General features: G+C 62.4%; 40 protein-coding genes, 2 tRNA genes and 2 rRNA genes (1 of these 44 only partly in view). 29 read left to right on the top strand and 15 right to left on the bottom strand.

Annotated elements, in window-relative coordinates:
* The 4 genes from V3H18_RS07055 to V3H18_RS07040 all read left to right on the top strand — a co-directional run.
* Positions 1–1749: ribosomal RNA gene (locus V3H18_RS07055) — 23S ribosomal RNA — on the top strand; it begins 1069 nt to the left of the window's first position.
* 71 nt (positions 1750–1820) lie between these two features.
* Positions 1821–1936: ribosomal RNA gene (gene rrf, locus V3H18_RS07050) — 5S ribosomal RNA — on the top strand.
* A 76-nt stretch (positions 1937–2012) separates the two neighbouring features.
* Positions 2013–2089 (top strand) — tRNA-Met (locus V3H18_RS07045).
* Between the two features lie 672 nt (positions 2090–2761).
* On the top strand, positions 2762–2974 hold the full coding sequence (locus V3H18_RS07040) for a hypothetical protein (RefSeq protein ID WP_332081277.1): 213 nt from the start codon (positions 2762–2764) through the stop codon (positions 2972–2974).
* A 126-nt stretch (positions 2975–3100) separates the two neighbouring features.
* Here V3H18_RS07040 and V3H18_RS07035 read toward each other — a convergent pair whose 3' ends face one another.
* Entirely contained in the window at positions 3101–4516 is a 1416-nt protein-coding gene (locus V3H18_RS07035; RefSeq protein WP_408631768.1) for a TolC family outer membrane protein, read from the bottom strand.
* Positions 4517–4735: 219 nt separating this feature from the next.
* Between V3H18_RS07035 and V3H18_RS07030 the strand changes: the two genes are divergently transcribed.
* From V3H18_RS07030 to V3H18_RS06990, 9 genes are all read left to right on the top strand, one after another.
* A complete protein-coding gene (locus tag V3H18_RS07030; RefSeq protein WP_332081276.1) occupies positions 4736–4990 on the top strand; it encodes a P-loop NTPase family protein in 255 nt (84 codons plus the stop codon).
* 906 nt (positions 4991–5896) lie between these two features.
* Positions 5897–12259, top strand: coding sequence for a type I polyketide synthase (locus V3H18_RS07025; protein ID WP_332081275.1), 6363 nt, complete (start codon positions 5897–5899; stop codon positions 12257–12259).
* A gap of 63 nt (positions 12260–12322) precedes the next feature.
* On the top strand, positions 12323–13354 hold the full coding sequence (locus tag V3H18_RS07020; protein ID WP_332081273.1) for a 3-oxoacyl-[acyl-carrier-protein] synthase III C-terminal domain-containing protein: 1032 nt from the start codon (positions 12323–12325) through the stop codon (positions 13352–13354).
* A gap of 50 nt (positions 13355–13404) precedes the next feature.
* Complete coding sequence (locus tag V3H18_RS07015; protein ID WP_332081272.1) at positions 13405–14316, top strand: ChbG/HpnK family deacetylase; 912 nt, start codon at positions 13405–13407, stop codon at positions 14314–14316.
* Positions 14313–15233, top strand: a complete 921-nt coding sequence (locus tag V3H18_RS07010) for an SDR family oxidoreductase (protein WP_332081271.1) — start codon at positions 14313–14315, stop codon at positions 15231–15233. Before V3H18_RS07015 ends, V3H18_RS07010 begins: the two co-directional genes overlap by 4 nt.
* Before the next feature lie 121 nt (positions 15234–15354).
* Positions 15355–16689 (top strand): glycosyltransferase, encoded by a 1335-nt coding sequence (locus V3H18_RS07005; protein ID WP_332081270.1) that lies wholly within the window; start codon positions 15355–15357, stop codon positions 16687–16689.
* Positions 16690–16781: 92 nt separating this feature from the next.
* Complete coding sequence (locus tag V3H18_RS07000) at positions 16782–17885, top strand: HlyD family efflux transporter periplasmic adaptor subunit (RefSeq protein ID WP_332081269.1); 1104 nt, start codon at positions 16782–16784, stop codon at positions 17883–17885.
* Positions 17882–19054: an ABC transporter permease DevC gene (devC, locus tag V3H18_RS06995; RefSeq protein WP_332081268.1), complete on the top strand. Its 1173-nt coding sequence runs from the start codon at positions 17882–17884 to the stop codon at positions 19052–19054. Before V3H18_RS07000 ends, devC begins: the two co-directional genes overlap by 4 nt.
* Positions 19051–19719: an ATP-binding cassette domain-containing protein gene (locus tag V3H18_RS06990; protein ID WP_332081267.1), complete on the top strand. Its 669-nt coding sequence runs from the start codon at positions 19051–19053 to the stop codon at positions 19717–19719. The genes devC and V3H18_RS06990 overlap by 4 nt, the downstream gene beginning before the upstream one ends.
* Before the next feature lie 240 nt (positions 19720–19959).
* On the opposite strand, the gene V3H18_RS06985 is transcribed toward V3H18_RS06990, so the two are convergent.
* Both V3H18_RS06985 and V3H18_RS06980 read right to left on the bottom strand, forming a co-directional pair.
* Positions 19960–20565 carry a hypothetical protein gene (locus tag V3H18_RS06985; RefSeq protein ID WP_332081266.1) on the bottom strand — a complete coding sequence of 202 codons (606 nt, stop codon included), beginning with the start codon at positions 20563–20565 and terminating at the stop codon, positions 19960–19962.
* A gap of 253 nt (positions 20566–20818) precedes the next feature.
* Positions 20819–21235 carry a DUF983 domain-containing protein gene (locus V3H18_RS06980; RefSeq protein ID WP_332081265.1) on the bottom strand — a complete coding sequence of 139 codons (417 nt, stop codon included), beginning with the start codon at positions 21233–21235 and terminating at the stop codon, positions 20819–20821.
* Between the two features lie 142 nt (positions 21236–21377).
* On the opposite strand from V3H18_RS06980, the gene V3H18_RS06975 reads away from it, so the two are divergent.
* Positions 21378–23636 (top strand): ComEC/Rec2 family competence protein, encoded by a 2259-nt coding sequence (locus V3H18_RS06975; RefSeq protein WP_332081264.1) that lies wholly within the window; start codon positions 21378–21380, stop codon positions 23634–23636.
* Positions 23637–23642: 6 nt separating this feature from the next.
* Here V3H18_RS06975 and lexA read toward each other — a convergent pair whose 3' ends face one another.
* Positions 23643–24353, bottom strand: a complete 711-nt coding sequence (lexA, locus tag V3H18_RS06970) for a transcriptional repressor LexA (RefSeq protein WP_332081263.1) — start codon at positions 24351–24353, stop codon at positions 23643–23645.
* A 226-nt stretch (positions 24354–24579) separates the two neighbouring features.
* Between lexA and gltX the strand changes: the two genes are divergently transcribed.
* Both gltX and gltA read left to right on the top strand, forming a co-directional pair.
* Positions 24580–26004: a glutamate--tRNA ligase gene (gltX, locus tag V3H18_RS06965; protein ID WP_332081261.1), complete on the top strand. Its 1425-nt coding sequence runs from the start codon at positions 24580–24582 to the stop codon at positions 26002–26004.
* 269 nt (positions 26005–26273) lie between these two features.
* Positions 26274–27560 (top strand): citrate synthase, encoded by a 1287-nt coding sequence (gene gltA / locus V3H18_RS06960; RefSeq protein ID WP_332081260.1) that lies wholly within the window; start codon positions 26274–26276, stop codon positions 27558–27560.
* 4 nt (positions 27561–27564) lie between these two features.
* Here gltA and V3H18_RS06955 read toward each other — a convergent pair whose 3' ends face one another.
* The gene (locus V3H18_RS06955; protein WP_332081259.1) at positions 27565–28047 is read right to left on the bottom strand and encodes an SRPBCC family protein; all 483 of its coding nucleotides are present in this window, start codon (positions 28045–28047) and stop codon (positions 27565–27567) included.
* Positions 28048–28181: 134 nt separating this feature from the next.
* Here V3H18_RS06955 and V3H18_RS06950 point away from each other — a divergent pair, with 134 nt between their 5' ends.
* Together V3H18_RS06950 and V3H18_RS06945 are read left to right on the top strand one after the other, a co-directional pair.
* Complete coding sequence (locus tag V3H18_RS06950; protein ID WP_332081258.1) at positions 28182–29678, top strand: YcjX family GTP-binding protein; 1497 nt, start codon at positions 28182–28184, stop codon at positions 29676–29678.
* Between the two features lie 63 nt (positions 29679–29741).
* Entirely contained in the window at positions 29742–29960 is a 219-nt protein-coding gene (locus V3H18_RS06945; RefSeq protein ID WP_332081257.1) for a dodecin, read from the top strand.
* A gap of 48 nt (positions 29961–30008) precedes the next feature.
* On the opposite strand, the gene V3H18_RS06940 is transcribed toward V3H18_RS06945, so the two are convergent.
* Positions 30009–30404 (bottom strand): hypothetical protein, encoded by a 396-nt coding sequence (locus V3H18_RS06940; RefSeq protein ID WP_332081255.1) that lies wholly within the window; start codon positions 30402–30404, stop codon positions 30009–30011.
* 265 nt (positions 30405–30669) lie between these two features.
* Here V3H18_RS06940 and rplS point away from each other — a divergent pair, with 265 nt between their 5' ends.
* Entirely contained in the window at positions 30670–31053 is a 384-nt protein-coding gene (gene rplS / locus V3H18_RS06935) for a 50S ribosomal protein L19 (protein ID WP_332081254.1), read from the top strand.
* 63 nt (positions 31054–31116) lie between these two features.
* Here the strand turns inward: rplS and V3H18_RS06930 are convergent, their stop codons facing one another.
* A complete protein-coding gene (locus V3H18_RS06930) occupies positions 31117–31530 on the bottom strand; it encodes a VOC family protein (RefSeq protein WP_332081253.1) in 414 nt (137 codons plus the stop codon).
* Positions 31527–32534 (bottom strand): small ribosomal subunit Rsm22 family protein, encoded by a 1008-nt coding sequence (locus tag V3H18_RS06925; protein ID WP_332081252.1) that lies wholly within the window; start codon positions 32532–32534, stop codon positions 31527–31529. Before V3H18_RS06925 ends, V3H18_RS06930 begins: the two co-directional genes overlap by 4 nt.
* 113 nt (positions 32535–32647) lie before the next feature.
* Here V3H18_RS06925 and leuC point away from each other — a divergent pair, with 113 nt between their 5' ends.
* Positions 32648–34075, top strand: a complete 1428-nt coding sequence (gene leuC, locus V3H18_RS06920) for a 3-isopropylmalate dehydratase large subunit (RefSeq protein ID WP_332081251.1) — start codon at positions 32648–32650, stop codon at positions 34073–34075.
* On the top strand, positions 34072–34497 hold the full coding sequence (locus V3H18_RS06915; RefSeq protein ID WP_332081250.1) for a metallopeptidase family protein: 426 nt from the start codon (positions 34072–34074) through the stop codon (positions 34495–34497). Before leuC ends, V3H18_RS06915 begins: the two co-directional genes overlap by 4 nt.
* Positions 34498–34506: 9 nt before the next feature.
* Here the strand turns inward: V3H18_RS06915 and V3H18_RS06910 are convergent, their stop codons facing one another.
* Genes V3H18_RS06910 through V3H18_RS06900 form a run of 3 tightly spaced genes read right to left on the bottom strand, consistent with a single transcriptional unit; the run spans position 34507 to position 35919 of the window.
* Positions 34507–34974 carry a peroxiredoxin family protein gene (locus V3H18_RS06910; protein ID WP_332081249.1) on the bottom strand — a complete coding sequence of 156 codons (468 nt, stop codon included), beginning with the start codon at positions 34972–34974 and terminating at the stop codon, positions 34507–34509.
* 22 nt (positions 34975–34996) lie between these two features.
* Positions 34997–35452, bottom strand: coding sequence for a DUF6691 family protein (locus V3H18_RS06905; RefSeq protein ID WP_332081248.1), 456 nt, complete (start codon positions 35450–35452; stop codon positions 34997–34999).
* 2 nt (positions 35453–35454) lie between these two features.
* Positions 35455–35919: a YeeE/YedE family protein gene (locus V3H18_RS06900; RefSeq protein WP_332081247.1), complete on the bottom strand. Its 465-nt coding sequence runs from the start codon at positions 35917–35919 to the stop codon at positions 35455–35457.
* A 144-nt stretch (positions 35920–36063) separates the two neighbouring features.
* On the opposite strand from V3H18_RS06900, the gene V3H18_RS06895 reads away from it, so the two are divergent.
* Both V3H18_RS06895 and V3H18_RS06890 read left to right on the top strand, forming a co-directional pair.
* Positions 36064–36321, top strand: a complete 258-nt coding sequence (locus tag V3H18_RS06895) for a type II toxin-antitoxin system Phd/YefM family antitoxin (RefSeq protein WP_332081246.1) — start codon at positions 36064–36066, stop codon at positions 36319–36321.
* A complete protein-coding gene (locus tag V3H18_RS06890; RefSeq protein ID WP_332081245.1) occupies positions 36318–36701 on the top strand; it encodes a type II toxin-antitoxin system VapC family toxin in 384 nt (127 codons plus the stop codon). The genes V3H18_RS06895 and V3H18_RS06890 overlap by 4 nt, the downstream gene beginning before the upstream one ends.
* Positions 36702–36972: 271 nt before the next feature.
* On the opposite strand, the gene V3H18_RS06885 is transcribed toward V3H18_RS06890, so the two are convergent.
* On the bottom strand, positions 36973–37134 hold the full coding sequence (locus tag V3H18_RS06885; protein WP_332081244.1) for a hypothetical protein: 162 nt from the start codon (positions 37132–37134) through the stop codon (positions 36973–36975).
* Positions 37135–37307: 173 nt separating this feature from the next.
* On the opposite strand from V3H18_RS06885, the gene V3H18_RS06880 reads away from it, so the two are divergent.
* On the top strand, positions 37308–38285 hold the full coding sequence (locus V3H18_RS06880; protein WP_332081243.1) for a sialate O-acetylesterase: 978 nt from the start codon (positions 37308–37310) through the stop codon (positions 38283–38285).
* 154 nt (positions 38286–38439) lie between these two features.
* On the opposite strand, the gene V3H18_RS06875 is transcribed toward V3H18_RS06880, so the two are convergent.
* The 3 genes from V3H18_RS06875 to V3H18_RS06865 all read right to left on the bottom strand — a co-directional run bounded on the left by V3H18_RS06875 (position 38440) and on the right by V3H18_RS06865 (position 39912).
* Positions 38440–38515: transfer RNA gene (locus V3H18_RS06875), tRNA-Asn, on the bottom strand.
* A gap of 130 nt (positions 38516–38645) precedes the next feature.
* The gene (locus tag V3H18_RS06870) at positions 38646–39554 is read right to left on the bottom strand and encodes a sugar kinase (protein ID WP_332081242.1); all 909 of its coding nucleotides are present in this window, start codon (positions 39552–39554) and stop codon (positions 38646–38648) included.
* A gap of 25 nt (positions 39555–39579) precedes the next feature.
* Positions 39580–39912, bottom strand: a complete 333-nt coding sequence (locus V3H18_RS06865) for a HesB/IscA family protein (RefSeq protein WP_332081240.1) — start codon at positions 39910–39912, stop codon at positions 39580–39582.
* 146 nt (positions 39913–40058) lie between these two features.
* Between V3H18_RS06865 and dgt the strand changes: the two genes are divergently transcribed.
* The 5 genes from dgt to V3H18_RS06840 form a co-directional block, all read left to right on the top strand.
* Complete coding sequence (gene dgt / locus V3H18_RS06860; RefSeq protein WP_332081297.1) at positions 40059–41420, top strand: dGTP triphosphohydrolase; 1362 nt, start codon at positions 40059–40061, stop codon at positions 41418–41420.
* Between the two features lie 43 nt (positions 41421–41463).
* The gene (locus tag V3H18_RS06855) at positions 41464–41730 is read left to right on the top strand and encodes a type II toxin-antitoxin system HicA family toxin (RefSeq protein ID WP_332081239.1); all 267 of its coding nucleotides are present in this window, start codon (positions 41464–41466) and stop codon (positions 41728–41730) included.
* A gap of 4 nt (positions 41731–41734) precedes the next feature.
* Positions 41735–42061, top strand: a complete 327-nt coding sequence (locus V3H18_RS06850; protein WP_332081238.1) for a type II toxin-antitoxin system HicB family antitoxin — start codon at positions 41735–41737, stop codon at positions 42059–42061.
* A gap of 87 nt (positions 42062–42148) precedes the next feature.
* The gene (gene argS, locus V3H18_RS06845; protein ID WP_332081237.1) at positions 42149–43930 is read left to right on the top strand and encodes an arginine--tRNA ligase; all 1782 of its coding nucleotides are present in this window, start codon (positions 42149–42151) and stop codon (positions 43928–43930) included.
* Between the two features lie 84 nt (positions 43931–44014).
* On the top strand, positions 44015–45000 hold a 986-nt coding region (locus V3H18_RS06840), incomplete at its 3' end, for an SPOR domain-containing protein (protein ID WP_332081236.1).

Here is a 45000-nt window from a genome sequence, read left to right as displayed (position 1 = left end):
TCGTGGCTAAGTGGGAAAGGATGTAAGAATCCCAAAACAACCAGGAGGTTGGCTTAGAAGCAGCCATCCTTTAAAGAAAGCGTAACAGCTCACTGGTCTAAATAAGGGTTCTCGCGCCGAAGATGTACCGGGGCTCAAGCCACGAGCCGAAGCTTTGGGTTTGCCGTAAGGCAAGCGGTAGCGGAGCGTTCCGTAATCCGTCGAAGGGATAGCCGTGAGGCGTCCTGGAGGTATCGGAAGTGCGAATGCTGACATGAGTAACGAGAAACACTGTGAAAGACAGTGTCGCCGAAAGTCCAAGGGTTCCTGCGTAAAGTTAATCTTCGCAGGGTTAGCCGGCCCCTAAGGCGAGGCCGAAAGGCGTAGTCGATGGGAACCACGTTAATATTCGTGGGCCAGCAGGTGGTGACGCGTTGCGAAAGTCGTTCGGACTTACTGGATTGTCCGGGCGGCCTGGCGGCGCCAGGAAATAGCCCCTGCATTAGACCGTACCCGAAACCGACACAGGTGGACAGGTAGAGTATACCAAGGCGCTTGAGAGAATGACGTTGAAGGAACTCGGCAATTTACCTCCGTAACTTCGGGATAAGGAGGCCTTCGGTTCGGGCAACCGGATCGGAGGGGCACAGACCAGGGGGTGGCAACTGTTTACCAAAAACACAGGGCTCTGCGAAATCGCAAGATGACGTATAGGGTCTGACGCCTGCCCGGTGCCGGAAGGTTAAGAGGAGGAGTGCAAGCTCTGAATTGAAGCCCCGGTAAACGGCGGCCGTAAATATAACGGTCCTAAGGTAGCGAAATTCCTTGTCGGGTAAGTTCCGACCTGCACGAATGGCGTAATGACTTCCCCGCTGTCTCCAACGTCAGCTCAGTGAAATTGAATTCCCCGTGAAGATGCGGGGTTCCTGCGGTCAGACGGAAAGACCCCGTGCACCTTTACTGTAACTTTGCGCTGGCATTCGTGTCGGCATGTGTAGGATAGGTGGTAGGCTTTGAAGCGTGGGCGCCAGCTCGCGTGGAGCCATCCTTGAAATACCACCCTTATCGTCATGGATGTCTAACCGCGCTCCGTCATCCGGGGCCGGGACAGCGCATGGTAGGCAGTTTGACTGGGGCGGTCGCCTCCCAAAGAGTAACGGAGGCGCGCGATGGTGGGCTCAGACCGGTCGGAAATCGGTCGTCGAGTGCAATGGCATAAGCCTGCCTGACTGCGAGACAGACAAGTCGAGCAGAGACGAAAGTCGGTCATAGTGATCCGGTGGTCCCTCGTGGAAGGGCCATCGCTCAACGGATAAAAGGTACGCCGGGGATAACAGGCTGATAACCCCCAAGAGTCCATATCGACGGGGTTGTTTGGCACCTCGATGTCGGCTCATCACATCCTGGGGCTGGAGAAGGTCCCAAGGGTTCGGCTGTTCGCCGATTAAAGTGGTACGTGAGCTGGGTTCAGAACGTCGTGAGACAGTTCGGTCCCTATCTGCCGTGGGTGTAGGAGAATTGAGAGGATTTGTCCCTAGTACGAGAGGACCGGGATGAACATACCTCTGGTGGACCTGTTGTGGCGCCAGCCGCAGTGCAGGGTAGCTATGTATGGACGGGATAACCGCTGAATGCATCTAAGCGGGAAACCCACCTCAAAACGAGTTCTCCCTTGAGAGCCGTGGAAGACGACCACGTTGATAGGCCGGGTGTGTAAGCGCGGCGACGCGTTCAGCTTACCGGTACTAATAGCTCGATCGGCTTGATCGCTCTCATTTATCGACGCCCATGCTTGGGCCAGACGAGAAAGTTCCATTTGCTTCGACGATGCGTTTCGCCGGCCTGGTGGCCTTCGGCGGAGCGATCAGACCCGATCCCATCCCGAACTCGGCCGTCAAACGCTTCTGCGCCAATGGTACTATGTCTCAAGACCTGGGAGAGTAGGTCGTCGCCAGGCCTGCGAAGCGCATCGTTTCCTCTCATTCGACAGTTCCGAGCAGCGCCGCTCACGCCGCGCTGCTCTTTTGTTTTGGCGCGGGGTGGAGCAGCCCGGTAGCTCGTCAGGCTCATAACCTGAAGGTCGTAGGTTCAAATCCTGCCCCCGCAACCAACTCAATTTGCGAAACCCCGGCTTCCCCAGCCGGGGTTTTTGTTTTGAGGAACCGCAAAAACCCCGGAAAGATCGCCTCGAACATCGATGAGCAGTTCGTCGTCCCTCGGGGGACGATTGACCCGCGACTTGAAAACCTCGCCGGCCTTAAGCCGCTTGGCCTCGGTTTCGTCTCGCAAAACGTCAACACGGGGCGGCAACTTGATCGCGGTAGTAGCTGGCCATTTCTGGATGCAGGAGCGGCGGCGGTTCCTCCGCTTAGCCGGGATCCCTCCAACTTGGCTTTGCGAGCCTCAAGCTATTTCGTCTGCTTTGTTCGGCTCCGCCGCGACCGCACGGGCGCTTCTTTGGTGACGAACTGAAGCTCGCGATCGCGCTGGAAGCCGATCGGCCGGGTGTAAGCGACTCATCCATCGCAGGAAGGCACGGGAACGTCACCCGACTGCTATTCCATTGGCGCTCGCAGTTCGGCCTCGCGCCAGAAAAGCGCGCGCAGCTTGCGCCGGGGCCGCCGCCGGACGACGCGGCGGCGGCGCGTCTTCTGTAGACCCTTGGGCCGGCTCCAGACGGGATGGCGACTGTCGAATTGCGCGACGGACCGCGTGTCTTCGCTCCTATTGGCGGCGACCCCGACCCCGCTCGAACGCATGTGGGAAGCGGCAAGATTGCGCCATGATGATCGTTTCAGCGGGCGTCAAGGCGCATTTGGGGCTGGGCTACGCCGACATGCGCAAGGGCGTGGACGGTCTTGCCGTTTTCATCCAGGAAGCGCTCAAGAAGGACCCTTCTCGGGCCATTTGTCGCCTTCCGCGAAAAGAAGGCGACGCTGTTAAAGATCTTTTTTTAGGACGGGCGGTGGGCTTTGCCCGTTTACGTAAAGCATAAATCTAACCAGCGGCAATTATCGCCTCGCCATAGCGCGCGCTACGTCAGCGATAATTGCGAAACAATCGGGCATGAAACCTTGATGCAGGCTTCAGGTGACCGATTCGACAGAGTGGCGGCGAATGTTCACTGGTCGGGCGTGCTAACTCCGAACCACTTGTCCTTGACCTGCTCGAAATGCACGACGGGGTTATATCGCGCGACATTGAGATTGAGCGCTTCGGCGTTCAGCCTGCCGATCGAAGCCAATGCCGCATAAGAGGCGACAACTCGGTCCCTCTGGGAAATCACCAGATTGACGCGCGCGTTGAGCAGCGTCTGCTGCGCGTTCAACACGTCGAGCGTCGTGCGCTGACCCGCTTGCGCCTCTTCGCGAACGCCTTTCAGCGCGAGTTCGGCCGCCTTCACCGTCGCCTCATCCGACTTGATCTGAGACCTCGCCGTGTCGAGGAGACTATAGCTCGTGACGACATTCGCTCTTATGCGCGCGCGCTGCGCATCGGCGTTCAGCCGCGCCTTTTCGCGTATCTCCTTCGCCTTGCGGATCGACGAATATTCCGAGCCGCCCTGATAGAGGGGAACGTTCAATGCGGCTCCGACGCCGGCTGCGAATTGTCGCGAGCCGGGCAAACCTAGGAAGGAATCGTATTGCTGCGATACTTGCGCATTTACCGATAGAGTCGGCAAAAGCGAGCCCTCGGCGACTTTAACCGCCGATTCGGCGGCGTCCACTCGATGCAAGGACGCGACGACGGCGGGATGTTCGAGAAGCGCGATGTCAATCGCTTCCTTTACCGAATTGGGCAACATCCGTTCGATCGAGGAGGCGGGCTCGAGGCGCTTCGGCTCGACGCCTATGATCTGCCGATAAACGGCTGAACTGCTCTTTAGTTGCGCCTCGGCGGCGAAATAATCCGAGCGCGCATGAGAGACGGAGGCTTCGCTCTGCGCGATGTCGGTATTTGTCACGTCTCCGGATTCATAGCGCTTCTGGGTGTCGTGCAATTGCAGATTGAGCACGGCGATGTTGCTTTTGCGCAGCGACAGGATCGCCGCATCGCGCAACACGTCCATGAAGGCTGTCGCGCCGTTGCGCAATGTTTCCTGCTCGGAAAGCTGCATCAGCGCGCGCGATTCGAAGACGCCGGATTCAGCGCGACGCACCGAATTCTCCGTGCGTCCGCCGTCGAACACATGCTGCGACACGTTCAAAGTCGCCCCGCGTGGATATCCAGTATAGGTATCGGAGAAAGTGTAAGGGACGCGCTGATTGAGCACAGGGAGTCGTATGGGAATCTTTAGATTCGAACTCTGCGTCGAGACGTTCGCCTGGATATTGGCGTTGGGACGCAGTCCAGCCCAGGCGCCTGAGACGTCTTCGTCATGCGCGCGCACGTCGGCGCGCTGTTCGTTCAAATCAGGATTTTCCGAATAGGCCCGAGCGAGCGCCGATGAAATCGTTTCAGCGGTAGCGGTCCGCGCGCATGTCAATGCGAGCAATGCACCTGCCGCAACAATCGTATGTGTGCCGAAGAACTTCATGGACGCCCACTGTCACTTTTCAGCAGCGATCACGTCGGCTTGACGATGATCATTTCGCTTATGCTTTTAGTCCGAGGAAAATTGAATGCCAATGGGCGGCATGACAGGCTGTACCTGTTTCAGTTCTTATATTGATGACGTGGCAAAAATAGCACAGAGATTCTGACCGAGCTCCTTGTATGCGTCGCTCGATTTCGATGTGGTTTACAGAAGGTTTTGATGACGCGCAGCCTCATCGGCATGGCGATTCAGACGCTACGTCTATCAGCCAAAAAGACGTTGTGGGCTCGACTCTTATTCCAGCCGTCGCTCGACAAGAACCGCGTCATGACGCTCGCCCACTTTCACGTCATCGATCGCGCTGAAGCGGTTCGATTCATGGGCGCAGCGCGGAATGGGATATCTCATGTCAGCGTGGCGCCTAGCTTTAAGGCGCTCAAAGCTTTCAGGCCGCGCGGGCGCGATTGCCGCTGACCACTGACGCCACAGCGTGAGGACGCTGTTCGCCGCGCTCGAAATTTTCGAGGACGAGGTCGTCGTGCGCATCCGACGTGGATCGGCGTCCAGCGCGCATTCATTTTCTTCATGCGATCGAAGCGGATGTCCCGGCGGAAAAGTTTGTGCGTTTGCGCGTGGATAGCCGAACGACGCACAAACATCCCAACGCTATGCGACGGTTTGGTCGGCATCCGCGTTTCATTTTCCGCTTTACCCCGGCCTCGCGTTCGTGGATCAGAGCCGTCGAAGGAATCGTCGCCACGCTCGCCGAATGACGTCTCGACATCTCGGGGCGGGACGTGAACGCGCTCCGCCGAAGCGTCGAGCGCGCCGTCCGGCGACAGTTATTTTTTTTTATGTCGCGCGCGATTCAGATCGCACGTTTCCGCGACGTAGATTCATTCTTCGCGATCAACGCAAAAAAAAATTCGCGGAGAGGTCCCACGGGCCGGCGAATTTTCAACAGCCTGCGGTCGACGCATCAATTAACAGTGGGTCCGAGTGTTACAACTAAATGCTGATTTGCTCAGCGTTTTTTGGAGTTTACCTACTGTATTTGTCACTACTTTTGTTAACTCTGGCAATGCCGACGGTACCTATATAAATACATGTTGACTTGCGAGAGGCCATCGAATAGCCAATATGCTGCAATGCAACCTTCCCCCACGCGCCTAATATTTGTTCAACCGGAAAAACGAGGGTGCCCCGTGACGCCAATTGTTACAAGTATGTGTCCAATGCGTTCAGCACCACAAAATCTGTTGACGATTCAAGTAATTGATCCTTGCCGGCCAAATACAAATCGCTTGGTTTGAAATCGCGCCGCGTTCGCGCGTTTAAGAACGAAGGTTCCCCAACGGTCATATCTGCAAGAGTCATGCTATGGACGAACGCAATCAGAAACTTCAGGAGTCGGGATTTCGCGCTGATGACGGCGGAGAAATGGAGCCGATCGCGATCATCGGAATCGGCTGCCGCTTCCCTGGGGGGGCCAATAGCCCCGACGCATATTGGAACCTTCTCGTCTCCGGACAGCCGGCGATCCGCGAAGTGCCGAACGACCGCTGGAGCCTGGACCGCTTTTACAACGAGAATCCAGAGAAGCCGAACAAGATCTACACCCGCAAGGGCGGCTTTCTCGACGAGGCGGTTCATCGCTTCGACGCAGCGTTCTTCAATATATCGCCGCGTGAGGCGGTTCACGTAGACCCGCAGCAGCGACTGCTCATGGAGGTGGCGTGGGAGTCGATGGAGGACGCTGGCGTCGTTCCGGAAACGCTCGCCGGCTCCGAAACGGGCGTCTACATCGGCGGATTTACGCTCGACAGCATGCTTGATCAATTGAGTCCGCTCAATCGGGAAAATATCAGCATGCATTCGGGCACCGGCGCGCTGATGACGCTGCTCTCGAATCGCCTGTCCTATTTCTTCGACTTCCGCGGCCCAAGCCTTTCGGTGGATACGGCGTGTTCGTCGTCGCTCGTGGCCGTGCATCTCGCCTGCCAGGATATCTGGCGCGGTCATGCGTCGATGGCCTTGGCGGGCGGCGTGAACGTCATGTTGCGCCCCGAGTATCCGATGATCATGGGCAAGGGCCACTTCCTGGCGCCCGACGGCTATTGCAAGAGTTTCGACGAACGCGCCAATGGCTATTCGCGCGGCGAGGGCGCCGGCGTGGTCCTTCTCAAGCCCTATGCCGCGGCCGTGCGAGATGGGGATCACATCTACGCGACGATACGCGGCACGGGCGTTAACCAGGACGGGCGCACCGACGGCATCACAATGCCGAGCGCGGTGGCTCAGGAAGCGCTGATCCGCCGTGTTTACGCGCAAAGCGGCGTGCCGTTCAGCAACGTGCGCTACGTCGAGGCGCATGGCACGGGGACGCCGGTGGGCGATCCCATCGAAGCCGGCGTTCTTGGACGCACGATTGGCGCGGGACGCGACGCCGACGAGGCCTGTCTGATCGGTTCGGCGAAATCGACGATCGGCCATCTCGAAGCGGCGGCTGGCGTCGCCGGCCTTATCAAGGCGGCGCTCTGTCTTGATCGAGGGGCGGTGCCGCCTCAAGCCAACCTGCAGAATCCCAATCCAAAAATTCCCTTCCAGGAACTCGGCATTCGACTGGCGACAAGCCTCGAGCCGCTGTCGGAGGAGGATCAAGAGGTTTATTGCGGGGTTAACTCCTTCGGCTTCGGCGGCACCAATGCGCATGTGGTGCTTCAGCGCATCGAGAAGCCGCCGTTGGAGGAGAAAAAGGATGGATCGGCGGGAGAGCAGATCCTCCTGCTTTCGGGCCGCGATCCCAAAGTGCTGACCGCGCTCGCCCGCTCCTATGCGCAGGTGCTCTCGCGCGGCAAACGCGCGGCGTTTGAGGATATTTGCCATGCGGCGCGCATTCGACGCTCCGCCCATGAATGCCGACTGAGCGTCGTCGCCGCTTCGGCCGCCGAAATGGCGACGGAGCTCGAGCAATTCGCCGCGCACGGCTACAGCGATCACGTCGTTCAGGGCAAATCGGCGCGGCGCGCCGAATCGCGACCCGTTTTTGTGTTTACCGGTATGGGCCCCCAGTGGTGGGGAATGGGCCGGCAATTGCTGGAGAGCGAACCGGTTTTCCGCAAGGCGGCGGAGGAGATCGACGAGCTATTCCGTAAGCTCGCCGGCTTCTCCATTCTCGACGAAATGCGCGAGGACAAAAGCCGGTCGCGCGTCAAAGAGACACGCATCGCGCAACCCGCCAATTTCGTCGTGCAGGTCGCTCTGGCCGAACTTCTTCGTTCCTGGGGAGTCTATCCCGCGGCCGTGGTCGGCCACAGCGTCGGCGAAGTGAGCGCCGCCTATATATCGGGGGCGTTGAGCCTCGAGGACGCCGTCGCCGTCTCATATCACCGCAGCCGGCTTCAACAGCTGGCGGCCGGCAAGGGACGAATGCTGGCGACCGCTCTCAATAGAGAGCAGGCCGAACGTCTGATCGAGCCCTATCCGGATACGGTTTCAATCGCGGCGATCAACAGCGTTTCGACGGTGACGCTGGCTGGCGACGGCGAAGCGTTGGCGTCGATCGCCGAGCGTCTCGCCAAGGACGAAATATTCAATAAATTCCTGGAGGTGGAAGTCGCCTATCACAGCCCGCAGATGGAGGAGCTGAAGCCGGAGCTGCGGAAGTCTCTGGAAGGGATTCGCCCGCAAACGCCGCACACGCCGCTCTATTCCACCGTGACGGGCCAGCTCGTTCAAGGTCCCGATTGGGGCGCGGAATATTGGTGCTCCAATATGCGGGAGCCCGTGTTGTTCGCCGACGCGATGGTCGCCATGGTGAACGACGGATTGAGCGGCTTCCTCGAGGTCGGCCCGCATCCTGTGCTCTCGACTTCGATCAAGGAAGTTCTGCGCGCCAGCGAAGCAGGCGGCGTTTCGATCGCCACCTTGCGCCGCGAGCATCCTGAGCGGGCGACGGTTCTCGCCGGGCTCGGCGCGCTCTATGTGAACGGCTACGACGTCAACTGGCGGGCGCTTTCTCCCGCCGGCGCACGCTTCGTCAAGCTGCCTTTGTATCCCTGGCAGCGGGAGCTTTATTGGAACGAGACGAACGCCGCCGCGATCGACCGACTTGGTCATACGGAGCACCCGCTGCTGGGAAGCAAGGTGTCGTCGCCTATGCCGACGTGGGAGCATGATCTCGGCAGGCCGTCGATTTCATATCTGGCCGATCATGTGATCGAGGGAGCGATCGTCTTTCCGGGCGCCGGCTATATCGAGCAGGGCCTGGCGATAGCGGCGCTTCTTGACGAGGGACAGGCCAGCTACACGCTGGAAGGTCTCTCCTTCCTCCGGCCGCTCGTCTTCCCAACGCTCAAAGATCCGATCGTTCGGGCCACTTTCGATCGGAACTTGAGGGAGTTCCACATCTACAGTCAGACGGACGACGAGTCCGTCTCGTGGACGCTGAACGCGATGGGCCGGGTGCTCGCCTTGCCGCCGCCTCGGAGCGGAACCGAGTCTTTGGCCGAGGTGAAGGAGAGAATTGGGGAGTCGGTCGACGTCGCCGAGCTTTACGATCGGCTGGCGGCGCACGGGCTGGCCTATGGTCCGCACTTCCGCACGATCCGCAATCTGACGCGGAACGGCGATGAGATACTGGCGGAGCTTGAGATCATTCAAGGCCCGTCGGACGAGCTTGACGCCTATCGGCTTCACCCCGCGCTTCTTGACGGCGCCATTCAAACGCTGGTGGGCGCGATCGGCCAAGGCGAGCTCGAGGAATCGACCTATCTGCCGGTCGGCGTGGGTCGAGTGGTTTTCCACAGTGGCGCCGGCGCGCCGCTGTGGGCGCATGGACGCGTGATCGATCAATCCTCGGAAGGGTTCGAGGGCGACCTCGTTCTCTATCGCGCGGATGGCGGCGTCGCAGCGGAAATCCTTGGCATCCGATGCAAGGCGCTCCACACGACGAAGCTCACGCCGAAGCAGCGGCTCGAAAGCCGTTCCTACGGGCTCGCTTGGGAGGTCAAGCCGCTAAGCGAGGCCGATCAGCAGGCCGGCGACTGCCTGCTCATTGCCGCCAATCCCGGGTCTTGCAAAGACTTGGCGACGGCGCTCGAAGAGCTCGGAGCCAAAGTCCAGACAATAGACGCGCAGTCGCTTACGGACGTCGCGGCCGCACGCAAGCTGATTGACGAAAACGCGAACCCTCGCGCCATCGTCTTCCTGGGACGATCGGATACGAACGCTGACGATGCGGTGACCGATCTGTCGGACGCCAAGCGGCTCGTTCGCGTGGCGCAAGCGCTTGAGCTTCAGGACGCGGACGACGCTTCGCCCAGACTATTCGTCGTGACGTTGCTCGCGCAGCCCTTGCCCGGCGCGCAAACGGTGAATATCGCGCACGCGCCGCTGATCGGATTGGCGCGCACGATCGCGGGCGAATATCCACATCTGCGATGCACCGCCGTGGACGTCGATCCCCTCGATGCGGATCGTGGTCTTCTCGCTCGGCAAATCCTCAGCGAGAGTCCCGAAACCGAGGTCGCCCTGCGGGGCGATGAGCGGCGCGTGCAGCGGCTCGTCCGCGCGTCCGCGCTCGGCGAGGAGGATGGCAAGGCCGAGATAGCCACCGTCTCCGCCGCCTCCGTACCGGCGTTCCGCCTGTCGCGAGGAGCCGAAAACCGGCTGGAGAGCCTGCGCTTCGACGAAGCCGCTCGGATCGCTCCCGCTGCGGGCGAAATCGAAGTCGAAATCAAGGCCGCTGCGCTCAACTTCAAGGACGTGCTCAAAGTCCTCGGCATGTTGCCCGCCAAGGCTCTGGAGGGCTCCTACCACGGCGCGGAACTCGGCATGGAGGCGGCAGGCGTCGTCACCGCCGTCGGCGAAGGGGTGACGGCCTATAAGGTCGGCGACGAGTTGGTCGGCTCCTTCAAGGGTTCGTTCAGCTCTCATGTGCGCGTGCCCGCCGACCACGTGCTCGCCATGCCCAAGCCGTCGTCTTTGACGTTCGAAGAGGCCGCGAGCCTGCCCGTCATCTTCATGACGGCCTATTACGCCTTGCACGACATCGCGAGGCTGCGCGCGGGCGAAACCGTGCTCATTCACGCCGCCGCCGGCGGCGTGGGCCTCGCGGCGATCCAGGTCGCGAAGTGGATCGGCGCTCGCATCTTCGCTACGGCGGGAAGCCCGGCCAAACGCGAATATCTGCGCACGCTGGGCGTCGAGCAGGTCTTCGACTCGCGCAGCCTCGAATTCGCCGACGGCGTTCTGAAAGCAACCGAAGGCCGGGGCGTCGACGTCGTCCTCAACTCTATCGCGGGAGAGACCTTCATCAAGAGTTTGGAGGTGACGGCTCCCTTCGGACGGTTCGTGGAGATTGGCAAGCGCGACATCGTCGAGAACGGGCGCCTGCCGCTGCTGCCTTTCAACAAGAACCTCCTGTTCGCCGCGGTCGATCTCGATCGACTGATGGCCGAACAGCCTCAGGCGATCCGTGATCTGCTCGCCCAAATCTGGCGCCGCTTCGAGAAGGGCGAATTCCTCCCCGCGCCCGTGACTGTTTTCCCGTTGCATGAGGCGCCGGACGCCTTCCGGTTCATGGCGCAATCGAAGCAAACGGGTAAAATCGTCCTCTCCTTCGCCGATGCCGCGCGCGTCGAAGTCGTGCCGGCGGAAGTTGAGAAAAAGCTGATCCAGCCGAACGCTACCTATCTGGTGACCGGCGGCTTCAGCGGCTTCGGCTTGAATGCGGCGCGTTGGCTCGCGCAGCAAGGGGCGAAGAATCTGGTCCTCGTCAGCCGCAGCGGCGCCGCCTCCAGCGAGGCGCAACGCGCGGTGTCGGCGCTCGAAGAGCAGGGCGTCAACGTCGTGAGCATCGCCGCCGACGTCGGCGTCGAAGCCGATGTGAAAGCCATGATGGCGCGGATCAGCCGCGAGCTTCCGCCGCTGCGCGGCGTGGTGCATTCGGCGGCCGTATTGGACGATACCTTGCTTTCGGGCCTCACCGACGAGCGGTTCGACGCGGTCTATCGCCCCAAGGCGATCGGCGCCTGGCATCTGCACCGTGCGAGCCTGAATGCGCCTTTGGACTTCTTCTTGGGTTTTTCGTCCATTTCGGCGCTCATCGGCAACCCGGGGCAAGGAAACTATGTCGCCGCCAACATGTTCCTGGACATGCTGGCGTATTATCGCCAGACGCTCGGCCTTCCCGGCCAAAGCGTCAACTGGGGCGCGATCGGCGACGTCGGGATGGTCGCGCGCGACAAGGCCGTCGCGCAGCATCTTGCGCGCGCGGGCATCCAGCCGATTTCCTCCAAGGAAGCGCTTGAGGATCTGGGAGAGGCTCTGCTTAAGGGGACGGCCCAATTCGCTTACGTCGACGTCGACTGGTCGAAGTGGGCGTCCACCCATCCGGCGAGTTCGGCGCCCCGGTTCTCGCCTCTTGTCAACGAGGCCCGCGATGAGGCAGACAGCGTCATCGACCGCGTGCGCGCTGAACTGGCTCAGATCGAGCCGGAACAGCGCGGAGATCATGTTGTCGGCATTCTTCGTCGCGTCGTCGGCGAAACGCTCCGCATTCCCTGCGAACGCATCGACATCGACGCTCAATTGTCTGAGATGGGCATCGACTCGTTGATGGCGGTTGAATTGCAGGTCGCCGTCAAAGCGACGCTCGGCGTCGAAATTTCTCTCATGGAGCTCATGAAGGGACGAACGGTGGCGTCGCTTGGTCGAGACTTGGTCAAGCGTTTGAGCTGAAGGCAACCAACCGTTCACGCGGTTATCAGATCTGCACCTGCTGAGTTCGAGGAAAACAAGAATATGCGCATTGATGCCGTTAAGGCGGCTTTGCCGTCGCGGAAGTTGTCGAATGAAGACGTCCTCCAGATTGTTCGTGAAAGCAGCGAGGCCACCTACAACGGGGATCTTGACGCGGCGATCCAGAAGATCGAGAGCTGGCTTGCCTACAGCGGCGCGCAGACGCGTTACCTGCTTGAGGAAAGCGAAACGCCGTTGAGCGTGTTGACCCGCGCGATCAACGCGGCGCTGGAAGAAGCGAATTGCGCCAAAGACGATATCGATACTCTCGTCTATGTTGGCGTCGGACGCGGGTTCATCGAGCCGGCCGGCGCTTATCTCGTGGCGCACGCGTTGGGTTTCAAAAATGCGCATTGTTTCGACGTGCTGGACGCCTGCAACAGCTGGTCGCGGGGCGCGCAGATCATCTATCATCTTCTGCAGTCGGGAAGCTGCAAGCGCGCGATGATCGTCAACGCGGAATTCAGCGTCACCGGCAATCGGCTCGGCAATTTCGCGCTTCGGCACGAGGGAGAGCTGACTTGGACCTTCCCGACTTACACGATCGGCGAAGCCGCCACCGCGACAATCTTTTCAGCCGATCCGACGAATGAGTGGAAATTCAAGTTTCGCTCCCGGCCTGATCTTGCGGATCTGTGCACGATTCCGGTTACCGGCTTTCAGGGCTATTGCAATCAGACCGAACGCATCGGCAAGAACGGCAACCGGTTCACGTCTTACGGCTATGAATTGTTCGAGGCGGCGGGCCCCGAACTCATCCAGGTGTTCCAAGACCTCAATCCGCCCCTCGACAAGCTCCGCGCGATATTCCCGCATTCGGCGTCTCAAAAGGCGGGCGACGACCTCGCAGATATGTTCGACCTGCGGCATCTCGTGTCCAACGTTTATCCGCGCTGCGGCAATCTCGTTTCCTGCTCGGTGCCGGCGGCGATGGCCTTCGCGATCGAGGAACAGCGCGTAGCCCGTGGAGACCTGCTTGCCGCGGTTGTCGCCAGCGCCGGCATGTCGTTCTCGGCCTACTCCTTCATCTACTGAACGAAGTTGGCGATGGTCATCCGGGGAGCTTCGGTTGACGGGCGGGAGAAATGACGAAGGACCGCATCATCGCGATCTGCGCGGACGATTACGGCCTGTCCGACGGGGTGAGCATCGGCATTCTCGAGGCCCTTGAGGCAGGCCGGCTGACGGCGGCGTCGGCGCTGGTCAATGGTCCACGCTGGCTGACCATGGGAACTGAATTGCGCCGGCGCGCCCGGAACGCAGACGTTGGCCTGCATTTCAACCTCACGCTCGGCCGGCCGCTGAGCCCGATGCCCGCCTTTGCGCCGGAGGGGGTCTTTCCGCCGGTCTCGACCGTGATCCGCCTCGCCCTGAGCCGCAAGCTTCCCTTGGCGGAGATACGCGCTGAGATTGATCGCCAGCTGGACCGCTTCGAGGCGGTGATGGGGCGCGCGCCGGACTATGTCGACGGGCATCAACATGTGCACGGGCTGCCGGGCGTCCGCGACGCGTTGATCGAAGCCATGACCGCGCGTCGGCTCGCCGGCCGGACATGGCTGCGCAACGCCGCCGACGATCTGCATCGCATCTTGCTGCGCGGCGCCGATGCGCCCAAGGCGCTCGCCCTGGCGCTTGCGGTTCAGGGCCTGTCCTCCGGCTTTCGCCGCGCGGCGCTGCGTCAGGGCTTCGCGACCAATGAAGGGTTCTCCGGCCACTCGGTTTTCGATCCGGGCATGGACTACGCAAGGGCTTTCGAGACCTATCTTCGCGCGCCAGGACGCCGCCATCTCGTCATGTGCCATCCCGGCCATGTGGACGACGAGCTTAAGGCCCAAGACTGGGTGACCGTCACCCGCGAGCAGGAACTCGCCTTCCTGCTCTCGCCGCGGTTGCAGGAAATGTTGGAAGAGCGAGGGCTGAAGCTGGCGCGGCTCAGCGAGGGCCTCCCGCAGCCATGCCCGAGCGGCGGACGGATGAGCGAGTCGGCCTCTCAATGACCGAAGCTGACTCGGCCGTTCAAAATGCGAGCGAGGACGACAGGCGCGCAGTCGTCGTCACCGGCGCCTCGACGGGCATCGGCGAAGCCTGCGTCAGGCTGCTAATCGAGAAAGGCTTCTTGGTTTTCGGCTCGGTGCGCAGGGCTTACGACGCCGAACGATTGAAGACGCAATTTGGGGAAAATTACGAGCCCCTCTTTTTCGATTTGACCGACCGCGAGGCGGTCGCGCGCGCCGCCGACAAGGTCGAGGAGCGGCTTCAAGGAAAGACGCTGGCGGGGTTGGTCAACAACGCAGGGATGGCCGTGCCGGGGCCGATGCTGCATGTCCCGATCGAGGAGTTGCGCCATCAGCTCGAGGTCAATGTCATCGGCCAGATGCAGGTGACGCAGGCTTTCGCGCCGTTTCTCGGCGCACGCGCGCCGCAGGGAGGGCCGCCGGGCCGCATCGTCAATATGAGCTCGGTGCTGGGACGGATGGTGGGCCCGCTTCTAGGACCTTACAGCGCCTCGAAATTCGCGCTTGAAGCCATGTCCGATGCGCTGCGCCGCGAATTGGCGGTCTATGGCGTCGCCGTCACCGTGATCGAGCCCGGCATGATCGCGACGCCGATATGGGACAAGGCGGAATCGGCGGCGTTCAGCGCCTTCGACGAGACGATCTATGGTCCGGCCGCGCGCCGCGTGCAGACATGGGCGGTGGCGCAGGGGCGCGCTGGGGTCGGGCCGGAGGTTGTGGCGGAGGCCGTCTATCGCGCGCTCACCGCGCGGCGGCCGCCGCTGCGCATGCTCGTGCTCGGAAGCACCGCCATGGTCTATTACGCGCAGCTCTTCGTGCCGCCGCGCGTCATGGACTGGCTGATGGCGCGCCGTTTCGGCTTCGATAAAATTCGCGCGCGGCTGTCGGCGCCTTCTTGAAGGGCGCCGCCTCTCGACGCTGCGCGACCCAAACCGCTTCGGTCGCCGAGGCGAAGATCAAAAAGTTTCGGATGGCTGCTCAATAGGCGCAGCCGCTTCTCTCAACGCCGGGCTGCAATACATGGGAAGTCATCCAATCGCCCCGGACCGCCCTAAGATCCTTATCGCCACATTCGGCTCGCTGGGCGACGTCAATCCATTTATTGGGCTGGCGCATGCGCTAAGGAGTCAGGGGGTCGACCCAATCATCGCCACTTCGGAAGAATATCGAGACGTCGTCGAGGGAGAAGGGCTGGACTTCAAACCCGTGCGGCCGGATCTCGGAGAGATTTCATCGCGGCTTAATATGCACAAGGGCGAGATCGCGACCAAAATGTCGCAGAGTAAAAGATTCCTGTTTGATCAGATCATCTTTCCACATCTTCGCGACGCCTATTATGACGTCTTGGAGCTGACGAAGGATGTCGATGGCGTCGTGACGCATTGCCTGGCGTTTGGCGCGAAGGCCGCCGCGGAACAGCGCGGTCTTCCGGTCTTTAACGTGTTTCTTTCGCCGATGCTGCTTTTCTCGGCCTATAATCCGCCGTTGGGGACGCCGGCGCCATTCATCAGCGCTCGATCGCCGGTCGCTGTCGGATATAACCGGCTCCTTCTCGGGGTCGCCGAAGAAGCGATGACGCTCTTGGCGTCGCCGCTCCGAAGATTCAGAAAGGAGCTCGGTCTGCCTGGCCTGCGTGGCTTTGAGCTTCTCGTGGGCGCCCCTCGCGCCGCAGCCACGATCGGCATGTTTTCGTCGCTGCTGATGCCCCCGATTTCCAAGCAGATAAGATCAGAAATTGTCGTTGGACATAGCTTTCACGATGGAAGCAAAACAAGCGAAAAGCCCGAATCGTCAGAGCTCCCGTCTGATTTACTAGATTTTTTGAACTCCGGGCCCGAACCTATCGTCTTCACGCTCGGCAGCATTGTGACGATAGATCGGATCGATTACTTTCGAGACTGCGCCGCCGCAGCCCGGGCCCTCAACCGGCGGGCTGTTCTTCTGGTCGATCAGGTTGATGTGGACCAGTTGCGCCAGGAGATGTCGTCAGATGTTTCGGTGCACGGCTACATACCTCATTCCCCGCTTTTTCCCAGATGCAGCGCTGTGGTTCATCACGGCGGAATGGGATCGACAGCCCAGGCCCTTCGCGCCGGCAAGCCGCAACTCGTAACTCCTTTTTGCAACGATCAATTTGACATCGCTCACCGCCTCAGTCGACTTGGCGTCGCGCGTGCGATGAAGGCTGACGGCGTCTCCGTTAATCAACTGACGCAAAATATTGAATTGCTTTTGTCGTCGCCTGGTTATTCTAAATGCGCGAAGGCGGTCGCTGAGGAAATCGCCTTGGAGGATGGCCCGACGTCGGCCGCAAGACTGATATCTGACAGGCTGAGGGGGTCTTGCCGAAAATAAAAGGCGCGTTCGCGTCGTCGATCGCGATTCTGGAACATGCTCGCCGCCCAAGGATTGGGCGAAGCGTTTAAAGTCTTGCAACTGTATGAGATTTGCCGAAACTTAAAAAATACGCTGGATCTGATATTGAAAATGACCGCATCTGTGTGGATACTGCCTCAAACGGAACCATGGCGGCGCGTAAAATGACTCATCCATTTGTTGTCGGCGCATCGGATCGCGCGAGGTCGTTCAAGGCGGGCATAACGCCAAGCAAGCGAGCTTCCTTGCAATGGATGCTTCAAGTTCTGCTTGCAGCGCTCGCGATGGGCGTGGGGCTCTTCGCCCTGACCAAATATTTTATCAGCGAAGCGCCGACTAAACAGACGATGGATACGCAGCGGGCGTTGACGTTTCCCGGAGTAGGGGCTCTGGGACGGATCGAACCCCGCTCGCGACTCATCCGCGTTTCGACCGAGGCCGCGGAGAGCGGCGCCGTCGTCGGACAGATACTGGTAAACGAAAGTCAATCCATCAAAGCAGGAACCCGCATCGCGGTGCTCACGGATTGGCGCCGCCGTCAGGCGGAAGTGGCGTATGCGACGGCGGAAATTAACGCCTCCAAGGCGCGTCTCCTTGCAGCGGAAGCCGAGTTGGAAAGCGCCCAGCGTGACTCCGATCGGAAAAAGAGCCTCTACAAGTCCGGGACCGCCACCCTCTCCACGGTCGATGGCGTCGAACTGCGGCTGAAAAAGGCGAAGGCGGACGTCCAGGTCGCCAACGCCAGCGTTCAACAGAGCGAGGCCAGTCTGGAGCTCAAGCAGGCGCAACTATCCCAGGCGGTGGCGACTGCGCCAATCGACGGCGTCGTCATCAGAATAAATGCGCACCCCGGCGAGCGCATCGGCCCGCAGGGCGTGGCCGACATCGCGAATCTCAACGAGTTGGACGTCGTCGCTGAAGTCTATGAAACGGATATTATGCGCGTCAAAGTCGGGCAGAATGCGATTGTGAAGCTCCCGGAGATGAACGCGTCATACAAGGCCAAGGTGCGTGAGATTGGCTTCCTCGTCCGCAAGAACCATGTGAACGACACTGATCCGCTTGCAGACCGCGATAATAAGATCGTCGAGGTTCGACTGACGTTAGAGCGTCCGGGAATCGAAGAGCTTCGTCACCAACTGTTCCGTCAGGTTCAAGTACGAATTGAAAGATGACCGGCCTGCGCCCGGTTTTTTTCGCCGCCAGGCTGGCGTGGCGCCAACTCGTCCATGACAGGCCCAAACTGCTCGCCGCCACCCTCGGCGTGCTGTTCGCCTGCGTCCTCGTGTTCATGCAACTCGGCTTTCGGGATTCGCTCTACACGAGCGCCGCTTCGGCGCCGCTGAAAATGCAGGGCCAGCTGTTCCTGCTGCACAAGCAGACAGAAGCCTTATGGCGTCCCGTCTCCTTCGAACGCAGTACGCTGATGCGCGCTTTGGCCGTTCCGGAAGTGCGCCGCGTGGCGCCCCTCTATATGTCGCTTGGCCAATTCAAGAACATGGACACTCATGTCCAGCGCACGCTGATGATTTATGGGTACGATCCCAACGCCGAGCTGATTCAAATCGACCAATTTGAGAGCTTCAGAGCCGCGCTGCAGCATCAGGACACGGCCATTTTCGATGTAACCTCTCGGCCCGAGTTTGGCCCGATACAAGAGTTGATCGCCTCAGGGCGCGATATTACCGAAATAAATGGTCGCAAGATAAAGCTCGTCGGCACCTTCAGCATGGGCACCACTTTCGCCGCCGATGGCAATGTCGTGATGAGCGATCTCAACTTCCACCGGATTTATCCATCGCGATCCCTTGATCAGATCGATATTGGCTTCGTCATGCTGGCTCCCGACGCCGACATCGCCGCTGTGCAAGCGGCTCTCTTGCGACTCGTGGGGCAGGAGGTGCAGGTCTTCACCTATCCGGAACTCCTCCGCTTCGAGCAAAACTACTGGGAGAAGTCGGCGCCGCTTGGGTTCATTTTCGGGTTTGGCACGCTTATGGGCCTCGTCGTTGGCATGGTGATCGTCTACCAGATTTTGTTTACAGATATTGGCAATAACATTCCGCAATACGCGACGCTGGTGGCGATGGGATATAGCCATTCCTACCTACGGCATATCGTCTTCGCCTCGTCGATTTATCTGGCCGTCATCGGTTTCATTCCGGGCGTTGCGCTGTCGACGATCCTTTACGGCGTGGCCGAGCATTCCATTTTCATCCCATTCCCCATGGGCTTCGATCGAATCGTCAGCGTGTTCTTTTTTATCCTGACGATGTGCGTCGCCGCTGGTTTGCTGGCGATACGCAAGCTGAAATCGGCTGACCCCGCGGACATGTTCTCATGAACATGATCGACGTGAGAGGTTTAAACTTCGCCTTCGGCGAAGGCGAGTTGCGCCGTCAAGTCCTCAGAGATATCCATCTTTCCGTCGATGTCGGAGAAATCGTCATTCTGACCGGGCCCTCAGGCTCGGGGAAGACGACGCTCCTGACCATCCTGGGAGGATTGAGGCTTGCGACCTCTGGAAGCGTCGTCGTTCTAGGCGAGCAACTGGTGCGAAGCGACGCGGCCACGCGGCACGCCATACGCCGGCAGACAGGATACATATTTCAGCAGCATAATCTTTTCCTCGCGCTGACCGCCACAGAGAATGTGTGCATGGCGCTTGAACTGCACGACAGGTTTTCGGAAGAGGAGCGGGTCGCGGCCGCGCATCAGATTTTGACCCAAGTGGGACTGGGGAGGCATCTGGATTATCGGCCCGCCCAACTTTCCGGCGGCCAACGCCAGCGTGTTTCAATCGCCCGCGCCTTGGTCTCCAGACCGAAGATCGTGCTCGCGGATGAGCCAACCGCGTCACTGGATAAGCACAGCGGGCATGATGCGGTCGAGATATTAAGAAGCCTTGCGAAGCAGAATGGAACGACAATCTTCATTGTCACCCACGATTACAGAATTCTTGATATCGCCGATCGCATCATCAACCTCGAGGACGGCGTCATTAATTAAGAATTGAAGGCTAAACGCGCCCGTGCAAGGCCAAAGCTAAACGATGCGATGTCGGGCTAAGCGCTTGGCGAGAACGCCCAGCGCTTTTTTGTTTCCCTGGTCGGCGGCAAAGTTCAAATTTACCGCGGGCCTAACGCTCCCGTTTGCGGCAATGCGTCGCCTTAGTCGAAGTCAGGCGACGCCGTTTCAGCGCTGGAAGCTGTCCATCGAAGACGACCGCACCGCCGATGTCAGCTTCTCTTATTTTATTGTTTCACTCGAATCCCTGGCCGTCACCGGATTGTACCAAGTCACCGGATGCTGCTTGCAGACTTCATTGTTCAATTGGCCAGCCTGAGTGAGGAAAGCGGTCGCGGCCGGAACTTTTGTTCCTCCGAAAGACTCGCCCATCGGACAATGGCACGTCGCGAGCGGCACGCCGTTCGGGGCGGAGCCCGCAATGTCACAGAGAAAGCTGAAGCAGTTCGAGATGGTCTCGCCGGCGTTCAGTTTTGCCGAACACCATTGCGGAGGCGCGAAAGCCTCGCGGCCCGATTTCGCCCAGTTATTTATTTCCTGCGGTATTTCCAACTGGGGAGAATAGAGCGACCAAATTTTTTGTGAGTCCGGCGGCGAACAGGAGCCTTGCATATTGCCGGCGTTAACATCGGCGATGGCGTCGCCATTGAGGATCGGACAGGTGCAATTCACCTCCGCAAAGGACGCCCAGCCGCTCGACGTCCTGACGTTGATCTGATTGCCCGTCGGAGAGCAGGTGGCGGCGGCGCAGAGCGCGTAAGCGCCCTTGCAGATGGTCAAGTTGCCGCCGAGCTTGTCCGCATCCAACGCAAGAGCGGCGCCCGCCATCGCCGCGAAAGCGCTCAAGCCCAATAGGATGCCAATACCGTATCGTTTCAGGGAAAGGGAGGAGTGGCGTTTGTGCGACTGTGCCCATCCGCGCATAATAAGTTCCTTTCAAAAAAAGATAATTTCAAACATTAATTCCATAACACCGGAACGCCGCAGCGGCAATGCGGCGTGGATCGTCCCGATTTTCCAGGACCTTCAGCGCTCTTTGAAGGCGTCCGGCAGCTCGTCATCGGCCCCGCCGGAGATTTCGCTATGAGCCCGGCTTTTTCGCCAGCAGCCAGAGCGCCGCGATGAAGAAACCCTTCGCGAGTGGGAGCAACAGCAGGGCGAGCGCGATCGTGACCGGCAGGACGATCGCCATTTCGACGGCGTAGGAGAAACGCCCGCTGCTCTCCAAGATGAAAAGAAGCGGCACGACGGTGATGGTCACGGCGCCGACCGTCAGCCATGCCGGGCCATCGTCCGCATCGAGGCCTTTGAAGCTCTCCTGGCAATGCTCGCAAAAGTCGCGCGGCTGGAGGTAGCTCGCGAACAGACTGCCGACGCCGCAGTTGGGGCATTTTCGCGTCAGTCCCCGAAACAGGCGCGCGCCTGTCGACGTATCGCTCTTCACTGGCGCCAACCCGCTCTCGGCGATCGCCGCCGCAACGGGCGCGGCGATCAACATAGGATCCTATTCCCGTAGTTTCTTGTCGCGGGATAGGCAACCATCGCGCGGCGAAGCGCGATCCTCGGATGCGGCCGGGGCGAGACAGCGCCCGCGATCGGCTGTAAGCTCTTCCTTGCATTTAAGCGGGGCCGGCCATTTCTTGAACGACATTTCGCGCACGGCTGAGAGCGAAGAGAGCGGCCGTCGTCTCGCGCCGGGCCTCTTTCATTTGCATTTGCGAGGCGCGATTCTCGCGCTGCGCGCCTCTTTCGAGCAAGAGCAGGCGCTGCGCCGGCCCTTTCTATGGCTGACGGTCGCGGCGGGCGCTGGGGTCGCGCTTTATTTCGCCGCCGAGCGTGAGCCGCCGCTCGCGCTTTGTTTAGGCGCGCTCGGCGTCGCCGCGCTTCTCGCCGTCCTCACGCGCGGCCACGCCCGCGCCCAAGCGCTCTTTCTCGCGCTCGCCTTTATCGCGGCGGGCTTCGCCTCGGGCGCCTGGCGCGCGGCGCGCGTCGCCGCGCCGATCGTTCCACGAGTCGGAATCGGCGAATTGACGGGCTTCGTCGAGGAGGTCGATCTGCGCCGCGCCGGGGCGCGATTCATTTTGCGCGTCGCGAGCGCCGAAGGCCTTCCCGGCGACGTTACGCCGGCGCGGGTGCGGCTCACGACGCGAAGCGATCCGTATTTCCAGGCCGGCGATTTCATCGCCCTGAAGGCGCGGCTGATGCCGCCCGCGCGCGCGGCGCTCCCCGGCGGCTACGATTTCGCCCGCGACGCTTTTTTTGCCCGGATCGGCGCGGTCGGCAATGCGCTTGGGCGAATCCAGACCATGGCGCCGCCGGAGCCCGCTTCCCCGTCGCTGCGCTTCTTCGCGGCCGTCGACCGCATCCGCAATGCGCTCGCCTTGCGAGTCTATCGCATCATCGACGGCGACGCCGGCGCCATCGCCGCCGCCATGGTCACGGGCAAGCGCGACCTCTTGTCGGAGGACGCCAAGAATCTTATCCGCCGCGCCGGCATCTTCCACATCATCACCATATCGGGCGTTCAGATGACGCTCGTCGCGGGGATTTTCTTCGTCGGCTTTCGCCGCCTGCTCGCCATGTCGCAGACGCTTGCGCTGAATTACCCGATCAAGAAATGGGCGGCGGGCCTCGCGATCCTTGGCGCCATTCTCTACGACATCGGCACCGGCTCGCGCGTCGGCACGGAGCGCGCGCTGGCGATGACGCTGATCATGCTCGCCGCCGTCCTTTTCGATCGGCCATCGCTCTCCATGCGCAATCTCGCGCTTGCGGCGCTATTCGTCATCGCCTTCGAGCCCGAGGCGCTGCTTGGCGCGAGCTTTCAACTTTCCTTCGCCGCCGTCGCGGCGCTGATCGCCGTTTATGAGTGGCGGAGCGATCAGCTTGCGCGCCAGCGCGTCGAGGAGACCGCGCCGCGCGGGCGTTTCGCCGCCTTGCGCGAAAACATCGCCGAGCGCCTGCTGCACGGGCCGGGCGCGGCGATTTTCGCGACGCTCTGCGCGACATCGGCGACGGCGTCATTCATGGCGAACGACTTCCACGAGCTCAGTCCCTATGTGCTGATCGGCAATCCGCTGACGCTGGCGATCATCGAATTTTTCGCCGTGCCTTGCGCGCTGATCGGCGCGGCGCTCTATCCCTTCGGACTCGACGGCTTTGTCTGGCGTTACCTCAAAATGGGCATCGATCTCGTGACCTATCTCGCAGGGCTGATCGCGAGCGCGCCGGGCGCGAGCCTCCCCGTCAAAGCCTTCGCCCCCTGGGCGATTGTCTTTCTCGCGCTCGCCGTTCTCTCGCTCGTGCTGTGGCGGACATGGGCGTTTCGCGCCACGGCGATTCCGCTCGCGCTTATCGGCCTGATGGGCGCCATGGGCGGCGCGTCTTTCGATCTCGCCGTTCCGGCGACGGGCGAGGCGGCGGCGCTGCGCCAGCCTTCCGGCGAGCTCGCGCTCATGGGGCAAAGGCCCGGCGCCTTCGCCGCCGAGCAATGGCTGCGGGCCGACGCCGACGCCCGCGCGGCGGGCGACGCGAAAAGCGGCGTCTCCTGCGACGATCTCGGCTGCGTCGGCCGCGCCTTTGACGGGCGCCTCGTCGCCCTCGTTTCCGCGCGCGGCGCCTTTCTGGAGGATTGCGCGCGCGCCAGCGTCATCGTCACGCCGCTTTACGCGCCGGACGGCTGCGCCGCGGCGATCGTCATCGACCGAAGGAAGCTCGCTGAGACAGGGGCGGTGACGCTGCGCTTCAAGGACGGCGGCGCCGAGTGGACGACGGCGCGCGGAATCGACGAGGATCGGCCCTGGTCGCCGGCGCCGCGCCTGCGGCGCGCGCCGCCGAAGGACGTGTCCGAGCAAGAGCGCGCGGCGGAAGACGCCCGCCTCATGGAGCCGCTTCAGTGAGGCGGATTAATATTTCCGCAGGAGGCTGACGAGCTTGCCCTGGATGCGCACGCGGTCGGGACCGAAGATGCGCGTCTCATAGGCCGGGTTCGCGGCTTCGAGCGCAATCGAGGCGCCACGCTTGCGCAGGCGCTTCAATGTCGCTTCCTCCTCGTCGATCAGCGCGACGACGATATCGCCGGTGTCGGCGTTGTCCTGTTTCTTGATGACGACGGTGTCGCCGTCGAGAATGCCGGCCTCGATCATCGAATCGCCGCGCACTTCGAGCGCGAAATGCTCGCCATTCGCCAAAAGGTCGGGCGGGAGGCTGATCGTATGGCTGCGGTTCTGGATCGCCGAGATCGGCGTGCCGGCGGCGATCCGCCCCATGACCGGGATCGCGACCTGCTGGTCGCTCTCGTCTTCGTGCCGCTCGTGCAGCGGCCGGACGCGGCCGAGATTGCCCTCGATCACGGAAGGCGCGAATTTGCCGGAGCGCCCGCCGGCGCTGCGCGGCGTCGCCGATTCCGGCAGGCGCAGCACTTCGAGCGCCCGGGCGCGATTGGGCAGGCGGCGGATGAAGCCGCGTTCCTCGAGAGCGAGGATCAGGCGATGAATGCCGGATTTGGAGCGCAGATCGAGCGCGTCCTTCATTTCGTCGAAGGAGGGCGGCACGCCGGACTCCTTCAGGCGCTCATGAATGAATCGCAGCAAATCGCTTTGCTTTTTTGTCAGCATCGATGCATCGCCCCTAAAGCCGCGCAGGGGGTAAAAGCGCAGCCAGAGTCTCTTTTGAATTGAGACTATAAACAAATCATGAACAGACGATAGACGTTCTCTCTGCGTTCCGCAAGGTCCATGTTCACGCTTTGGTTGAGGCGGACCTGCGCGCGCTCCTATTCGCTCGGCTCCGCCCATGCTAGAGGGGCCGCTTCGCGCATCTTTAAGGATATTTGCGGCGCTCATGTCACAGGTCGTCACCCGCTTCGCCCCGTCGCCCACGGGCTTTCTCCATATCGGCGGCGCGCGCACCGCGCTCTTCAACTGGCTCTACGCCAGAAAACACGGCGGGCGTTTCCTGCTGCGCATCGAGGACACCGACCGCGAGCGCTCCACGCAAGCGGCGATCGACGCCATCATCGACGGCATGAGATGGCTCGGGCTCGATTGGGACGGCGACATCGTCTACCAGTCGGCCCGCGCCGCGCGCCATGCCGAGGTCGCGCAGGAGCTGCTCGCCAAGGGCAGGGCCTATCGCTGCTACGCCACCGCGCAGGAGCTCGAGGAGATGCGCGAGAAGGCCAAGGCCGAGAAGCGCCCCTGGCGCTATGACGGCCGCTGGCGCGATCGCGATCCTTCGGACGCCCCCGCCGGCGCGCCCTTTGTGGTGCGCATCAAGGCGCCGCAGGAGGGCGAGACCGTGATCGACGACGCCGTGCAGGGGCGCGTCGTTTTCCAGAACAAGGATCTCGACGATTTCATCCTGCTGCGTTCGGACGGCGCGCCGACCTATATGCTCGCCGTCGTCGTCGACGATCACGATATGGGCGTGACGCAGATCATTCGCGGCGACGATCATCTCACCAACGCCGCGCGCCAGAAGCATATTTATGAGGCGCTGGGCTGGGAGACGCCGGCCTTCGCCCATATTCCCCTCATCCATGGGGCGGACGGCGCGAAACTCTCGAAGCGCCATGGCGCGCTCGGCGTCGACGCCTACCGCGCCATGGGCTATCTGCCGGCGGCGCTGCGCAATTATCTCCTGCGCCTTGGCTGGTCGCAGGGCGACAAGGAGTTTTTCACGCTGCCCGAGATGATCGACGCCTTCGATCTTACGCAAGTGCATCGCTCGCCCGCGCGCTTCGATTTCGCCAAGCTCGAAAATATGAACGGGCACTATCTGCGCGACTCCAATGACGACGAACTTTTCGATCTTCTCGTCGCGACGCTTGCCTATCTCGAAGGCGGAGAAGCCATCGCGCAGGCGCTCGATGATAAAAAGCGCGCGCAACTGCTTGCCGCTTTGCCGGGATTGAAGGCGCGGGCGAAAACCTTGAACGAGCTTCTCGACGGCGCGGGCTTTCTTTTCGCCCAGCGGCCGCTCGCGCTCGACGCCAAGGCCGCGCAACTGCTCTCGCCCGACGCGCGCGCGCGGCTCGCGACGCTCGTCGAGAAACTCACGGCGCTGCCGGAATGGACCGCGGCGACGACGGAAGGCGCCGTGCGCGAACTTTCCGTCGCGCTTGGCGTCAAGCTCGGCGATGTCGCCCAGCCCTTGCGCGCGGCGCTCACCGGGCGCGCGACCTCTCCCGGCATTTTCGACGTGCTCGAAATATTGGGGCGCGACGAAAGCCTTGCGCGCATTTCCGATCAGGCGGCGCGGGCTTAGGCCGCGTCTCCCTCTTCGCCGCATGGAAATTCCACAAAGCGAAATATGCGCGTCGCCTCTCGCGTCGCCCTCGCGCGGCGCGTCGCTTGACAGACCTTGCCATTGATATAGTTTTTGCACCGCACAATCTGAACGTTTCCACTACGTCGAACGTGCGAATGAAGCGGCGAGTTCGCGATTGCGACGCAATTCCTGCGTAGCGTTCGCGCGCGTCATGACGCGGTCCCGTTCGTCGCGGGCGCGGGGGCGCTTGAGAGGGGTGCGCGCATATGCCGGAGAAGAACGGCCTCTTCACGATCGGCGACAAAACGGTCAACCTGCCGATCAAGGACGGCACGCTGGGCCCGTCGGTTGCGGATATCCGCAATCTCTACGCGGAAACCGGCATGTTCACTTTCGATCCCGGTTTCTCTGCGACCGCCTCGTGTGAATCGAAGATCACCTTTATCGATGGCGAAGAGGGCGTTCTTCTCTATCGCGGCTATCCGATCGAACAGCTCGCCGAGCACGGCGATTTTCTCGAAACTTGCTATCTGCTTCTCTATGGTGAATTGCCCTCGGCCGCGGAGAAGGCGAATTTCGACTATCGCATAACGCGCCACACCATGGTGCATGAGCAGATGGCGCGCTTCTTCCAGGGCTTCCGCCGCGACGCGCATCCAATGGCGGTGATGGTCGCCTCCGTCGGCGCGCTCTCGGCCTTCTATCACGACTCGACGAATATCGCCGATCCGACCCAGCGCATGGTCGCCTCGACCCGTATGATCGCGAAAATTCCGACGCTCGCAGCGATGGCCTATAAATATTCGGTCGGCCAGCCCTTCGTTTATCCGAAAAACGACCTCGACTATACGTCGAACTTCCTGCGCATGTGCTTCGCCGTGCCGTGCGAGGAATATAAGGTCAATCCGGTGCTCTCGCGCGCGCTCGACCGCATCTTCATCCTGCATGCGGACCATGAGCAGAACGCATCGACCTCGACGGTGCGCCTGTCGGGTTCGTCCGGCGCCAATCCCTTCGCCTGCATCGCGGCGGGCATCGCCTCGCTCTGGGGGCCGGCGCACGGCGGCGCGAATGAAGCCGTGCTGAAAATGCTCTCCGAGATCGGCACGACCGAGCGCATTCCGCAGTTCATCGCCCGCGCCAAGGACAAGAACGATCCCTTCCGGCTGATGGGCTTTGGCCATCGCGTCTATAAGAATTACGATCCGCGCGCCAAGATCATGCAGCGCACGACGCGCGAGGTGCTCGACGAACTCGGCGTCAAGGACGATCTCCTGGACGTGGCGCTGGAATTGGAGCGCATCGCCCTCTCCGACGATTATTTCATCGAGAAGAAGCTCTATCCCAATATCGACTTCTATTCGGGCATCACGCTCAAGGCGATGAATTTCCCTGTCGCCATGTTCACCGTGCTGTTCGCGGTGGCGCGCACCGTAGGCTGGATCGCGCAGTGGAAGGAGATGATCGAAGACCAGGGGTCGCGCATCGGCCGTCCGCGCCAGCTTTATACGGGCGAGAAGCAGCGCGACTATGTGCCGATGTCGAAGCGGTGAGCAGTTACGCCGCCATGCGGCGCGCTTCGATATATTTCCGCAAGCCCCGTTCGCCGCGCGGCGTCGTCCAATAGTGATTGAGGGCGAAAAGCGGCCGCAGCAGCGGCGCGAGAAAGCGCATGCCTGGGCGGTCGATCTTGACCTCGAACAGCAGCGCGACATGCGCGTCTTGGCCGCATTGCGTCAGCGCCGCGCTCCAGGCGCCGTCGAGATCGCCGTACGTGCGCACCGCCACCTTGCGCGGCCGCTCAAGCTCCGTCGCCTCGACGATGAAACCGAGGACGAAGGGTAGAAAGCCGCGCACTTTCACGCGCAGCTTCGCGCCGACTTCCGGCGCGTCGCCGGGCGTCAGCCGCTCGGCTTTAAGATAGACGCCTGTCCACCACAGCGGCAGCAATTCGCCGCGCGCCAGCACGTCATAGACTTCTTCCACGCTCGCGCCGGGAATCTCCCAGCTTTCGTCAAACCTGAAGACATGCGACGCCATAACGGTCTCCATCCGTAAATTCCGCTGATATAACGCGTCAGGCGGACGCCCGGATGCGCGCGCCGTGCAATTTCATCGCCTTTGGCTTAGATGGGCGTCATCGCAATTCTATCGGTCGATCGACGGGAGCGCCCTTGTCGCAAATCTCCGACCTTCTGTTTGAAAGCCGCGTCGTCGCCGAGAGCGTCGCCGATTATCTCGCGGGCGGCCGGCTGCGGCTCGGGGTCACGGGATTGTCGCGTTCCGGCAAGACCGTCTTCATCACCGCGCTCGTGCATCATCTGACGCGCGCGCTCGCCGGCGACGCCGCGAAGAAGACGCATCTTCCGGTGTTCCGCGCCTTCGCGGAAGGGCGGATCGCCGCCGCGCATCTCGATCCGCAGCCGGATTACGGCGTGCCGCGCTTCGCCTATGAGGAGCATCTTGCGGCGCTGACGGGAGCGGATCGCCACTGGCCGCAATCGACGAAGCGCATCTCCGAGCTGCGCGTCTCGCTCGAATATCGGGCGAAAGGCTGGTCGCTGCGCAGGAGTCTGGGGCAGGGCCCGACTCGGCTCGACATCGACATTGTCGATTATCCCGGCGAATGGCTGCTCGATTTGCCGCTTCTCGAAAAATCCTATGCGCAATGGTCGCGCGAGACGCTGGAGGCGGCGGGCGTCGCGGCGCGCGCGATGATCGCGAGCGAGTGGCGGGGCCTCACCGCGCAGGCGGACGTCAAAGCGCGCTATCAAGAGGAAACCGCCAAAAAGCTCGCCCAGGCTTTCACCGATTATCTGCGCGCCGCGCGCTCCGACCGTTTCGCGCTTTCGGCGCTCCCGCCAGGGCGCTTCCTGATGCCCGGCGACCTCGAAGGATCGCCCGCGCTCACTTTCGCGCCGCTCTCCGTCGAAGAAGGCGAGGATCTTCCCTATCGCAGCCTCGGGCGCGAGATGGAGCGGCGCTACGAGGCCTATAAGGCGCAGGTCGTCAAACCCTTCTTTCGCGACCATTTCGCGCGGCTCGATCGGCAGATCGTGCTCGTCGACGCGCTCGCCGCCTTGAATTCCGGCCCCGAGGCGGTGCGCGACCTGGAAACGGCGCTCACGGGCGTGCTGACGGCGTTTCGCACCGGCCGCGCCAGCCTGTTCTCGACGATCTTCCGGCCGAAAATCGACCGCATCCTCTTCGCGGCGACGAAAGCGGACCATCTGCATCACACGAGCCACGACAGGCTCGAAGCGATCCTGCGCCATCTGACCGCGCGCGCCATCGCGCGGGCAGAGGGCGTCGGCGCCAAAATCGATGTGATCGCGCTCGCCGCCGTTCGCGCCACCCGCGAGGCGATGGTGCGTCACGAGGGCGAGAGTCTGTCGGCGATCGTCGGCACGCCCGTCGCCGGCGAGCGCATCGGCGACGAGATTTTCGACGGCGAGGCGGAAGGCGCCATTTTTCCGGGCGAACTGCCGGCCGACCCGCGCAATGTCTTTCGCGGCGAGGCGCTCGCCGTCTCCGAGGAAGAGGCGGAGTTTCGCTTTCTCAAATTCCGCCCGCCTGTCGCCGCGCTCGGCCGCGAAGGGTCATTGTCGCCATTGCCGCATATCCGGCTTGACCGGGCGATGGAGTTCCTGTTCGGCGATCGTTTGACCTGATCGTCGTGACGCCCGCCGATGCCGCCCTACCTATCGGGAGCATTGATTTCAAAGGAGCGTCAGATGGAAGGACATGTTTACAAAATCGTTGAGCTTGTCGGCTCGTCGCCCGACAGCGTCGAAGACGCCATCGGCGCCGCCATCAAACGCGCCGGCGAAACGGTGCGGCGTCTCAGATGGTTCGAAGTGGTGCAGATTCGCGGCGCCGTGGATAAGGGCGCCGTCGCCGATTATCAGGTGGTGTTGAAGGTCGGCTTTACGCTTGATCGCGAAAACGAATAGGCGCGCGAGGGAAGGGGAGGCGCGAGCGCGCCTCCGCTTCGTGAGACTTTACGAAAAGAACCGCCCGCCATCGGCTGGCCCCGATCGCGCGGCAGGGAGCGACCAGAAACGCGCCCCGACGTTGATCAGCTTCTGGGTTTCGGAGAAGACGCGGCGCGCGTCTTCGGTGGCCAGCTCGATATGTTTGGCCGTCCAGTCCTGCAACACTGACGCGCTTTCCGACAAAGAGCGCGACGCCGTCAGCTTGGTCGCGAGTTCTCCCGTCAAGGCCGCCTCCTGCTGAAGGCGCGCCAGCCAGAGACGGTTCGTGTCCTGGAGGCGGTCCAAAATCTCGGTTCCCGCCTCGGCCAAGTCGTCGAGAGGCGGCTTGCCTTCGCTTATACGATCGGTCGCGCGCCTCTCCGTCTCGGCGCCGTCGCCGAGCCGCTCTTCCTGTTGGGTCATGTCGCGTTCCTCCTGCGAGTTGGAAAACGCCAGCGCCCCATCTGAGTATAGCGCGAGAGCCAAGAAAATCCGTTGACGCCCGTCAATTTCTATCGGCGATCTTCAATGCGCGGCGTTCAGCGCGCGCCGGCCCGCGCGTAAGGCTCGACAAAAGCGCCCGCTTCGGCTATTGGGGCGGCTTCAACTAAAACAGCGTCCCGAAACGCTCGTCGGCCCCACGGGCCAGCCTCCTGAGGCCAGGACGAAACGGCTGGAGTTTACGGTTATGAACATTATCGCGCAGCTTGAGGCCGAACAGGCCGCCAAGCTCATCGAAGGCAAGAAAATCCCCGAATTTCGCGCGGGCGACACGGTCGTCGTCAACGTCAAGGTCAAGGAAGGCGAGCGCAGCCGCATCCAGGCCTATGAGGGCGTCGTGATCTCCCGTCAGGGCGGCGGGCTAAACGAGAGCTTCACCGTCCGCAAGATTTCCTATGGCGAGGGCGTCGAGCGCGTCTTCCCGCTCCATGGGCCGCTGATCGACTCGGTCAAGCTCGTCCGCCGCGGCAAGGTGCGCCGCGCCAAGCTCTATTATCTGCGCGACCGTCGCGGCAAATCCGCCCGCATCGCCGAGCGCATCGACACCAAGCCGAAGGCTCCCGCCGAGTAACGACGGTCCCGCGCTATTTTCGCCGCCCGGCGCCGCAAGGCTCCGGGCGGTTTTGCGTTTCGCTCACTTCTCCAGCGGCGCGTTCAAAATCCAGCGATGGCCGAAGGGATCGCGCAGCGAGGCGTAGCGCGTGCCCCAGAAGGAATTGGTCGGCTGAGTCTCGATCTTGGCGCCGAGCTTGGCGGCGCGGGCGCAAATGTCGTCGACGTCCTGCGCCTTGTCATATTCGAGGCTGACCGACATGGTCGAATGTTCGCCCGGCATGGGGACGCGAGTCTGGCCGAATTCGGGAAAGGCGTCCGCCAGCATGACCGAGCCGTCATTGATGAGCAATTCGCAATGGGCGATGCGCAGGCCGTCGACGGAGGGCATCAAGGCGCGCTGCTTGGCGCCGAAGGCGCCGGTGTAAAAAGCGATCGCCGCGGCGGCGGGACTGACGGTCAGATAGGGCGATACTCTGGGTCGTTGGCGGTTCATAAATTTTCCTCCGCCGGGGCTTCCAGCGGATCGCCCCAGTCCTTTCTATGCATTCGTTCGTAGCGCGCCTTTTCGCGCTTGGGAATGAATGTCTCGCACAATGCTTTATTCGTGCAGAGCTTAAGCGAAATTCCGGCTTTATTGACCCGCGCCGGCGCGATGACGCGCACGGGGGCGGGCGCGCCGCCCTCGCGCAAGAGAGCAAGATAGGCGAATTTCTCGTCCTCGAAGGGCGCATCGGCGCCTTTCAGCAGCCTGTGGGCGCGCCGACGCGGCAGCCGCACCGAGAAATGGCACCAGTCGGGCGCCCGCATGGGACAGGGCGCCCCATGCGGGCAGGGGGCGACGACCGTCGCGCCAAGGCTGATCAGCCGGTCGCGGAGGGCGAGCAGCCGCGCATGGTCGCGCGGCGTGCCCGGCTCGACGATGACGAGCGCGCCGCTCGCCCGCGCCCAGAGCGAATCGACGACGGCGGGCAGGGCGCTTTCCGCGATTTCGGTGAGGGCGTAGGCCGCGACGATGAGGTCGTAGGGGGCGTCGCTTGGGGCCGGCAGGCGGAGGAGGTCGGCTTCGACCGTTTGGGCTTCCAGGAGTGGCGCGTCGCCGTTTTCCGCCAGGAGCGCCCTTGCGAGCGCCAGAAAGGCGGCGTTGCGGTCGAGCAGCGTCACGGCGGCAAGGCCCGGCCAGACCTCGCGCGCCGCATAGGCGGCCGCGCCAAGGCCGCAGCCGGCGTCCAAAAGGCGCCTCGGCGCGAAGCCCGGCTGTTCTTCCGCAAGGCGTCCCAAAACCGCGCTTATGGCGGCGTAGGTGGCTGGCATCCGCGTCAGGGCGTAGGCCAGCGCGTCGCCCTCGTCGCGGATCGCTTCGCGCGTTGACCTGCGGGCGCGATAATTGTCCGAGAGGCGTCGGGCGCTTTCCCGCAGCGCCGCCTGCGGGCGTCCTTCGAGCCGCGCTTCTATGGCCCGCGCGAGCGGAAGCGGAAGAGCCGGCGGCGGCCGGCTCACCACGAACTCCCGGACGAGCGGCGGCGCGAACTCTCTTCCATGGGGCTTGCGTTACGGGTAGAAGACTTCCAATTCAAGGGTCGTTCTAAACGGCGAGAGGAAAACGCAAAGATATGTCATCCAACGCAGCGCCGCGCACGCTCTACGACAAAATCTGGGACGATCATGTCGTCGATCGCCAGGACGACGGCGCTTGCCTCCTCTATATCGACCGCCATCTCGTGCATGAGGTGACGAGCCCGCAGGCTTTCGAGGGCCTGCGCATGTCGGGCCGCAAGGTGCGTGCGCCGCAAAAGACGCTCGCCGTCGTCGATCACAATGTGCCGACCACCGACCGTTCGTTGCCGATCGAAGATCCGGAGAGCAAGGCGCAGGTCGATCAGCTTGCGATCAACGCGAAGGAATTCGGCGTCGAATATTTCAATGAGCACGACAAGCGTCAGGGCGTGGTGCATATCATCGGGCCGGAGCAGGGCTTCACTTTGCCGGGCATGACGATCGTCTGCGGCGACAGCCATACCTCCACACATGGCGCTTTCGGCGCGCTCGCGCATGGCATCGGCACGTCGGAAGTCGAGCATGTGCTCGCGACGCAGACGCTGATCCAGAAGAAAGCCGCCAATATGCTGGTGCAGGTCGACGGCAAGCTTGCCGACGGCGCCACCGCCAAGGACATCATCCTCGCCATCATCGGCGAGATCGGCACGGCCGGCGGCACGGGGCATGTGATCGAATATGCCGGCGAGGCCATTCGCGACCTTTCCATGGAAGGGCGCATGACGGTCTGCAACATGTCGATCGAGGGCGGCGCGCGCGCCGGTCTCGTGGCGCCCGACGAAAAGACCTTCGCCTATCTCAAGGACCGTCCCAAGGGGCCGAAGGGCGCCGTCTTCGACGAGGCGCTGCGCTACTGGGAGACGCTCTTTTCCGACGAAGGCGCAAAATTCGACAAGGTGATCCGCCTCGACGCCGCCAGTCTGCCGCCGCTCGTCACCTGGGGCACGAGCCCCGAGGACGTCGCGCGCATCGACGGCCTGGTCCCGACGCCCGACAGCGCCAAGACGCCGCAAAAGCGCGCGGCGATCGAACGCGCGCTCGACTATATGGGCCTTAAGGGGGGCGAGCGGGTAAGCGACATTGAGATCGACCGGGTCTTCATCGGCTCCTGCACCAATGGCCGCATCGAGGATCTGCGCGCGGCCGCGAAAATAGCTGCGGGAAAGCGCGTCAACGCGCGCGTCAACGCCATGGTCGTGCCGGGCTCCGGCCTCGTGAAGGAACAGGCCGAGGCGGAAGGATTGGATAAAATCTTTCTCGCCGCCGGCTTCGAATGGCGCGAGCCCGGCTGCTCCATGTGCCTTGCGATGAATCCCGACCGACTGGCGCCGGGAGAGCGCTGCGCCTCGACCTCGAACCGCAATTTCGAAGGGCGTCAGGGCTTCAAGGGCCGCACCCATCTCGTTTCGCCGGCGATGGCGGCGGCGGCGGCGATCGCCGGCCGCTTCGTCGACGTGCGGAACTGGGATCGTTCGAGCGCGTGAGCCGCGCGCCGCTCGATCATCCTCTGTCGGCGCAGCGCGCGCCGACCCTCGCCGACATTGAGGCGCTCGCCGACGCGGCCTATGCCGCGCTGCCGCAACGATTCACAAGGCTGTGCGAGGGGCTCGTCATCCGCGTCGAGGATTTTCCCGACGACGAGACGCTCGACGCCATGGACTGCGAGACGGAATTCGACCTCCTCGGCCTCTTTCGCGGGCGCGGCCTCACTCACGGCGCGCATCTCGCCGAAACCGGCGAACAGCCGAATATGATCTGGCTCTATCGCCGGCCGATCATCGACTATTGGGCGGATAGCGAGGATACGCTCGAAACGATCGTCACGCATGTGCTCGTGCATGAGATCGGCCACCACTTCGGCCTGACCGACGCCGATATGGAAGAGATCGAACGCCGCGCCGAATAGGCGGCTTCGTCACGGCGGCGTCGGCTCGGAGAGCAGCGTCGCGATCACCGCCCCGAGCGCCATGTCGTCCTCTTGTCCGAAGCCGTGATGGCGAATGGCGCCGTCGCGTCCGATGAGGATCGCCGTCGGCGTGCCGCGCATCCGGTAGCGGGCCATGGTGACGGGGATGGGGCCATTCTCGCCGGGCTGATCGACGCCGATGGGAAAGCTCAGCTGATATTCGTGAATGAAGGCTTCGAGCGACACGGGCGTCATGGCGGCGTGATGCTCGAAGACGGTGTGGAGGCCGATCACCGCGAGATCGGAATTTTGAAAGAGCTCATGCGCCTTCTTCGCCTGCGGCGTTCCATGCGCGACGCATCCCGGACAAAGCATTTGGAAGGCGTGCAGGAAGACGACGCGGCCGCGCAACGCCGCCAGCGCGATCGGCGCGGGCGTATTGAACCATTGCGTCACCGCGAGCTCCGGCGCTTCCAATGCAGTTCTCCCTATAAATTTCTCAGCTGTCCTGCTCGACGGCGGCGGGCGCCGATGCGCGCTTCAATAGCGGTCCCATCCTCTCGATCGCCATGCCAAGGACCATCGCGACAAAAAAGACGACAGCCTTTGGGTCCAGAAAGGCGAGATTGACGGTGGCGGGGCCGGGGCACACGCCGGAGAGGCCCCAGCCGACGCCGAATATCGCCGCGCCGACGACGAGCCGGGCGTCGACGCGGCCCGCGGCCGGCTGCTGGATTGGCTCGCCGATGAAGCTGATCCGCCGCCCCGCCGCGAGGCGGAAGGCGAGGGTTGCAACGCCAATGGCGCCAATCATCACAAAGGCGAGCGAGGGGTCCCACAGCCCGGCTATGTCGAGAAAGCCTTGCACTTTGCTCGGCAGATTCATGCCGGAGACGACGAGGCCGACGCCAAAGATCAGGCCGATAAGGAAGGAGAGCGGGATTCGCGTCTTCATCGTCAACCGATCACATGGCGCACGACGAAGACGGTCGCGATCGCGACGGACATGAATGTCACTGTCGCGACAACCGAGCGAAGCGAGAAGCGCGAAAGGCCGCAGACGCCATGGCCGCTGGTGCAGCCGCCGCCAAGACGCGCGCCGAAGCCGACAAGAAGCCCCGCAAGCGCGAGCAGCGGATAGCCCGCGGTAAATTCGGGCGGGGCGGGCGCTCGGAAAAGGCTCGCGAAGAGGGGCGCGGCGACAAGGCCAAGCGCAAAGGCAAGCCGCCAGCCTGTCTCTTCGCGCCTGAATGGAATTATGCCGGCGAGAATGCCGCTGACGCCGGCGATGCGCCCGAGCAGAAGAATCATCAAGCCGGCGGCGAGGCCGATCTCGGCGCCGCCGATAAGCGCGGCGCCGGGCGAAAAATGCGTCCAGTCGATCTGCATCCAAATCCTCTCGTCGCGCCCCCGCGCGATCATTTTGCCTTCGCCCACGCAATGCAACGGCTTTCTCGGCCGCGCGACAGTGTGGCGCGATCATGAGTTATGTGGCGTTCAAATGGACCAGATAATAGTCTAAATATCGGAAAGGGCGCGTCTTCAACAACCCGGATGGGAGCTGCCATGCGTGTGTCCGTGACCGAGGCCAAGGGGCAATTGACGGAGTTGGTTCGGCGCGCCGAGGCGGGGGACGAGGTCATTCTGACCCGCCATGGCCACGCCGTCGCGCGCCTCGCGCCGGTGACGCCGACTCCGGACAGGAGATCCCGTCGGGCGCTGATCGAGGCGGTGCGGGCCTCCGCCGCGGCAAAGGCCGCCCCTGGACCGAGCGCCGCGCGCAGCCAGGATTTTCTCTACGGCGATGACGGCCTGCCCGGATGATCGCGGTCGATACTTCCGCGCTGATGGCGATCGTGCTCGGCGAGCCGGACGCCGACGCCTGCGTCAGCGTGCTGGAAGCCGAAGACGATCTCCTCATCTCCGCTGGCACGGTGGCGGAGGCGTTGATCGTTGCTGCTCGACGCAATGTCGGCGAGGAGATGGCGCGTCTGATCGAGGGGCTCGGCTTCGAGATCATCAGCGTGACGCCCGCCTCGGCGCGGCGCATCGCGCAGGCCTATGAACGATGGGGGAAAGGCGCGCATCCGGCGGCGCTGAATTTCGGCGACTGCTTCGCCTATGAGGCGGCGAAGGAGCACGGATGCCGGCTGCTCTATGTGGGCGACGATTTCAAGAAGACTGACCTCGAAAGCGCGCTTTGAGCGTCGGCGCTCCGATCAAGAGGAAGTCCCGGCTCAAGCTCGGAGTTCAAGATTCAAGTGGACGGTGGCGAACGCCGCGTTGACTGTGCGCATGGCGCGCTGATGGGATGCGTCTGAGGCGAGAGATCGCCTTGGACATGACGAGCGCCAAGTTTGAAGAAAGCTCTTTCCGCCGTTGCTTTCGCGCTGGCGCTCGCCGCTCGGCCGCAGCCGACGACCTGCAGGGGCCGTCGCCGCTCTGGACGGGCTTCTATGTCGGCCTGAACGCGGGCTATACATCGAGCGAGAGCCAGAATAGCCGGATTTCCGCCCTGCCGATCGTCAACCCTGTCCTCGTCGGCACGGGCGCCGCGACCATAGCGGAGATCGTGTCGAGCAGCGCCGCTCTTGGATCGACGGGGCTCTTCTTGCCCACGCGCTCGGACGGCTTCATCGGCGGCGGCGCGGCGCGAGATTGTGCGGCGCGCCGACGAGGCCCGCGAGGGCGCCAAGCTCCGCCCAGGAGAGAGAGGACAGGAGCCCAGAGACGCAAAAAGCCCCGCCGGCCGGGTCCGGGGGGGGCCGTCCAAAATCGACCAAGATTCAGCGAGAGAACTAGGCGCGAAGATGGATGACGAAATGTTCGCGCGAGAGAAGACGAGAAGGTTCGAGGGGCTTAAGGGCGCCGCGAGAAAGCTGCCATCTATAATAGCGGTTTCAATCGCTGCTTATGTCTTGGGTGGATATAGCTTTAAAAACGACCTGCCGCCGGCGCCATACATCCGCTCTCTAGAACAATGGATTAGCTCTAAGGCATATGCATATGACGAATTCGGGCGGTTAACTGCATATTCTGGCAAAATTGAACTCAGTTGTCCGATGCAAGACGACAAAACGGGAGTAATATTTGCTTTTGGCCAATCAAACTCGGCAAATCACGGCGAAAAATATACGGCGCTGGCCAATTATCGTAACATATTGAATTATTTCGATGGCAAGTGTTATGATGCGCTTCCGCCGTTACTGGGAGCGTCGGGGGATAGAGGGAGCTTTTTACCTTTACTCGCTGACAAGCTAGTTGCCGCGGGAATATATGACAAAGTAGTTATCATATCTTCTGGTGTAGCTGGAACTAATATTGCGCGCTGGGGAAGCGGCGGCGATCTACATGGAATCGCGCGAGACGTAATACGGAATTTCGTCGGCAAGTACGATGTGACGGATATTATCTGGCATCAGGGTGAGTCTGATTATCTAGCGAACACATCTGTAGATGAGTATGAAAGCCAGTTCCGCAGTCTGCTTGATATGGTGCGTGAAAATACAATAAGAGCTCCGGCATATATCGGCATAGCAAGCAAATGTAATATGATGAGTTTTTTTGAAAAGCGGTGGCGATCGTCTAACTCGGTAACAGAGGCGCAGCAAAAGCTCGTTAAAAGTGGATTGGTCGTATTAGGAGCTGATACTGACCAATTGATTACAGACAATTTTAGACTACCGGATAAATGTCACTTTAATTTTTCTGGCGAGATGGCTACGGCAGACGCCTATGCAGAAGCGATAAAGTTGCATCATGGCGTAAAATCCATAGCCGTCGAGTGACCGCAGCGGCCCGTGTGCGCCGAAACGCAAAAGCCCACGCGCCTGGCGAAGCCGAATAGGAACGCCGATCGCGCCCAATCCCAACGGACATAAGGGAAAAGTTGCGCCAAACGAAACGCGCCGAAGCGCGGTGAAACGATGTGGAAAAAGCTGCTGGCTCCCCGAGTAGGACTCGAACCTACGACCTAGCGATTAACAGTCGCGTGCTCTACCAACTGAGCTATCGGGGAAAGCGAGGCCCGGCTATACAGGCGGGCGCGCGGTTTGCCAAGTCCCGCGTCATTCTTCCCGCGTCTCTTTCCGCTTTCCTTTCCCGCGCGCTCTTTCGCGTCGCCGACGGGCCGGCGCGGCTTCGCCGACTCAGGCGGGGCTCAGCGCCTCCGCCGGCGGAAAGGCCGCCATCGCCGCCGCCACGTCGTCCTGCGTCGGCAGGCCCGCCTCATTGCCGAGATGCTGGATCTTATGCGCGGAAGCCGCGCGGGCGAATTCGAAATGCTCCCGCCAGGGCGCGTCGGGCCGCTCCAGATAGGAGGCGCAATAAGCGCCATGGAACACGTCGCCTGCGCCCGAGGTGTCGACGATGATCTCGCGGGGCACGGAAAGCGACGGCAGGCGCGAAATCTCGCCGGTTTCGTCGTACCACAACATGCCTCGGTCGCCGCTCGTCACGCCGCCGATGCGGCAGCCCTTGGATTTGAGCCAGCCGAGCATATCGAGCTCGGAGAGCGACATCTGCTCGCAGAGCTTTTCGGCGACGATGGCGACGTCGACATAGCCGGTCACTTCCTCGATGCAGGGCCGCAGCGCCCCGCCGTCGAGCGAGACGAGCGCGCCGCTGGCCCGCGCCGCCTTGGCGTAATGGAGCGCGGCGTCGGCCATATGGCCGTCGAGATGGAGGAGCCGCGCCCGCGAAACGTCGAGGCGGGGAAAGCCCTGGAGATAATTGTCGTCGCGGGCGCGCAATATGGCGCGCTTGCCGTTATTCGGCAGGACGAAGGAGAGCGAAGAGCGCGCCACCTTGCGGGCATGCACATGCATCCCATAGGTCTGCGCCATATCGACGAACATATGCCCGAGCCAGTCGCCGGCGAGCGTCGTCAAGAGATCGACCGGATGGCCGAGCTTGGCGCAGGCGAAGGCGGCGGTGACCGCGTTGCCGCCAAAGCTCACGGCGTAATCGCGCGCGACCGCCTTCTCGTCGCCGATCGGCATGCGGTCTGTCCGCATGGTGACGTCGATATAGGCGTGGCCGATGAACAGCGCTTCCATCCGCCGCTCCCGTCAGTGGAGGTTGTTAGATGGCGAAGCTCGTTCCGCAGCCGCAGGAGGCGGTCGCGTTGGGATTTTCGACGCGGAAGGATTGACCCATGAGGTCGTCGACGAAATCGATGCGCGCGCCCGTCAGGAAGCCGAGCGACGTCGGGTCGATCGCGACCCGGGCGCCGCCCTGTTCGAGCAGCGCGTCCTCGACGCCGGCCGCGGGCTCGACAGCGAATTGATATTGAAAGCCCGAGCAGCCGCCGCCCTCGACCGAAACGCGAAACACGGCCCCCGGCGATTCATTGGAAAGAATCGCGTGAATGCGCTCAACCGCCTGTTCGGTGAGGGCGATGTCGCTGGCAGTCATCCGTTTCTCCCCATTTCGCCGCTTGCTTGCGCAAGTCCTTGCGGGACCTGCTTTGGGCTGCAACATAGGGCTTGAGCCCAACTCTTTCAACGAAAGGAGCGCAAGTGGCGGTTCGCTGGCCTCTCGCGCCATACGCCTGCGACGCGATGCGCTCGCGCGGGAGGCTCTATCCCGAATCGCCGTCGCCGACGCGCAGCGAGTTTCAACGCGACCGCGACCGCGTCATCCATTGCACCGCCTTCCGCCGGCTGGCGCATAAGACGCAAGTCTTCGTGCCGCTCGATGGCGACCATTTTCGCACAAGGCTCACCCACACCATAGAGGTCGGCCAGATCGCCCGCGCCCTCGCCCGCGCCCTGCGCGTTGATGAAGACCTCGCCGAGGCGGTCGCGCTCGCCCATGATCTCGGCCATACGCCTTTCGGCCATGCGGGGGAGGGGGCGCTGGAGGCTTGCATGGCCGCCTATGGCGGCTTCGACCACAACGCGCAGGCGCTGCGGGTGGTAACGCTGCTGGAGCGCCGCTACGCCAATTACGACGGCCTCGATCTGACCTGGGAGACGCTGGAGGGCATCGTCAAGCACAATGGGCCACTCTTGGGGCGCGAAGGCGCAGGCGGTCGCCATCCTCTCCCTCACACCGAGTGTCTGGCCCCTAATGCGAATCCTCATCCTGAGGAGCCGCGAAGCGGCGTCTCGAAGGATGCTCCAGAAACTGGATTCGCGGCGTTCCCACCCTTCGAGACGCGCCTTTCAGGCGCTCCTCAGGGTGAGGGAACAGATCATGAGTCACACTCCCCGGATGAGGAGCCAGCAGCCCGCCTCGGGCATGGCCGGCCGCTTTCACGTTACATCCTGGCGTTCGACGCGGTTTTTCCGCTGGAGCTTTCGAGCTTCGCCAGCCTCGAGGCGCAGACGGCGGCGCAGGCGGACGACATCGCCTATATCGGCCATGATATAGACGACGGCCTGCGCGCCGGCCTTTTCGCGCTTGAGGACATCGCGCAGGCGCCTTTCGTCGCGGGCCTGCTCGCGCGGATTGACGACGAGCATCCGGGCCTCGAACGTCCGCGCGTCATTCACGAACTCGTCCGCCGCGTCATCACCGCCTTTGTCGAAGACGCGATCGGCGAGTCGCTGCGCCGCCTCGCGCGCCTCGCGCCGCAAAGCGCCGATGACGTTCGCGCGGCGGGCGAGACCCTCGTGGGCCTTTCGCCGCCGATGGCCGACGCCGAGCGCGACATCAAGAGCTTCCTTTTCGACAATATGTATCGGCACGAGAAGGTCGCGGGCGTGTGGGATCGGGCGCGCGAGGCGATCTCGCTTCTCTTTCCCGCCTTTTTCGAGACGCCGGCGCTGATGCCGCCGGAATGGGCGGCGCAGGCCGCCGTGCTGCAAGGCGCCGAGCGCGCCATCGTCGTCGCCGACTATATCGCCGGCATGACGGATCGATACGCGCTGAATGAAGTTAAGCGGCTGAACGAGGCGCGCGCTGGAACCCGCAAGTGATATCATTTTATGATTGCATCTAATAGCAGGAAGCGATATTTCAATGGATCTGAACAGCGCGCATCGGCGCACCTTGGTCGTTTTTTCCTCTCCCGCGCCGACGACGCTGGAATGGCGCAAAATCGAAAGGCTGTTCCTCGCGATTGGATGTGAAGCGATCGAAGGGCGTGGTTCGCGCATCGGCTTCAAATTTGGCGCGGCGCGCGCCGATTTTCATCGGCCGCATCCGGGTAAGGAGGCCAAGCCGTATCAAGTCCGCGCGGCGCGCGAGTTTCTTGAACTGATCGGCGTTGCGCCGGAACCGGAATGATCTAATGAATCCGATGACCTATAAGGGCTACGCAGCGCGGATTGAATATAGCGAGGAGGACGAGGCTTTCATTGGCCGCGTCGCAGGCATTCGCGACATTGTGACCTTTCACGGCGCGTCCGTTGACGAAATCCGCGCCGCCTTTCATGAGGCGGTCGACTTCTATTTGTCGACTTGCGCCGAGCGCGGCGAGGCGCCGCAGAAACCCTATTCGGGGAAGCTCATGCTGCGCGTGCCGCCGGAACTGCATGCGCGCGCCGCCATGCGCGCGGAGGCCGCCGGCAAGAGCCTGAACGCTTGGGTGGCGGAGACATTGGCGAAAGCAGTGTGATCTTCCTTTCACGACGCGGTGCCCTTGGGATGCGTTTGAGCATCGGCTCTGCTAAACCGCGCCCAACCCCTTTCGCTTCGGACCCTCATGAACATTTTCGACGATTTTCACGCCCGCATCGCCGCCATTCTTGATGGCATCGCGGCCGACGGCAGGCTGCCCCACCTCGATCATGCGCGTTTCGTCGTCGAGCCGCCGAAGGAGGCGACGCTCGGCGATCTCGCGTCGAACGCCGCCATGGTCTTCGCCAAGGAGGCGAAACCCGCCTTTGCCAATCCCCGTGAACTGGCGGTCGAAATCTGCTACGCGCTGGCGCAAACGGAGAATGTCGCGAGCGCCGAGGTCGCCGGTCCGGGCTTCATCAATATCCGTTTGAAGCCCGAAATCTTCGCGCAGGTCCTCCGCGCGGCGTTGCTTGAGCCGGATCGTTTCGGACGCGTCGAAAAGGGTCGCGCCGGCGCCCTGCAGGGCAAAGTGAACGTCGAATATGTCTCGGCCAATCCTACCGGACCGATGCATGTCGGCCATGGCCGGGGCGCGGTCTTTGGCGACGCCCTCGCCAATCTTCTCGCCTTTTCCGGCTGCGAGGTGACGCGCGAATATTACGTCAACGACGCTGGCGCGCAGGTCGATGTCCTCGCCCGCTCCGCTTTTCTGCGGCACCGCGAGGCGCTGGGCGAAACAATCGCGATTCCCGAAGGGCTTTATCCTGGCGATTATCTGAAGCCCGTGGGCGAGGCGCTGGCAAAAGCTCACGGCGCGGCGCTCCTCGACAAGCCGGAAAGCGAATGGCTGCCGATCGTCAAAAACACCGCGATTGATGCGATGATGGCGATGATCCGCGAGGATCTCGCCGCGCTCGGCATCACGCATGAGACGTTCTTCTCCGAGCGGACGCTGCATGAGAAGAAAGACGGCGTCTCGGCGATCGACGCGGCGATCGATTGGCTGCGCGCGAAGGGCCTCGTCTATGAAGGCCGCCTGCCGCCGCCCAAGGGGCAATTGCCCGACGATTGGGAGGATCGCGAGCAGACGCTGTTCAAATCGACGCAATTTGGCGACGACGTCGACCGCGCCTTAAAGAAATCCGACGGCTCGCCGACCTATTTCGCCGCCGACATCGCCTATCACAAGGATAAGATCGACCGGGGCTTCGATACGCTCGTCGATGTCTGGGGGGCGGATCACGGCGGCTATGTCAAGCGCATGAGCGCGGCCGTCGCCGCGCTCTCGGATCGCAAGGTTGCGCTCGACGTGAAGCTCTGTCAGCTCGTGAAGCTGATGCGGGGCGGCGAGCCGGTAAAAATGTCGAAGCGCGCCGGCGATTTCGTCACGCTGCGGGAAGTCGTGGACGAGGTCGGCGTCGACGCCGTGCGCTTCATGATGCTCTATCGCAAGAATGACGCGCCGCTCGATTTCGATCTCGCCAAAGTGATCGAGCAATCCAAGGACAATCCGGTCTTTTACGTCCAATACGCGCATGCGCGGGGAAAATCGGCGCTGCGCCAGGCGCTCGCCGCCTTTCCCGATCTCGACCTTTCAGGCGAGAGCTTGGCCGGGGCGGACTTCAATTTGCTCCAGGATGAGGGCGAGCTTGCGCTCGCCAAGACGATCGCGCAATATCCGCGTGTCGTCGAAGCCGCCGCGGCGGCGCATGAGCCGCACCGCGTCGCCTTCTATCTGCATGAATTGGCGAGCGTGTTCCACGCCCATTGGAATCGCGGCAAGGACCACCCTCAATTACGCTTTGTTAATTCAAACGAGAGAGATTTAACCATCGTCCGGGTGGCGTTGGTGAACGCCTTAACGATCGTCCTGGCGTCGGGCCTGAGGCTCTTGGGCGTAAGCGCCCCGGACGAAATGCGCTGATGCGACGCCCGAGCGGCCACGGCCGGGCGAGGCGCGCCTTCCGATTCCTATGCGCCCCTTTGAGGTGAACGAGCGAGGTGCACGATGCGCGAGGATACTGTCAGGGGCCCTGCAATCGACCTGGGCGAATTCGAGCGGCGTCTGCGCGGCCCGGATAAAAGGCGCGTCGGCGACGACCCGTTGAGCGAACTCGCGCGGTTGATGGACAGCTATGAGACGGCGAACGCCGATCCCTATGGCCGCATCCTCGCCGAGCCCGAGGCGCCGGCGCGCGCGCCAGCGGTGGAATTGCGCGGCTCCTACGACGCCGCGCCGCCCGCGGCGGATGAGGCGCCTCACTATGAGGCGGCCCATTATGACCCCTCCCATTATCACGAACCCGCTTTCGACGCGGCCGCCGAGCCCGCCTATCCCGACGAGAGGGATTATTACCAGGCGCAGGCGGACGGCCGCTATGCGGAGGCGCCTGTCGAGGCGCCAGTGTATGATCCCGCCTATCACGGCGGCGCGGAGGGCGGCTGGACCGACGATTCGCAATATCTCGACTACGGCCAGTCGGAAGAAGAATATGAACAGGACGAACCGCGACGGTTCGGCGGCTGGCTGCGTCCCTGGCACGCGGTCGTGGCGATCTCGCTTATCGCCGTCGCGAGCATCGGCTTCGCCTTCTGGCATCGCAACGGCTCCGACGCCTCGCGCGAAATCGCCACCATCGTCGCGCCGGAAGGCCCGGTAAAGGTCAGGCCGACGACGGATGCGGGGACGAGCGCGCCCGACGCCGGAACGGCCGTGCTCGATCGCAAGGAGCCCACGCCAGTCAAGCAGGTCGTGGCTAATCAGGAACAGGCGGTCGATCCCACCGTCTCGCCCCGGGTGGTCCAACTCGGCAATGGTCCCGTCAACGCCCCGCATGAGGCCGCCCCCCCTTCCGCAGCGCAGCCGCGGCGCGTGAAGACGGTGACGGTGCGTCCCGACGGCAGCCCCGTCGAGAATGAGGCGCTGCCTCCCGCCGTCGCCAAGGCGACGCGGCCTCCGCCGGCGGCCGAGCCCGCGCCCGACGCGACGACCGG

Source organism: Methylocystis borbori (assembly GCF_036576025.1).
Classification (GTDB): Bacteria; Pseudomonadota; Alphaproteobacteria; order Rhizobiales; family Beijerinckiaceae; genus Methylocystis; species Methylocystis borbori.
The sequence above is the reverse complement of the archived record's forward strand: the minus strand, read 5'-3'. Positions and strand labels throughout refer to the sequence as shown.

Coding starts and splice junctions, on each gene's coding strand:
- V3H18_RS07040 (WP_332081277.1), top strand. CDS start 2,762: ATGATGATCGTTTCAGCGGGCGTCAAGGCGCATTTGGGGCTGGGCTAC.
- V3H18_RS07035 (WP_408631768.1), bottom strand. CDS start 4,516: ATGAAGTTCTTCGGCACACATACGATTGTTGCGGCAGGTGCATTGCTC.
- V3H18_RS07030 (WP_332081276.1), top strand. CDS start 4,736: ATGACGCGCAGCCTCATCGGCATGGCGATTCAGACGCTACGTCTATCA.
- V3H18_RS07025 (WP_332081275.1), top strand. CDS start 5,897: ATGGACGAACGCAATCAGAAACTTCAGGAGTCGGGATTTCGCGCTGAT.
- V3H18_RS07020 (WP_332081273.1), top strand. CDS start 12,323: ATGCGCATTGATGCCGTTAAGGCGGCTTTGCCGTCGCGGAAGTTGTCG.
- V3H18_RS07015 (WP_332081272.1), top strand. CDS start 13,405: ATGACGAAGGACCGCATCATCGCGATCTGCGCGGACGATTACGGCCTG.
- V3H18_RS07010 (WP_332081271.1), top strand. CDS start 14,313: ATGACCGAAGCTGACTCGGCCGTTCAAAATGCGAGCGAGGACGACAGG.
- V3H18_RS07005 (WP_332081270.1), top strand. CDS start 15,355: ATGGGAAGTCATCCAATCGCCCCGGACCGCCCTAAGATCCTTATCGCC.
- devC (WP_332081268.1), top strand. CDS start 17,882: ATGACCGGCCTGCGCCCGGTTTTTTTCGCCGCCAGGCTGGCGTGGCGC.
- V3H18_RS06990 (WP_332081267.1), top strand. CDS start 19,051: ATGAACATGATCGACGTGAGAGGTTTAAACTTCGCCTTCGGCGAAGGC.
- V3H18_RS06985 (WP_332081266.1), bottom strand. CDS start 20,565: ATGGCGGGCGCCGCTCTTGCGTTGGATGCGGACAAGCTCGGCGGCAAC.
- V3H18_RS06980 (WP_332081265.1), bottom strand. CDS start 21,235: ATGTTGATCGCCGCGCCCGTTGCGGCGGCGATCGCCGAGAGCGGGTTG.
- lexA (WP_332081263.1), bottom strand. CDS start 24,353: ATGCTGACAAAAAAGCAAAGCGATTTGCTGCGATTCATTCATGAGCGC.
- gltX (WP_332081261.1), top strand. CDS start 24,580: ATGTCACAGGTCGTCACCCGCTTCGCCCCGTCGCCCACGGGCTTTCTC.
- gltA (WP_332081260.1), top strand. CDS start 26,274: ATGCCGGAGAAGAACGGCCTCTTCACGATCGGCGACAAAACGGTCAAC.
- V3H18_RS06955 (WP_332081259.1), bottom strand. CDS start 28,047: ATGGCGTCGCATGTCTTCAGGTTTGACGAAAGCTGGGAGATTCCCGGC.
- V3H18_RS06945 (WP_332081257.1), top strand. CDS start 29,742: ATGGAAGGACATGTTTACAAAATCGTTGAGCTTGTCGGCTCGTCGCCC.
- V3H18_RS06940 (WP_332081255.1), bottom strand. CDS start 30,404: ATGACCCAACAGGAAGAGCGGCTCGGCGACGGCGCCGAGACGGAGAGG.
- rplS (WP_332081254.1), top strand. CDS start 30,670: ATGAACATTATCGCGCAGCTTGAGGCCGAACAGGCCGCCAAGCTCATC.
- V3H18_RS06930 (WP_332081253.1), bottom strand. CDS start 31,530: ATGAACCGCCAACGACCCAGAGTATCGCCCTATCTGACCGTCAGTCCC.
- leuC (WP_332081251.1), top strand. CDS start 32,648: ATGTCATCCAACGCAGCGCCGCGCACGCTCTACGACAAAATCTGGGAC.
- V3H18_RS06905 (WP_332081248.1), bottom strand. CDS start 35,452: ATGAAGACGCGAATCCCGCTCTCCTTCCTTATCGGCCTGATCTTTGGC.
- V3H18_RS06900 (WP_332081247.1), bottom strand. CDS start 35,919: ATGATCGCGCGGGGGCGCGACGAGAGGATTTGGATGCAGATCGACTGG.
- V3H18_RS06895 (WP_332081246.1), top strand. CDS start 36,064: ATGCGTGTGTCCGTGACCGAGGCCAAGGGGCAATTGACGGAGTTGGTT.
- V3H18_RS06890 (WP_332081245.1), top strand. CDS start 36,318: ATGATCGCGGTCGATACTTCCGCGCTGATGGCGATCGTGCTCGGCGAG.
- V3H18_RS06885 (WP_332081244.1), bottom strand. CDS start 37,134: ATGAAGCCGTCCGAGCGCGTGGGCAAGAAGAGCCCCGTCGATCCAAGA.
- V3H18_RS06880 (WP_332081243.1), top strand. CDS start 37,308: ATGGATGACGAAATGTTCGCGCGAGAGAAGACGAGAAGGTTCGAGGGG.
- V3H18_RS06870 (WP_332081242.1), bottom strand. CDS start 39,554: ATGGAAGCGCTGTTCATCGGCCACGCCTATATCGACGTCACCATGCGG.
- V3H18_RS06865 (WP_332081240.1), bottom strand. CDS start 39,912: ATGACTGCCAGCGACATCGCCCTCACCGAACAGGCGGTTGAGCGCATT.
- dgt (WP_332081297.1), top strand. CDS start 40,059: ATGCGCTCGCGCGGGAGGCTCTATCCCGAATCGCCGTCGCCGACGCGC.
- V3H18_RS06855 (WP_332081239.1), top strand. CDS start 41,464: ATGGATCTGAACAGCGCGCATCGGCGCACCTTGGTCGTTTTTTCCTCT.
- V3H18_RS06850 (WP_332081238.1), top strand. CDS start 41,735: ATGAATCCGATGACCTATAAGGGCTACGCAGCGCGGATTGAATATAGC.
- argS (WP_332081237.1), top strand. CDS start 42,149: ATGAACATTTTCGACGATTTTCACGCCCGCATCGCCGCCATTCTTGAT.